Origin of the sequence: Alkalitalea saponilacus, assembly GCF_900168165.1 — a bacterium.
Lineage (GTDB): Bacteria > Bacteroidota > Bacteroidia > Bacteroidales > Marinilabiliaceae > Natronoflexus > Natronoflexus saponilacus.
In genome coordinates this window covers 1-57,671 of sequence record NZ_FUYV01000018.1, presented here as the reverse complement: position 1 = coordinate 57,671, position 57,671 = coordinate 1, and the positions used below count along the sequence as shown (strand labels likewise).

The 57,671-nt window shown below is 39.8% G+C and carries 51 protein-coding genes, 1 other RNA gene and 1 pseudogene (1 of these 53 running past the window's edge); 43 read left to right on the top strand and 10 right to left on the bottom strand.

The features are described from left to right. The 7 genes from B5X70_RS13990 to B5X70_RS13960 all read left to right on the top strand — a co-directional run. Window positions 1–481, top strand: the end of a protein-coding gene (locus B5X70_RS13990) for a chemotaxis protein CheA (protein ID WP_079558532.1). 1,595 nt of this gene lie to the left of the window's left edge; only the last 481 of its 2,076 coding nucleotides appear in the window; the start codon falls outside the window, past its left edge; it ends in the stop codon at window positions 479–481. A 119-nt stretch (window positions 482–600) separates the two neighbouring features. Next, a complete protein-coding gene (locus tag B5X70_RS13985; RefSeq protein WP_079558531.1) occupies window positions 601–1,146 on the top strand; it encodes a chemotaxis protein CheW in 546 nt (181 codons plus the stop codon). A gap of 34 nt (window positions 1,147–1,180) precedes the next feature. Then, entirely contained in the window at window positions 1,181–3,247 is a 2,067-nt protein-coding gene (locus B5X70_RS13980; RefSeq protein WP_079558530.1) for a methyl-accepting chemotaxis protein, read from the top strand. 277 nt (window positions 3,248–3,524) lie between these two features. Further along, window positions 3,525–4,382 carry a CheR family methyltransferase gene (locus B5X70_RS13975; RefSeq protein WP_079558529.1) on the top strand — a complete coding sequence of 286 codons (858 nt, stop codon included), beginning with the start codon at window positions 3,525–3,527 and terminating at the stop codon, window positions 4,380–4,382. A 20-nt stretch (window positions 4,383–4,402) separates the two neighbouring features. After that, window positions 4,403–5,485 (top strand): protein-glutamate methylesterase/protein-glutamine glutaminase, encoded by a 1,083-nt coding sequence (locus B5X70_RS13970; RefSeq protein ID WP_079558528.1) that lies wholly within the window; start codon window positions 4,403–4,405, stop codon window positions 5,483–5,485. A 341-nt stretch (window positions 5,486–5,826) separates the two neighbouring features. After that, window positions 5,827–6,975: a PAS domain-containing sensor histidine kinase gene (locus B5X70_RS13965; protein ID WP_079558527.1), complete on the top strand. Its 1,149-nt coding sequence runs from the start codon at window positions 5,827–5,829 to the stop codon at window positions 6,973–6,975. Window positions 6,976–7,075: 100 nt separating this feature from the next. After that, entirely contained in the window at window positions 7,076–7,423 is a 348-nt protein-coding gene (locus B5X70_RS13960) for a hypothetical protein (protein ID WP_079558526.1), read from the top strand. Here B5X70_RS13960 and B5X70_RS13955 read toward each other — a convergent pair. Next, window positions 7,420–8,226: a type 2 periplasmic-binding domain-containing protein gene (locus tag B5X70_RS13955; RefSeq protein ID WP_157666463.1), complete on the bottom strand. Its 807-nt coding sequence runs from the start codon at window positions 8,224–8,226 to the stop codon at window positions 7,420–7,422. The two genes, B5X70_RS13960 and B5X70_RS13955, sit on opposite strands and share 4 nt — an antisense overlap. Before the next feature lie 291 nt (window positions 8,227–8,517). Here B5X70_RS13955 and ssrA point away from each other — a divergent pair. After that, window positions 8,518–8,918, top strand: a transfer-messenger RNA (tmRNA) gene (gene ssrA / locus B5X70_RS13950). 365 nt (window positions 8,919–9,283) lie between these two features. On the opposite strand, the gene rpe is transcribed toward ssrA, so the two are convergent. Further along, a complete protein-coding gene (gene rpe / locus B5X70_RS13945; protein ID WP_079558524.1) occupies window positions 9,284–9,937 on the bottom strand; it encodes a ribulose-phosphate 3-epimerase in 654 nt (217 codons plus the stop codon). Between the two features lie 36 nt (window positions 9,938–9,973). Beyond that, window positions 9,974–10,840, bottom strand: a complete 867-nt coding sequence (locus B5X70_RS13940) for a sigma-70 family RNA polymerase sigma factor (RefSeq protein ID WP_079558523.1) — start codon at window positions 10,838–10,840, stop codon at window positions 9,974–9,976. A 731-nt stretch (window positions 10,841–11,571) separates the two neighbouring features. Between B5X70_RS13940 and rho the strand changes: the two genes are divergently transcribed. From rho to def, 5 genes are all read left to right on the top strand, one after another. Further along, complete coding sequence (gene rho, locus B5X70_RS13930) at window positions 11,572–13,338, top strand: transcription termination factor Rho (protein WP_079558521.1); 1,767 nt, start codon at window positions 11,572–11,574, stop codon at window positions 13,336–13,338. 327 nt (window positions 13,339–13,665) lie between these two features. Next, complete coding sequence (locus B5X70_RS13925; protein ID WP_079558520.1) at window positions 13,666–14,676, top strand: dihydroorotate dehydrogenase-like protein; 1,011 nt, start codon at window positions 13,666–13,668, stop codon at window positions 14,674–14,676. 356 nt (window positions 14,677–15,032) lie between these two features. Next, window positions 15,033–17,744 carry a pyruvate, phosphate dikinase gene (ppdK, locus tag B5X70_RS13920; RefSeq protein ID WP_079558519.1) on the top strand — a complete coding sequence of 904 codons (2,712 nt, stop codon included), beginning with the start codon at window positions 15,033–15,035 and terminating at the stop codon, window positions 17,742–17,744. Between the two features lie 138 nt (window positions 17,745–17,882). After that, window positions 17,883–18,296, top strand: a complete 414-nt coding sequence (ruvX, locus tag B5X70_RS13915) for a Holliday junction resolvase RuvX (RefSeq protein ID WP_079558518.1) — start codon at window positions 17,883–17,885, stop codon at window positions 18,294–18,296. A gap of 180 nt (window positions 18,297–18,476) precedes the next feature. Beyond that, window positions 18,477–19,031: a peptide deformylase gene (def, locus tag B5X70_RS13910; protein WP_079558517.1), complete on the top strand. Its 555-nt coding sequence runs from the start codon at window positions 18,477–18,479 to the stop codon at window positions 19,029–19,031. Here def and B5X70_RS13905 read toward each other — a convergent pair. Together B5X70_RS13905 and B5X70_RS13900 are read right to left on the bottom strand one after the other, a co-directional pair. Beyond that, on the bottom strand, window positions 19,028–20,185 hold the full coding sequence (locus tag B5X70_RS13905; RefSeq protein ID WP_079558516.1) for a lipid II:glycine glycyltransferase FemX: 1,158 nt from the start codon (window positions 20,183–20,185) through the stop codon (window positions 19,028–19,030). The two genes, def and B5X70_RS13905, sit on opposite strands and share 4 nt — an antisense overlap. 2 nt (window positions 20,186–20,187) lie before the next feature. Continuing rightward, on the bottom strand, window positions 20,188–21,330 hold the full coding sequence (locus tag B5X70_RS13900; protein WP_079558515.1) for a lipid II:glycine glycyltransferase FemX: 1,143 nt from the start codon (window positions 21,328–21,330) through the stop codon (window positions 20,188–20,190). A 509-nt stretch (window positions 21,331–21,839) separates the two neighbouring features. On the opposite strand from B5X70_RS13900, the gene B5X70_RS13890 reads away from it, so the two are divergent. From B5X70_RS13890 to B5X70_RS13880, 3 genes are all read left to right on the top strand, one after another. Beyond that, window positions 21,840–22,499, top strand: a complete 660-nt coding sequence (locus B5X70_RS13890) for a class I SAM-dependent methyltransferase (protein WP_157666462.1) — start codon at window positions 21,840–21,842, stop codon at window positions 22,497–22,499. A 125-nt stretch (window positions 22,500–22,624) separates the two neighbouring features. Beyond that, window positions 22,625–23,686, top strand: a complete 1,062-nt coding sequence (locus B5X70_RS13885; protein ID WP_079558512.1) for a hypothetical protein — start codon at window positions 22,625–22,627, stop codon at window positions 23,684–23,686. A 38-nt stretch (window positions 23,687–23,724) separates the two neighbouring features. After that, on the top strand, window positions 23,725–24,795 hold the full coding sequence (locus tag B5X70_RS13880) for a GNAT family N-acetyltransferase (protein WP_079558511.1): 1,071 nt from the start codon (window positions 23,725–23,727) through the stop codon (window positions 24,793–24,795). Here B5X70_RS13880 and B5X70_RS18200 read toward each other — a convergent pair. The 3 genes and pseudogenes from B5X70_RS18200 to B5X70_RS18195 form a co-directional block, all read right to left on the bottom strand. Next, window positions 24,792–25,190, bottom strand: coding sequence for a hypothetical protein (locus B5X70_RS18200; protein WP_198314225.1), 399 nt, complete (start codon window positions 25,188–25,190; stop codon window positions 24,792–24,794). The two genes, B5X70_RS13880 and B5X70_RS18200, sit on opposite strands and share 4 nt — an antisense overlap. Then, a pseudogene (locus B5X70_RS18595) lies at window positions 25,191–25,241 on the bottom strand (hypothetical protein); the annotation flags it as partial. Between the two features lie 41 nt (window positions 25,242–25,282). After that, a complete protein-coding gene (locus B5X70_RS18195) occupies window positions 25,283–25,960 on the bottom strand; it encodes a hypothetical protein (protein ID WP_198314224.1) in 678 nt (225 codons plus the stop codon). A 412-nt stretch (window positions 25,961–26,372) separates the two neighbouring features. On the opposite strand from B5X70_RS18195, the gene B5X70_RS13870 reads away from it, so the two are divergent. From B5X70_RS13870 to B5X70_RS13740, 27 genes are all read left to right on the top strand, one after another. Continuing rightward, on the top strand, window positions 26,373–28,169 hold the full coding sequence (locus B5X70_RS13870; protein WP_079558510.1) for an ABC transporter ATP-binding protein: 1,797 nt from the start codon (window positions 26,373–26,375) through the stop codon (window positions 28,167–28,169). 3 nt (window positions 28,170–28,172) lie between these two features. Then, window positions 28,173–28,568 carry a sugar 3,4-ketoisomerase gene (locus tag B5X70_RS13865; protein ID WP_079558509.1) on the top strand — a complete coding sequence of 132 codons (396 nt, stop codon included), beginning with the start codon at window positions 28,173–28,175 and terminating at the stop codon, window positions 28,566–28,568. Beyond that, window positions 28,540–28,989 carry a sugar 3,4-ketoisomerase gene (locus B5X70_RS13860; protein ID WP_079558508.1) on the top strand — a complete coding sequence of 150 codons (450 nt, stop codon included), beginning with the start codon at window positions 28,540–28,542 and terminating at the stop codon, window positions 28,987–28,989. The genes B5X70_RS13865 and B5X70_RS13860 overlap by 29 nt, the downstream gene beginning before the upstream one ends. Next, window positions 28,976–29,890 carry a DegT/DnrJ/EryC1/StrS family aminotransferase gene (locus B5X70_RS13855; protein WP_079558507.1) on the top strand — a complete coding sequence of 305 codons (915 nt, stop codon included), beginning with the start codon at window positions 28,976–28,978 and terminating at the stop codon, window positions 29,888–29,890. Before B5X70_RS13860 ends, B5X70_RS13855 begins: the two co-directional genes overlap by 14 nt. Next, window positions 29,887–30,378 carry an acyltransferase gene (locus B5X70_RS13850; protein WP_157666461.1) on the top strand — a complete coding sequence of 164 codons (492 nt, stop codon included), beginning with the start codon at window positions 29,887–29,889 and terminating at the stop codon, window positions 30,376–30,378. The genes B5X70_RS13855 and B5X70_RS13850 overlap by 4 nt, the downstream gene beginning before the upstream one ends. Before the next feature lie 12 nt (window positions 30,379–30,390). Next, a complete protein-coding gene (locus B5X70_RS13845) occupies window positions 30,391–30,879 on the top strand; it encodes an acyltransferase (RefSeq protein WP_079558505.1) in 489 nt (162 codons plus the stop codon). Window positions 30,880–30,881: 2 nt separating this feature from the next. Further along, window positions 30,882–32,012 (top strand): acyltransferase family protein, encoded by a 1,131-nt coding sequence (locus B5X70_RS13840; RefSeq protein ID WP_079558504.1) that lies wholly within the window; start codon window positions 30,882–30,884, stop codon window positions 32,010–32,012. A 20-nt stretch (window positions 32,013–32,032) separates the two neighbouring features. Continuing rightward, window positions 32,033–32,974: a hypothetical protein gene (locus B5X70_RS13835; protein WP_079558503.1), complete on the top strand. Its 942-nt coding sequence runs from the start codon at window positions 32,033–32,035 to the stop codon at window positions 32,972–32,974. Continuing rightward, window positions 32,965–34,068 carry a DegT/DnrJ/EryC1/StrS family aminotransferase gene (locus B5X70_RS13830; protein ID WP_079558502.1) on the top strand — a complete coding sequence of 368 codons (1,104 nt, stop codon included), beginning with the start codon at window positions 32,965–32,967 and terminating at the stop codon, window positions 34,066–34,068. Before B5X70_RS13835 ends, B5X70_RS13830 begins: the two co-directional genes overlap by 10 nt. A gap of 13 nt (window positions 34,069–34,081) precedes the next feature. Further along, window positions 34,082–35,023 carry a glycosyltransferase gene (locus tag B5X70_RS13825; RefSeq protein WP_079558501.1) on the top strand — a complete coding sequence of 314 codons (942 nt, stop codon included), beginning with the start codon at window positions 34,082–34,084 and terminating at the stop codon, window positions 35,021–35,023. Window positions 35,024–35,050: 27 nt separating this feature from the next. Next, window positions 35,051–35,974, top strand: coding sequence for a glycosyltransferase family 2 protein (locus tag B5X70_RS13820; RefSeq protein ID WP_079558500.1), 924 nt, complete (start codon window positions 35,051–35,053; stop codon window positions 35,972–35,974). After that, window positions 35,971–36,960, top strand: a complete 990-nt coding sequence (locus B5X70_RS13815; protein ID WP_079558499.1) for a glycosyltransferase family A protein — start codon at window positions 35,971–35,973, stop codon at window positions 36,958–36,960. The genes B5X70_RS13820 and B5X70_RS13815 overlap by 4 nt, the downstream gene beginning before the upstream one ends. 62 nt (window positions 36,961–37,022) lie before the next feature. Beyond that, a complete protein-coding gene (locus tag B5X70_RS13810) occupies window positions 37,023–38,054 on the top strand; it encodes an N-acetylneuraminate synthase family protein (RefSeq protein WP_079558498.1) in 1,032 nt (343 codons plus the stop codon). A 15-nt stretch (window positions 38,055–38,069) separates the two neighbouring features. Continuing rightward, complete coding sequence (neuC, locus tag B5X70_RS13805; protein ID WP_079558497.1) at window positions 38,070–39,203, top strand: UDP-N-acetylglucosamine 2-epimerase; 1,134 nt, start codon at window positions 38,070–38,072, stop codon at window positions 39,201–39,203. A gap of 30 nt (window positions 39,204–39,233) precedes the next feature. Further along, on the top strand, window positions 39,234–39,968 hold the full coding sequence (locus B5X70_RS13800; RefSeq protein ID WP_079558496.1) for an acylneuraminate cytidylyltransferase family protein: 735 nt from the start codon (window positions 39,234–39,236) through the stop codon (window positions 39,966–39,968). A gap of 42 nt (window positions 39,969–40,010) precedes the next feature. Further along, window positions 40,011–41,429: a glycosyltransferase family protein gene (locus tag B5X70_RS13795; RefSeq protein WP_079558495.1), complete on the top strand. Its 1,419-nt coding sequence runs from the start codon at window positions 40,011–40,013 to the stop codon at window positions 41,427–41,429. Window positions 41,430–41,435: 6 nt separating this feature from the next. Then, entirely contained in the window at window positions 41,436–42,581 is a 1,146-nt protein-coding gene (locus B5X70_RS13790) for a glycosyltransferase family 4 protein (protein WP_079558494.1), read from the top strand. Window positions 42,582–42,593: 12 nt separating this feature from the next. Next, window positions 42,594–44,006, top strand: a complete 1,413-nt coding sequence (locus B5X70_RS13785) for an O-antigen ligase family protein (RefSeq protein ID WP_079558493.1) — start codon at window positions 42,594–42,596, stop codon at window positions 44,004–44,006. A gap of 104 nt (window positions 44,007–44,110) precedes the next feature. Beyond that, window positions 44,111–45,241, top strand: coding sequence for a glycosyltransferase (locus B5X70_RS13780; RefSeq protein WP_079558492.1), 1,131 nt, complete (start codon window positions 44,111–44,113; stop codon window positions 45,239–45,241). Further along, the gene (locus tag B5X70_RS13775; RefSeq protein WP_079558491.1) at window positions 45,238–46,338 is read left to right on the top strand and encodes a glycosyltransferase family 4 protein; all 1,101 of its coding nucleotides are present in this window, start codon (window positions 45,238–45,240) and stop codon (window positions 46,336–46,338) included. Before B5X70_RS13780 ends, B5X70_RS13775 begins: the two co-directional genes overlap by 4 nt. Next, window positions 46,335–47,414, top strand: coding sequence for a glycosyltransferase family 4 protein (locus tag B5X70_RS13770; protein WP_079558490.1), 1,080 nt, complete (start codon window positions 46,335–46,337; stop codon window positions 47,412–47,414). Before B5X70_RS13775 ends, B5X70_RS13770 begins: the two co-directional genes overlap by 4 nt. Then, complete coding sequence (locus B5X70_RS13765; RefSeq protein WP_079558489.1) at window positions 47,404–48,690, top strand: phenylacetate--CoA ligase family protein; 1,287 nt, start codon at window positions 47,404–47,406, stop codon at window positions 48,688–48,690. The genes B5X70_RS13770 and B5X70_RS13765 overlap by 11 nt, the downstream gene beginning before the upstream one ends. Further along, window positions 48,687–49,724, top strand: coding sequence for a glycosyltransferase family 2 protein (locus B5X70_RS13760; RefSeq protein ID WP_079558488.1), 1,038 nt, complete (start codon window positions 48,687–48,689; stop codon window positions 49,722–49,724). The genes B5X70_RS13765 and B5X70_RS13760 overlap by 4 nt, the downstream gene beginning before the upstream one ends. A 38-nt stretch (window positions 49,725–49,762) precedes the next feature. Beyond that, entirely contained in the window at window positions 49,763–50,356 is a 594-nt protein-coding gene (locus B5X70_RS13755; RefSeq protein ID WP_079558487.1) for a sugar transferase, read from the top strand. 18 nt (window positions 50,357–50,374) lie between these two features. After that, the gene (locus B5X70_RS13750) at window positions 50,375–50,731 is read left to right on the top strand and encodes a hypothetical protein (RefSeq protein WP_079558486.1); all 357 of its coding nucleotides are present in this window, start codon (window positions 50,375–50,377) and stop codon (window positions 50,729–50,731) included. After that, the gene (locus B5X70_RS13745) at window positions 50,728–51,384 is read left to right on the top strand and encodes a glycosyltransferase (RefSeq protein WP_079558485.1); all 657 of its coding nucleotides are present in this window, start codon (window positions 50,728–50,730) and stop codon (window positions 51,382–51,384) included. Before B5X70_RS13750 ends, B5X70_RS13745 begins: the two co-directional genes overlap by 4 nt. A 19-nt stretch (window positions 51,385–51,403) precedes the next feature. Continuing rightward, window positions 51,404–52,570 carry a DegT/DnrJ/EryC1/StrS family aminotransferase gene (locus tag B5X70_RS13740; RefSeq protein ID WP_079558484.1) on the top strand — a complete coding sequence of 389 codons (1,167 nt, stop codon included), beginning with the start codon at window positions 51,404–51,406 and terminating at the stop codon, window positions 52,568–52,570. Window positions 52,571–52,866: 296 nt separating this feature from the next. On the opposite strand, the gene B5X70_RS13730 is transcribed toward B5X70_RS13740, so the two are convergent. After that, window positions 52,867–56,763 carry a M1 family aminopeptidase gene (locus B5X70_RS13730; RefSeq protein WP_079558482.1) on the bottom strand — a complete coding sequence of 1,299 codons (3,897 nt, stop codon included), beginning with the start codon at window positions 56,761–56,763 and terminating at the stop codon, window positions 52,867–52,869. Between the two features lie 193 nt (window positions 56,764–56,956). Beyond that, the coding region (locus tag B5X70_RS13725) for a T9SS type A sorting domain-containing protein (protein WP_143255081.1) at window positions 56,957–57,671 on the bottom strand (715 nt) is incomplete at its 5' end.

Below are 57,671 nucleotides of genomic sequence, written 5' to 3'. Positions count from 1 at the left end.
GGCTATAAGAGGCGAAACGACCATTGAGTCAACACCCGGGAAAGGGACTACCATTACCATCACTTTGCCTTTGGTTTTATCAATTATTGATGGCTTGCTGGTGCGAATTGCTAACACTCAATATGTCATTCCGTTGTCTTTAACCGATCGCATTTATCCCATGGATTCGGAAAAGCTTGATAACAACTTTTTAAATGTGATGACCCTGAATGGAATTCAGTATCCATTTTTCAACTTACGGAAGGAGATGCAGATTAACGGACAAATTCCCAAACGTTGTCAAATGGTGGTTGTAAACCATTCCGGATTCAAAATTGCCCTATCCGTTGATCAGGTCATAGGAAAAATTCAGGCCGTGCTGAAACCTCTGGGAAAACTCTACCACAGCCAAAAAATGATATCGTCTGCTACCATTATGGGTGATGGCTCCATAGCCCTTGTTCTTGATGTTAATACTTTTATTCGCGAAGCTATGGAATGACATGTTAATATTATAATCCATTAATAAACAGTGCTATATGTTGAGTTGTGCGAGCCCTTCTGCTTCCGCACCAGGGATAACTTATGCCTTATTAAAATGAACAAAAATAAATTCTGATTATGAGTAACAACGACGCAAACAAAATCAATTCTTATCTCTCATTCCGATTGGGAGAGGAGATATTTGCACTCCATGTCAGTAAAGTGCACAAAATTCTGGAGGTGACAAATATTACAGAAGTGCCCCGGTCTCCTGACTATATGAAAGGAGTTATCAATCTTAGAGGAAATGTTCTTCCGGTAGTGGATGCTAGAGTGAAATTTGGTATGTCGCCAATTGAAAAAACAAAAAGCACAAGCATTTTGGTAACCGAAATAAACGTTGGAGGAGAGGATGTTATGGTAGGTTTGATGGTGGATGGAGTACACTCCGTGTTGAAGCTTGAGAGCGAAGATCTGTTACCTCCACCAAATATTGGAAACCGATACCGTTCGGAATTTATTTCAAATATGGCCCGCGTTAAAGACAAATTTTTTATCGTGCTTAACATAGATGCTGTTTTTTCATCTGAAGATCAGGTAAGTATTAAAGAACTTTCGATGGTTAAGGAGCATGTAATAAATGAAAACGCTACAGTCGAAACCGACCCCGCTTCAATGAAATAGACTTTATACCAAAATTTAACAGGAGGATACAAAGATGAAATTCAGAGATTTAAAAATAGGACAGAAGATCATTACCGGATTTGCCATTGTTTCAGGAGTGGCTCTTATTGTTGGAATTATTGGATTGGTAAGCTTAAGAAATGTCGGCAATTCTTTTCATGAGGTTGCAGACGAAAGAATGCCTGCTGTAGTTTCTCTTCAAGAGGTAGACAACTCAATTGAGTCCTTGATGGTTTCAATGCGCACCATGCTAAACCCTAGCCTGACAGTTGAACAAAGAAATGAACAGATGCGAAATGTGCAGGCGGCAAGACAAAGATATGCCACCGCTATTGAACGTTTTGAAAGTTTACCGATGGAAGATGATGTATTGTTAGTTTGGGAGCAGCTCAGAATAGCAATTCTAGATTGGCGACAAATAAATGAGCAGTTTGAAGCTGATTTGGATCGCCTGAATCGCTTAGATATACACTATCCGATGGAGTTTCTGAAAGATTTAGAGATGTTCGAAAAGGATCATTATGCCTTACAGGTAAGAGTTGCTAATGCCATTCAAACTATGAGACCTTTCGATGGAGGAGATGATCATACTGCTTGTAACCTTGGAGTATGGATCCCAAACCTTACTACATCAAATAGTGTAATCACCTCCGGAATTACTGCTATGAACGAACATCATAACCGCTTTCACAGATCAGTGGCTGAGATCATGAATCACATTAGAGCCGGTAGCCAGAGTTCAGCTCAAAATGTATATATGCAGCAAATGATGCCAGCTGCCGATGAAATATTCAGATATTTCAGCATCTTGAATGACCAAGCATTGATAGCTGTAGAATTGTTTGCAAATATGGATCGTATTCAAATGGAAGATGGAGCCAGGTATCTGGAGATTGTAAATGGATTGATTGAGCAAATGGTACAAATGAATATTAGAAATTCTGAAATTGCAGTGTCTAATGGCGACCGAATTATAAGGGCCAGCAACTTACTAATGATTTTTACATTGCTTGCAGGTCTGGGAGTTGCTTTTTTCCTAGGGTTTATGATTACCAGATTAATTACCGGGGGAATTAACAAAGGAGTGAATTTGGCAACCGAAGTTGCCAATGGAAACTTAACTATTGATGTAGATGAGGAAATGCTTGATCAGAAAGATGAGATTGGACAATTGGCTCGTTCTTTACAACAAATGATTGAACAATTACGCGATATCATTGGGGATATTCTTGGTGGTGCAGACAATATTGCTTCCGCAAGTCAGGAGATGAGCAGTACTTCTCAACAAATGTCTCAGGGAGCCAGCGAGCAGGCTTCATCGGCAGAGGAGGTCTCCTCATCAATGGAAGAGATGGCAGCCAATATTCAGCAAAATACGGATAATGCCATGGAAACTGAAAAAATTGCAACCATGGCTGTTAACGGAATTAGGAAAGGAGCCGAAAGCACAAGCATCGCTGTGATGTCCATGAAAGATATTGCTAAAAAAGTATCTATCATTGGTGATATTGCATATCAAACCAACATGTTGGCATTAAATGCTGCCGTTGAAGCAGCACGTGCCGGCGAACATGGAAAAGGTTTTGCTGTTGTAGCCGAAGAGGTTCGTAAATTGGCTGAGCGCAGTCAGATTGCTGCTGAAGAAATTGACGAATTATCTGAAAATGGTGTCAGAATTTCTGATGAGGCAAGCAGGCAATTAGCAGATATAGTTCCAGAGATAGAAAAAACGGCCAAGCTTGTTCAGGAAATCGCAGCAGCCAGTATGGAACAAAATACTGGCGCCGACCAGGTGAACAACGCCATTCAGCAATTGAACCAGGTAATTCAGCAAAATGCTGCTGCATCGGAAGAGATGGCTAGTAGTTCTGAAGAATTATCAGGACAGGCAGAACAAATGAAAGAGGTGGTGTCCTTCTTTGTTCTTGAAAGCAATGATCGTCGCAAACAGGTTAAAAAAAGCAGCAAGAAGAAGTCGAATGGTTTCTCTAATGTTAAATCAGGGCAGAAATTAAATCAGGAACAGTTGAAAGAGATAAAAGGCGTGGATCTGAAAATGAGTTCATCAGAAGTGACTGATGATGACTTTCAGAGATTTTAGTTTTAAGATTTAAAATAACCAGATTTAATTTAAATCAAGTTTTTTAAATTTGAGATAACCACAAAGATCACAAAGAAATCACAAAGTAGAACAGAGGTTGAAATATTTAATTATCCTCCTTTGTGGGCTTGGTGAAATCCTTTGCGTTCTTTGTGGTTTATCTTTTCATAAAGATTTTCATCTACGTTTAACTGAAAAGAAGTTAAATAATATAATTTAAACCTCATTGTTTGTTTTTATTGTCGAATCAGATATCTTTAATTACTTATATTAGTATATGGCAATAGTTAATCTAAGGGATATATATAAAGCAGAACTGTCTGAGGAGCACTTCGATAAACTTGCACGGCTAATAATGAATGAAACAGGGATAAAAATGCCACCTGTTAAACGCGTTATGGTTCAATCTCGTTTGAAAAAGCGTTTACGTGAACTCAATATGAGTTCCTTCGACGATTACGTAAAATATGCTTTTAGTGAAGAAGGTTTTCAAACTGAGGTGGTTCATATTTTTGATGTGATCAGTACCAATAAAACAGATTTTTTCAGAGAGCCGGTTCATTTTAGCTTCTTACGAGATATTATTCTACCTGAGTTTTCACTGGGAAATAATGGCAAGGCACTTAAGGTTTGGAGTGCAGCTTGCTCGAGTGGGGAAGAAGCGGTAACAACCGCGATGGTCATCAATGAGTTTTTAAACGAAACCCACAACTTTGACTATGCCATTCATGGAACCGACATCTCTACCCATATCCTCAGGATGGCCAGTAATGGTGTTTATTCTGAAGATAGGGTGAAACCTGCTGTGCCGGAGATCCTTTTGCGAAAATACTTTATGAAAAGCAAAGATCCTGCCCGTAAAACTTACAGGGTGGTTCCGGAATTAAGGCAAAAAATAAAATACAGCCGGTTAAATTTCATGGATGATGGTTATAATATGCCTGAAAAATATGACCTGATTTTTTGTCGGAATGTGTTGATTTATTTTGACAGACCAACACAAGAGTCGGTGGTGAGTAAACTTTGTCACTATCTAAAGCCGGGAGGTTACATCATTCATGGCCATTCAGAGTCTTTTATTGGTATGCAACTTCCGTTAAAAGCAATTAGGCCTACAATTTTTCAAATGGTATAAACTATTTAATTTCGTTTTAATTGAAACCAGGCAAAAAAATACGGGTGCTGATAGTGGATGATTCAGCGGTTGTGAGGCAAACGCTCTCTTCCATAATTGATTCCAACTCTTCAATGGAAGTAATGGGAACGGCTTCGGATCCGTTTGTTGCTGCAAGGAAAATGCTGGATGAGGTTCCCGATGTTATAACCCTTGATGTTGAAATGCCCAGAATGGACGGTCTTACTTTTCTTCGTCGAATCATGAGTCAACATCCCATACCGGTTGTCATCATTTCAAGTTTAACTGCCGAAGGCACTGAAACCGGGTTAAAAGCCCTTGAATATGGTGCGGTTGAGATTATTACGAAACCTAAAATGAACACCAAAGAGTTCATCGAGGAGTCTAAAATAAGAATTTGTGATGCCATTAAGGCTGCCTCGCGCGCAAAGCTTAAACGAAAAACCGGTTTTGCTGTTCCCTCCATTAAGGTTGAACCAAAATTCTCAGCTGATGCTGTTATCCCTTCTCTAAAAGGAAGCAGCATGATACAAACCACCGAGAAAATAATTGCAATGGGTGCCTCTACTGGTGGCACAGAGGCATTAACCGTTTTTTTGCAATCCATGCCTGCCGACAGTCCCGGAATTGTTATTGTTCAGCACATGCCGGAAGAGTTCACCCGTTCATTTGCCAACAGATTAAATGATATATGTGCTATAACGGTTAAAGAGGCTGCCAACAACGATACCGTGATTCGCGGACGAGCCTTGATTGCTCCGGGTAACAAGCATACACTTTTAAAAAGAAGTGGAGCCAGATATTACGTGGAGGTTATTGATGGTCCTCTGGTGAACCGTCACCGGCCAAGTGTAGATGTATTGTTTCGTTCTGTTGCCATTAATGCGGGAGCAAATGCTGTAGGGGGCATTATGACGGGAATGGGTGCCGATGGTGCAAAAGGATTACTGGAAATGAAAAAGGCTGGGGCATTCACCATTGCTCAAGATGAAGCAAGTTGTGTTGTTTTTGGTATGCCGCATGAAGCCATAAAACTGGATGCACATAGTAAAATTTTACCACTGGATTCGATTGCCACTGCCGTTCTCAAAGTCACAAGATAGAAAAGACTTTCCGTATCATTAAGCTGTTCGTTTTACTGACTCATTACATCAAAGCATGTGCTTTCTGATTTCTCTACTACCCTTAAATTATATTATTCTATAACCATAAGGTCTTCACTTGAAGGCAATGCCATTGACTATAAGTGGATTGGTTTTCTAATTTAGATAGGAGTCGGGTTTGTAAGTTTTATTATGAAATATTCGAATAAATGTAGTTAAATATCGAATAAATATTTCAATATGAAAATAATTGGGATGTTTTAGTTTTAAATATTAATTTTGTCAATGGTTGGTTTGGTCAATTTGCATCAAACATCTTTTTTTTAATTAAAACCGGTTCGATGTTGAATGATAGCATAAACCGATTGCCAGAGAGTGAGTTGCTTGCCATATTTGACAACGCAGCAATTGTTCTGATTCTTGTGGATCGGGAGGGGAGGGTTGTGAGAATTAATCGTGCAGGTAGCGAGTTAGTTGGTGCCGGTAACGAGAAGGTTATGGGATTGCTTGCTGGAGAGGCTCTTAGGTGCGTAAACCTTTATGGAAATGAAAATGCTGTATGCGGCTGTACAGAAGAGTGCACCAGATGTGATCTCAGGAATTTGTTTTCCCAGGTTTTTAACACTTCAATCGATATCGAAAAGCGAGTGGGATCCATTACTGTAGCGCGGGAGGGAACTCCACAAACCTATAAGTTATTAATATCTGCCAACCGCGTTGTTATTGAGAAAAAACAATACGTTCTTCTTACAATTGATGATATAACAAAACAAAAAGAGCAGGAAGAGATGCTCAAAAAGCTGGTTAAAACCCGCGATAAGCTCTTATCTGTAATTGCTCACGATCTCAAAAGCCCGTTATCTGTAATTATTGGATTTGCCGATTATATGGTGGCAAATTTTGATAAAGTTGAGAAGGAACAGATAAATACTTTTCTCGAACACATTCAGCAATCTTCACATGACGCCTATAATTTGCTGGATAACTTGTTTGAGTGGACCTCAAACCAGTGGAATAAAACCTCTATGATTCCCAAAGCCGTCAAAGTGGGTGATATGTGTAACGATGTGCTCGATTTCTGTCGTTCAATTGCAAAAGGCAAGGAAGTGCGCATTGAATTAGCTGAGCATTATTCCGGCTTCTGGGTACTCGATGAGGATATGATTAAAACCACATTACGCAATTTGGTTATCAATTCCATTAAGTTTACCAACCGAGGAGGGATTGTGCAACTTGAAACAGCTAAAAATGGAGAGACTCTTCGGTTTGTTGTTTCAGACACCGGTATTGGCATATGTAAGGAAGCTTTAGAGAGTTTGTTTAAAGGCAATGGGAATGGCTCCTCATCAGGTACCGAATCAGAGAAGGGCAGTGGTTTAGGTCTCTTAATATGCAAGGAATTTGTTGAAAAGCATGGAGCACAATTAGAAGTTGCCAGTGAAGTTGGAAAAGGGACCAGCATCAGTTTCTCAATTCCACCTGCCAAATAATTCAATCCATCTTCTGAACAATTTCTTGATTCTATCGGTTTACATTTAATTAGACCTTCCTGTGCAAGAGAATTTAATAACATTTAATAGATTGTATAAAATGAAAGCACATAAAATTAGTTTAGTCAATGCGTTTGTACTTATCATTTTTGGTATTTGGGCGTATGTTCAATCCGATAATCCTTCTTTTACTGCTTTGATTCCTGTGTTTCTTGGCGGGTTATTGCTTGCATTTAATCAACAAGTTTCCAGAGGAAGTGCTAACTGGCTTTCATTTTCGGTGGTTATAACTTTTCTTGCTTTCACAGGTTTGTTTATGCCTTTAATAGGAGCCATCTCCAGATCAGATTCCTTATCTATTTTCAGAGTTGTAACGATGCTTGCAACCTCTTTTATTGCTTTAGTGGTATTGACTCGTCGTTTGATATTGGTTTTAAGAAATAATTAATGGCCATTTTCAAATGAAAAAAGGCCTGATTTAAATTCTTTTAATTCAACAGGTAATTTTGGGTTTTCTAATTCAATCACAACTCTTGAGTTGAAATTTATAGAATCCAGTGTTTCACGGAAATGTTTGTCGAATATATTGTCAAGTGTACCATTTTCAGTAATATGTTCCAATCCTCTCTTTACTCTTTCTGCCAATTGTTTGTTATTGGTGTTAATGTAAAATAGCAAAGGGAATGGATAATAGATAACTATTCTATCCTCAATTTTTAACCCTTCAATTTGTGCAGCCCTTTCTTGAAACACATCATGTACTTCATTTGCACCAAATGCAGTATAATCAAATTTTCTGTTTCTTAAATCATCAAATAAGCCATCGAAATATCCTTCCTCAACAACAGAAAAGCCATTGCTTCTGAAAAGTTCTGCATCAGCCCATGTTAATGGTATTCCATGTCTGAGGTTTTTTAGAGTTCTGGCGTTTGTTGCCTTACTGAATGTGGTCTGGTCCTCTTCGTTTATAATTATAATCCTAAACCCTAATAAGCCTTTCATAATGGGTTTATTTATCACGATCTTCTCTCTGTTTTCAAATTTAACATTCCCGGCAACGGTAACAGTCAAATCATGTTGGAACTCATCAAAAATATTTGATTCTTCAATGTCTGTGTAGTCTTTTGTTGATTCAATAACTTTCCAGCTCCCATATTCTTCACGGGTGGCAGAAAGTATGGCAAAGAGGATGTCTCTTTCGTATAATTGCCTGGCAGTGGTTCTGTTACCACTCCAAAAATCAATGGTCATGGTGTCAGTTTTTTTATTGTTCCCAGATGCAGATATTTGTGTTTCTGGTTTGAAATTACATGCAGCTGTTAGAATTAAAAATGTCGTGACAATGAGTAAAAATGGTTTCATAAGTCTTTCGATAAATATTAATACTTAAAGATAGTTTTTTCCTGATTAAATATTTATCGTAAGATATTTAAATTACATCTCTGAGTTTCTGATACAAATTAAATATTGGCATAATTTATGAATTATGGTAGTTGATGCGAATGTTTTTTGTAATTTTGCAATCCTGACCATCATATCAACGGGGCTGACATGGATTTGACAGCATGACTAAGTGGTATGTAAGCATGTCGAGCAATGGGATACCGGCTCGTAAATCCAGGATCTCAACTTTTTTAACTGGCGAAACTAATTACGCTCTCGCAGCCTAATCGAAGCATAGTAGATTGGCATTATCCCAGGCTCTAGGAGCCGGGACGAGACATCTCCCGGGTGCCAATTCCTGAGGCGGCTCGATTCGGAGGTGTGGGAATTTCGGGAATAGCTGAAACATTGCCTTGGTGTCTCGGTGAAAATTAAAAGGCTAAGGAGTCGTCCGGGTGTCTGTTCCCAAACGGCTCACGAAAATCAATAACCGACTAAACATGTAGAAAGCATATGGCTTGCTTGTTTGGACCGGGGTTCGATTCCCCGCAGCTCCACCTTCGCTCCCCGAAGCCTTTGGCGGAGGGGAGATTCGTTCCTATGAAGCCTTTGGCTAAAGGAAAATTCATTTTTTCGATCTATTGTCCCAGAGAAGTTTAAGTTTTTATTTGATCTGGATTAAGAATTAATCCCTATTTATAGATAGGGGAGCTTCGGTGGATGCCATCCACCAAATAGCCTACTATAATAATTCCTTAAGCTATGTGGTATGTTTATATCTTAAAATGTTCCAATGGCACATATTGGAAGTGCGAAACAAAGGTTTCACCAATGCCGTTGCTCCGTCCTGTCTCGAAGGGCATTTTCTGTCAAATTTTTTCTTCACACCAGGAGCTATCGTGACAGCCGAAATTCTTCGTTTTTCTTACACCGGATACTTAATCTTCCGAATAGCTTCGGCTGGATTTTCTGATTTAAAAACATAGCTTCCTGCAACAAAAACATCCACTCCGGCTTCTGCCAATGCTTTGGCATTGGTGTCATCCACACCACCATCAACTTCAATAAGTGCTTTGCTGTTTTTTTTCAAAATCAGTTCTTTAAGTTTCCGAATTTTTTCGAAAGACCCGGGGATGAATTTTTGTCCTCCAAATCCGGGATTTACAGACATAATCAATACCAGATCCAGATCTGTAATAATCTCTTCGAGCAGTTGAACCGGGGTGTGAGGATTCAAAGTTACGCCGGCTTTCATTCCTGAATTATGAATTGATTCTATGGTGCGGTGCAGATGAGAACAAGCTTCGTAATGAACATTTAAAAGATGAGCTCCTGCGTTTTTAAAGGTTTCGATGTATCTTTCTGGTTGTACAATCATAAGATGTACATCCAACGGCTTTTCTGATATGGAGTGAACGGCTTCAACCACGGGGATCCCAAACGAAATGTTCGGAACAAATACTCCATCCATAATATCCATGTGAAGCCAGTCGGCTTCACTGTTATTAATTATTTCTATGTCCCTTTTTAAATTGGTGAAATCTGCGGCCAATAGAGATGGTGCTACCAATCGTTGCATGTCTGTTTTGATTGTGTGTTTTCTGAGTACTTAAATTTATTCTCCCAGATACGATCTGAGGATTTTACTTCTGTAGGTATGTTTTAAGCGTTTAATGGCCTTTTCCTTTATCTGTCTAACACGTTCACGTGTTAGATTAAAAAGTTTGCCAATCTCTTCAAGTGAGTACGGAGGCTCACCGTTTAGTCCATAATAAAGCTTTACAATATCTGCCTCTCTTGGAGAAAGGGTGGAAAGTGAACGCTCAATTTCTCTTCGAAGGGAATCGTCAAGTAAATGGGAATCTGGACTTGAAGCCTCGGTAGATAATAATACATCGTAAAGCGTATTTTCCTCATCAGATTTAAGAGGCGCATCCATAGATACATGTCGGGATGATACCTTCAGTGCTTCTTTTACCTCCTTGGGAGCCATGTCCAGAATATCGGCAATTTCATAGGAAGTTGGTTCTCTCTGAAACTCTTGCTCCAATCTTGAAAAGGTATTGTTTACCTTATTGATGCTTCCAATTTTATTAAGAGGCAGTCTAACAATTCGGGCTTGCTCCGCCAAAGCTTGTAAAATGGATTGCCTGATCCACCATACGGCGTAGGAAATGAATTTAAAACCTCTTGTCTCATCAAATCTTTGTGCTGCTTTTATCAGCCCAAGGTTACCTTCATTAATTAGATCCGGAAGACTTAAACCCTGATTTTGGTACTGTTTTGCCACAGAAACTACGAAACGCAGGTTAGCGTTAATCAGTCTCTCAAGAGCCAACTGATCTCCTTGTTTTATTTTTTTTGCCAGGGTTACTTCTTCTTCTGCTGAAATTAGTTGCACTTTACCAATTTCATGGAGATATTTGTCTAATGAAGGAGCTTCTCTGTTAGTTACTTGTTTTGTTATCTTGAGTTGTCTCATATTCCTGCTAGGTCTTGTTCGGTTATAATAGGCTTTGTAATATTAACAAAAAAAAATAGTTCAGGTTTATTTTTTTCATGTTTTTTTAAGGAACTCTTTGTTTATAGTGGTAACTTGTTTTGTAGTAAGCGGTTAATTGTGTATCTGATTCCATTGTTTTTTTTAAATAGAAGTGAAACTATTTTTTTAGATGTTTGTTTCATTTTTAAAGCCTGTTTTTACAGGCTTTAAACAGAAGTTTACTAATCATCAATATGAATGAGTCCAATTTTTCAATTAAAATATAATATAAAATTTTGATGGTTAATTCATATTGTTTATGTTTGCAATGAAAACCGGTAGGGTTTTCATGGTTCGTATTGATATACATTCGTAATCTGATCATAACACATCGAAATATTCCCCTTTCTCTTTCCATTGTATTTTAAACATTGCCGGACTGGGGGTTTTGTATATCATTTATTTATAGTTCTATAGTTGCTTTCAATGACTTAATACTGTTTCCGTTATTATATTGTGGCTTCCTGCTGAATGATGAATCGGTATTGGAATTCGCATTGATAAGTGGGCAATATGACACACATCTTTAACCTTTGTTGGTAATTGTTTAAACAAATGCATCTGTTTTGCAGAAAATAGTTAGTGGTGTTATGGGTTAACACGAATCCTGAAAACAGATTCAAATTAAAATATAGATTTTTTACGATTAAATAAAAGTACAAGAACAAGTTATGTATGATATTCTTGAATTGAATAAGAAGTTGCTTATGGATTTGCGCACCATTGCCAAGGATCTGGGAATTAAGCGTGTAGAATCCTTTAAAAAGCAAGAGTTAATTTATCAGATTCTTGATGCACAGGCGATTAAGGCATCTGAAAAGAAAACCAAAAGCCCAGGAGCTCCATCGGACGGTGCACAGGATAATAGAGGACGCAGAACCAGAACTCCCCGAAAGAACAAGGAAAATGAAGGTTCAGAACAGAATGTGCGACAAGTTGCTGCCGCTCAAGTGAAAAAACCTGATGTGCGTAATGTATCAGAAAAGCAGACAGCTAAAGCGGATGCTGATAAAAGTGCAGAACCAAAGCCGGTGAATGCACCTGCTAAAGCTCCTGAAATCGTAAAGAGGGATAAAGCCCCTGAAAGTAAGGACGAGGTTGTGAAATCCGACATTGTGGTTGAACCTAAAGAACCTCAGCCTTCTAAGAAGGAGGGAGATGATAGTCGTAAACCTGGTAAACGTCAGGACGACTCCTCAGGTCGCAAGTGGAACAGGAATGAGCGTTCCGATGATCGTGCTCCACGTCAGGATAATCAGCCGCAAAATAAACGTCAGTCTGATAAACACAACAGGCGCGATGATAAATCCTTCGAGTTTGAAGGGATTATTTCTGCATCAGGTGTTCTGGAAATTATGCCTGATGGTTACGGTTTCCTTCGTTCCAGTGATTATAACTATCTCAACTCACCAGATGATATTTATGTATCCCAATCACAAATAAAACTGTTCGGTTTAAAAACCGGAGATATGGTTTTGGGATCTATCCGTCCACCTAAAGAAGGAGAGAAATATTTCCCGCTTATTAAAGTGGAGTCTATTAATGGACGCACGCCTGATTATGTGCGTGATCGCGTTCCATTTGATCATTTGACACCTATATTCCCCGATGAGAAATTCAATTTGACAAGCGGTCCAAAGGCCAGTTTCTCATCTCGTATTGTGGATATGTTCTCGCCGATTGGAAAAGGACAGCGCGGACTAATTGTTGCGCAGCCCAAAACAGGAAAAACAGTTCTGTTGAAGGATGTAGCCAACGCGATAGCCTCTAACCATCCGGAAGTTTACATGATGATTCTTCTGATTGATGAAAGGCCTGAAGAGGTTACAGACATGGCTCGAAGCGTAAATGCAGAAGTGATTTCTTCTACCTTTGATGAGCCTGCTGAGCGACACGTAAAAGTAGCCAATATCGTTCTGGAAAAAGCTAAAAGAATGGTTGAGTGTGGTCACGATGTTGTTATTCTGCTTGACTCCATAACCAGACTCGCACGTGCTTATAATACAGTTTCACCTGCTTCCGGAAAAGTTCTGTCCGGTGGAGTTGATGCCAACGCACTTCATAAGCCCAAACGATTCTTTGGAGCTGCTCGTAACATCGAAGGTGGTGGGTCATTGACCATACTTGCAACAGCTCTTACCGAAACCGGATCAAAAATGGATGAAGTTATTTTTGAAGAGTTTAAAGGTACTGGTAACATGGAATTGCAGTTGGACAGAAAGCTTTCAAACAAAAGAATTTATCCTGCTGTCGATATCATTGCTTCAAGCACTCGTCGCGAAGATTTACTGCTTGATAAGGAATTCATGAATCGAATATGGATATTACGTAACTACCTTGCCGATATGAACTCTATCGAGGCCATGGAGTTTATTCGAGATAGAATGTCCAAAACAAAATCTAATGAAGAATTTCTTATTTCAATGAACTCGGAATAAACGAATTACTTATGCATGTAAAAAAAGGCTGCCATCAGGCAGCCTTTTTTGTTGATATGAATGCCAATCCAAATAGCTGTTGGTAAATTGTTGAAGCGATATTAAATGGAGTTTGCGAAGTCACGTTTTCTAATTCAATTAAAATGAAATACCGAGTTCTTGTCCAAATAGGCAATAAGTTTCATTGGATGCCTGTAATTGTATTTCCCTTTTCTGTACACCATTATTTCCCATTAATGTTGGCATGTAAACTTTTTTGTTTGTAATTTGTTAGGATTAAAGAATAAAATCATTGATTTTATAGCTAATCCCTTAAATTTATCAGATATGAATCTTTCAACCAACTACCTTGGACTAAAATTGAAGAACCCAGTCATTGTGGGTGCTTGTAATCTTTCACTAGACATTGCGAAAGCCAAAGAATTAGAGGAGGCAGGAGCTTCTGCCATTGTTTTTAAATCCTTATTTGAGGAGCAGCTTAATCTTGAGGCAGCTCAATTGAGTGATGATTTGCATCAATATGACGATCGTAACGCAGAAATGTTAAATCTTTTTCCAAACATTGAGCATTCAGGACCCAAGGCTCACTTACTTGCTTTAAAAGAATTAAAGGAGAATGTTTCAATTCCTGTTATTGCAAGTCTGAACTGCATCTATAAAGAGAGTTGGGAAGAGTATGCATTGCATTTGGCAGACGCTGGTGCAGATGCTTTGGAACTAAATTTTTATGCGACCATAACTGATGCGGATAAGGATCCGCATGAGATTGAAAATATGCAAATAGAAGTGCTTAAAAAGATTAAGGACAAAGTTAAAATTCCTGTATCTGTTAAATTGAGTCCATATTACACAAATCCGTTGGCCTTTATTAAACGACTGGAGGAAATTGGTGCTGATGGCTATGTGCTTTTTAACAGATTGTTTCAACCTGATATTGATGTATGGGAAGAGGCTTTGCAAATGCCATATAATCTAAGTAAGGACGGCGACAACAGGTTGTCACTTAGGTATATGGGGCTGTTATCTGGTCAGGTAAAAGGGTCTTTGGTAGCAAATACCGGAATTCTAAAAGGCACAGATGTTGCTGCTTCCATTCTTGCCGGTGCTGATGCTGTGCAAGTTGTAAGTACTTTATATAAGAATGGAACTTCTGCCATTAACACAATTCTTAATGAACTATCGGACTGGATGAACAAAAAAGGATATTCATCAATTGATGATTTTAAAGGAAAGATGTCGAAATCAAGTTTGAAACAACCATATGCTTATAAACGAGCACAGTATGTTGATTTTTTAATGAAAGCATCTGAATTCGAAAATCATTACCCTGTTAAATAACGTTGTGAAATTAATTTGCTGTTGGGCTCCAAACAATACAATTGTTTGGAGCCCTTTTTATGAATTTCAGTACACTTAGGTTTAAATCTTTGCTTTGAAACAGTTTTTGAAGAGATTAATGTGTGGTACTCTTTTTTTAAGATAGCTTAATTATTTTTAGCAAAAAGTGATTGGCACTTTTATCTGTGCTTTATTGATTAAGTTACTCAATTATAGTGCAATTTGGTTAAATCACGATTAACTACAAAAGGTAGTTAAAAAGTGAGAAAAATTCAGTTAATTTGTAGTGCCAAAAAAACGATAACGAAATATTTAAGTAATCAACTCAATATAACCAACAAACAAGAAAAACAGTTATGAGTAAAAAACGTGTTTATACTTTCGGTAACGGACAGGCCGAAGGAAAAGCAGATATGAAGAATCTGCTAGGTGGTAAGGGAGCAAATCTTGCTGAAATGAATTTGATTGGAGTGCCAGTGCCTCCTGGATTCACTATCACAACTGATACTTGTACAGAGTATAACCAATTAGGAAAAGAGAAAGTAATTGCTCTATTAAAAGAAGAGTGCGAAGCTGCAATGGCTTATGTTGAAAAAATAATGGGAACCAAATTTGGAGATAAAGAAAACCCATTGTTGATGTCCGTTCGTTCAGGAGCAAGAGTGTCTATGCCCGGTATGATGGACACCGTATTGAACCTTGGCCTTAATGATGAGGCTGTTATAGGTATTGCTAAAAAGTCAGGTAACGAGCGTTTTGCTTGGGATTCATATCGTCGATTTGTACAAATGTACGGAGATGTAGTGATGGGTATGAAGCCTGAGTCAAAAGAGGATATTGATCCTTTTGAAGAAATCATGGAAGAAATGAAACATTCAAGAGGAATTGAAAATGATACAGATTTTTCAGTTGATGACTTAAAAGAATTGGTTACTAAGTTTAAGGCAGCTGTAAAAGCTAAAACAGGACAAGATTTTCCTGTTGATCCTTGGGAGCAATTGTGGGGATCTGTTTGTGCAGTATTCGACAGTTGGATGAATCCTCGTGCAAAATATTACCGTGCCATGAACCAGTTCTCTGAAGAGTGGGGAACTGCAGTAAACGTTCAGGCAATGGTTTTTGGTAACATGGGAGATAACTCTGCAACAGGAGTTGCTTTTACACGTGATTCTGCAACTGGAGAGAATGTATTTAACGGAGAGTACCTCATTAATGCTCAGGGAGAAGATGTTGTATCCGGGGTGCGTACTCCTCAGGAAATTACTAAAGAAGGTAGTTTAAGATGGGCAAAACTTCAGGGAGTTTCGGAAGAAGAGAGATTTGCTAAATTTCCTTCATTAGAAGAAGCTATGCCTGTTGCTTACAAAGAGTTAAATGAAACTCAAAGAAAATTAGAGGAATACTTCAAAGATATGCAAGATCTTGAGTTTACTATTCAGGATGGTAAACTATGGATGCTTCAAACTCGAAGCGGAAAGCGTACTGCTGCTGCGATGGTTAAAATTGCAATGGATATGCTTAAAGAGGGCATGATTGATGAAAAAACTGCAATCTTGCGTCAAGATCCTAATAAATTAGATGAGTTATTACACCCTGTATTTGACAATGAAGCCATAAAAGGAGCTAACGTTATAGCAAAAGGATTGCCGGCTTCTCCGGGCGCTGCTACAGGTCAGATTGTTTTCCATGCTGATGAGGCGAAAAAATATCCGGTTTCAATATTGGTACGTATCGAAACTTCTCCGGAAGATTTAGAAGGTATGGATATTGCAAAAGGTATTTTGACCGCAAAAGGAGGTATGACTTCTCACGCAGCTGTAGTAGCTCGTGGAATGGGTAAGTGTTGTGTTTCTGGTGCAGGTGAGTGTATCATTGATTACAAAGCAAGAACTCTTAAACTAAAAGGTAAAACCTATAATGATGGAGATTGGATTTCTCTAAATGGATCTACTGGTGAGGTTTATGAAGGTAAAATTGCTACTATTGATGCTGAATTAAGTGGCGATTTTGGCGAAATCATGGATTTATCTGATAAATTCCGTAAAATCGATGTAAGAACGAACGCTGAAACCGAAAGAGAGTGTAAAGTTGCTTTGAAATTTGGAGCTGCAGGTATTGGTCTTTGTCGTACTGAACACATGTTCTTCGAAGGAGAGCGTATTAAGGCTATGCGTGAAATGATTCTGGCTGACGATGAGGCCGGAAGAAGAAAGGCATTAGAGAAACTGTTGCCAATTCAGCGCAAAGATTTTTATGATGTATTCAAAGTAATGGCTGGGCTGCCTGTTACCGTTCGTTTATTAGATCCTCCATTGCATGAGTTTGTTCCTCACGAAGAGGCTAACCAGGCTGAGATGGCTAAGGAAATGGGTATTTCTGTTGAGACAGTTAAACAAAAAGTAGAAGACCTACATGAGTTTAACCCTATGTTAGGGCATAGAGGTTGTCGCTTAGGTAACACTTATCCTGAAATCACTGAAATGCAAGCTCGTGCTATTATAGAAGCTGCTCTTGATCTTAAAAAGGAGGGAATCTCCACCTTACCTGAAATCATGATTCCTCTTATTGGTAACGTTAAAGAGTTGAAATATCAGGAGAATATCGTTAGAGAGACCATCGCAAAGGTATTTGCAGAACGTAACGAATCGATTGAATTCCTTGTGGGAACAATGATTGAAGTGCCTCGTGCTGCTCTTACTGCTGATGAGGTTGCAGAGGTAGCTGAATTCTTCTCTTTTGGTACCAACGATTTAACTCAGATGGCTTTAGGGTATTCCCGTGACGATGCAGGTAAATTCTTGCCTGAGTACATTGCAAAAGGAATTTTAAAGCATGATCCTTTCCAGGTGTTAGATCAGGAAGGTGTTGGTCAGTTAGTGAAAATGGGTATTGAAAAAGGAAGAAGCAAACGCAATAACCTGAAAATCGGTATTTGCGGCGAACATGGAGGTGAACCTTCGTCGGTTGAGTTCTGTGTAAAAGCTGGAATGAACTACGTATCCTGTTCTCCATTCCGAGTGCCCATTGCGCGTTTGGCTGCTGCTCAGGCTGCTGTTAAGCAGGCATAATTGGTTATATATTTTTTATAACTGAAATAAATCAAAGCCGCCCCCGTTTACGGGGCGGCTTTTTTGTCTTTATGTCAAATTCTTCATTCTCCATTATTTTCTGTAATTTTGCACGTTCAATCATCTAAAAAAAGGAATTTGGCACGTGTAATGGCTTTTGATGTAGGGAGAAAACGTGTGGGGATCGCAGTTACCGATCCGTTGCAAATTATTGCCAATGGTTTAACAACACTACAAGTGCATGAAGTTCTTCCGTTTTTAAAAGAATACCTTTTAAAAGAGGAGGTTGAACTGTTTGTAGTGGGGTATGCGCGTCAGTCAAACGGTGAAGATTCAGAGTCGATGAATCAGATTCGCCCATTTGTAAATAGTTTGAAGAACAAATTTCCACAAATACCTGTTAAATGGATAGACGAGCGTTACACCAGCCAATTGGCATTTCAGGCAATGATTGATGGTGGTATGAAGAAAATGGCTCGGCGTGATAAAGCAATGATCGACAAAATCAGTGCTACCATCATTTTGCAGAGCTATCTGGATGGCGGCAGGTAAAGTTAAAGTCTTTTAAGCGGTGTTTGCATGTAGAGATTGATTGAAGTAATTACAAAGAGAAGAGAAATTAGGTATCCGATGTGAGAAGATTGTTTTTATATGGCAGATGGGAGTTTTCAAAACTATATGATATACATGATTGCGCACGAATAAATAAAAAGTAGCTTATATTTTTAGAAGATGATTTATCCGGTAGTAGTTTATGGCCATCCGGTTTTGCGGAAAGTGGCAGAGGAAATTGAAAGTGATTATGAAGGTTTATCACAATTGATTGAAGATATGTGGGAAACCATGTATAAAGCTGATGGAGTAGGACTTGCTGCACCGCAAATAGGCATTCCAATCAGGTTGTTTGTAATTGATGGTAATGACATGGCTGAAGATTTCCCTGAACTGGAAGGGTTTAAGAGGGTTTTTATTAATGCCGAAATCGTAGAGTTTGAAGGTTCAAAAGTAAATGAGGCCGAAGGTTGTTTAAGTCTTCCGGGTATTCGGGAGGAAGTCTCCCGTCCCAGTAAAATTAGGATTCGTTACGACGATGAAAATTTTGTTGAACACGATGAGGTTTATGAAGGTTTCGCGGCTCGAATCATTCAGCACGAATATGATCATATTGAAGGTAAATTATTTGTGGATTATCTTTCGCCCTTAAGAAAGCGACTGATAAAACGACGATTGAATGCCATCTCGGAAGGTAAGGCAGAAACCAGCTATAAGATAAAACTTCCACGTTAAACAGGAACCTGTTTTCCTTTTCTGCGGTTTTTCCTGATTATGCGAATTGTTTTCTTGATAGTCTGGTTATGAATCAGGTATTTTGATGAGAATAGTAACAACCATTTAATAAATGGTGATGAAAACCAGGTATAAGTTCCGGGGTAGAATATGGTTTCACCACCAAATCTCATTTTGTAAAATGTTGCGCCAAAACGAACCCTGTTTTTAATTTCCTGATTTATCTCCTGCTCTGATAAAATAGCCTTTGCCGAAATATCATCCAATTGAACCAGGTCATAAAATTGGAATCCGTTATCCTTTGCCCATAGCATTAACTGCCACGTAATGGCATCTGAGAAGTTCGCTGTTGCATATTCCCCACTCCAGCCCCAGATTGTGTCGCGAAATGTGTTGCCAAATGTAAAGGCCAAAGATGCAGAAACTACTTCCCCGTTAATCTCTCCAATTAACAAAGTTACCCAACCATTGGGATGCATTTTGTCCCATAAGTCGTAAAGATAGTTGATGTCGGGGTAGCTGCTTATAACACCAATTCTTTCGCAGGTTTTATTAACCAAAGCAAACAACAACGGAATATCTTCTCTGTTGCCGGGTTTTAATTGGATGGGGTTTTTTAGCCCTTCTTTGACACTTTTTCTTCGATTCTTTTTAAAACCGGCGAGGATTTCTTCTTCAGTTTGCCTCAAATCAATAACCTGTGTACACTTGATATTCGGATTCGGAGGGATATAATTTGGATGTTTTAAAAACCCACTTTTTCCAAGAACTTCTGCCAATCCGTGTAGCTTGTAATGTATATCGATTGTTAAATAGCGCAGTCTTTGTTTTCTCGCAAACTTTTTTATTTCAGTTAAAAGCTGAGCAGAACCATTTAATTGACTATTCCCAAAACATGGCCCTTGGGATATATAGCCCACTTTACCGAAAAATGGGATGGCCATTATGTAAATTTGAGTTCCGCAAATAATTTTCTCTTCCTGTTTTATTATAATCCTGAATGCTTGCCATCCATCCCAATGCTTTAGCTCTCCCCATATTGATGTTTGTTCATAACTCGCTCCGTCCATCACTTCGGCAAAAGTATCCCATTCGGGATTTGGGGTGGAGGAGCATATTTCAGTAGATATTTTATGTTTTTTTTTATCACTCATAATCAGGTTGTGTGCGATGCTTTTCTTCTTATACTCCTGATAATTCTTTTTACAAGAGCATTATTCAGCAGGAATTTTGCAGCAAAACTAAATAAGTGCTTCTTTAATTTTGATGGGAAATAAGAATAAACACCCGGGTAAAAAATAATATCTCCGCCAAACCTCATTTTATAAAAGGTTGAGCCGTAATGGGGGCGTTCCTTTATTTTTTGTGTCACATGATTGTTGCCTGCCAAAATCGCTTTTGCAGAGATGGTATCAAGATGAACAAAATCATAATATTTAAAGCCCTTCTCTTTAGCCCAGCAAATGGTTTTCCAATCGATAACATCTGATGCATTCAGGTGAACATAGTCACCTGACCAACCCCAGATGCTGTTTCTAAAGGTATCCCCAAAAGTGAAACTCAACGAGGCGCATACTGGTTGTCGGTCTGTTTCTGCAATGTGCATCACTACCCAATTGTTGGGTGCAAACATATCCCATAATTTATAAAGGAATGAAATATCCGGATATAGAGGCTTAGTATCCCTCCTTTTGCAGGTTTGATCTATTAAATCAAAGAGTAGTTCTATGTCATTTCTGGTTCCGGTTCTGATTTCCAACCCATGTTTTAAACCTGAACGAATGCTTTTACGCCGACCTGATTTAAAACCTGCCATAATGGTGTCCAGATCCTGTGTCAGGTCAAGTAGAAGTGTGCTGGTAATTGGCGCCTCTGGTGGCAACCGGTCAGGATGTGGTGAGAAATCTTTATCTTCGGTAATTTGCGGTAATTCCTTAAGGTTGTAAGCTATGTCAACAGTAGTGAATTGAAGTTTGTTCTTTTTTGTGAATTCCTTGATTTGGTCAACCATTAGTTTTACGGCATCATTTCCTGCGCTATTTATACATGGCCCTTGCTGGATATACCCAAATTTGCCAAAAAATGGAATTTCAATGGTGAGTATTTGTGCTCCGCAAACTATTTTATCATTCTCTTTTACTATTACTCTGGCAGAATTCCAACCGGATAATGTCATGGTATCGGCCCAAACCGATGATTGTTCATGGCATACCGATGATATTCCGGATATAAACTGATCCCATTCGGGGTTTGTCTGATTGGTACATATTTCAAAGGTCAAAGAGTTATTCTGACTCATACTGGAATTTTTTCATGTTATATTATTATCAAATGTAGAAAGAATATGCTCCATATTCTCTCTTTTTATATCAATGGAATCCTTTTTTTGATTAACAGTACATATTGTTATTCCAATTTTAAATGCAATCAAAGCGATCATGACATTTGATCTGGAAATTTGATCAAAACTTTTTATGTTTTGATCAAATAATCCAATTCTTTGGTGGAAGTGAATATGAGATTTTTGAACTGTTTTCTTAACTTGAAATTCTCTTTTAAAACTGCAGTACAATCTCGCAGTGATTGTATGGTCGCTCTTAAGAAATTTTTTTTGAGCGTTTTGAGAAATCTCCCTTAAAAAGTTCCTTTTAAGTTCATTTGTTAAAACACAATAAATATATTGCTATGATTAATTTTTTTATTTTTATCAACAAAATTTACAAAAAGAATTGGGTGCCAAAACGAATATTCAGGTTTCCGTATAGTCTTTTAGTCGGCATGTGTCTTGGATTATTTAAACGCGATGATTTGGCTAAGATTGATCGGATTTTATATGATGAAAGAAAAGAATACTTTAATGATGAGCATAATAAGCATCTGTATAGATGGGAAAAGGAGTTTGTTAAGCGATATTTTTCAAAAGTAAAAACCATTTACATTACCGCAGTTGGTGGTGGAAGAGAGTTATATGGATTTCATAAACTTGGGTTTGATGTATCCGGTTGTGAATACAATAGCCTTTTTAGAAAAAATGGGAATGAGTTTTTTAAAAGGGAGAACTTGCCACTTTCCATTGAGCCTGTTGAAAGGGACGACTTTCCCGAACTAAATAAAACCTACGATGCTGTAATAATTGGATGGGGTTCGTACATACACATTAAAGGAAGAAATGTGCGTGTAAACATGTTGCGTAAAGCCTCGAAGGCACTTGAAAAGGACGGAATAATTGTTGTTTCATACTGGCCTGCAAAATGGATGAGGCTTAACTCTAAAAGGCTTGAAAAGGTTGGTAACTTTTTTGCCCGTTTACGGGGCAATGAGACAGTTGAGAGAGGAGATTGTCTTGACCCTGAATTTGTAAGGTTCTATCATTCTGATGAAATTAAAGATGAGCTGAATGAAGCCGGATTCGATCTTTTTGAATACAGGGAAGATGAATTTGGGGTGGCCATCGGAAAGAAACGTTAGATTCTGCAGTATCTCCATTGGTCAATCAATTATTGCCGTTTGTAAACGGCAATAATTGAATCATGTAAAAAATAAGATTATCTACACTATATAAAGTAATTTTACTCTGTTAAGAATAAACAAGCATGGAGTATAACAGAGAACAACTTTCAGGTAAAATAATTGTAAAAGTTGTTGACGAAGGTCAGTGGCGTTCTGATTTAAAGGCTTTCAGTTATAGCCTTTTTTTATCGCCTGAATGGGTGAACTCAGTAAGCAGTAATCTTATTCGTCCGGTATTTCTTAATTTTTTAATTGATGATGCAACCGTAGCAAAATTGTCCGGGGTACTCGTATATTCTGGAAAAATTAAAGGGAAACAAATTTATTGCTATGCTTCTCCAGCTTTAAAAACGCAGGATGAGGCTCTGTATAATTCAATACACACTGCTCTATTGAAATTTGCCAAAAAGGAAGGAATAGCCAGAATTGTAATGGGTTCTTACGATCAACAGCATAATATGGAATGCAATGCGCCGGGGTTTTTCAAAACCCGGCGCTTTGAGTATGTGGTAAATTTGAAGGGAGATAAGGAGTTGCATTTTAGCAAAGGATTTAAGAAAAACGTGAAAAAGGCGTTGAATGCCGGAGCCAAAGTATTAAGCAGTAATTCTCCGGTAGTTCTCGGAAAATTGTTTGAATTACTTGAAAATACTCGTCAGGTTCGTTTTCAGAAGTATGGAACCGATTATAACCCATTTTATTTGCAGTATTGGAATAAAGAATCAATACTGCATTTGGTAAAAAGTAAATTAGGTGTGTTGCATTATGTGGTGGATGAGAATGATGAAATTCATTGTGTCGTATTAAATATTGAACAGGACGAGCGTATTTATGGTTTATTGATGGGTTCGGATGATTTTACTTATCAGAATGGAATATCTTCGATGGTTGATTCTTTTTTTATAGAAAAATTCAGCAAAGAAGGCTTTCAATATTACAATCCCGGTGGAGGAACCGGTGATGATGGAAATGCAGGGATTGAAAAATACAAACGTTCCATGGGTGCTGAAAAGATTGAACTCAGTGGTTCAACGACCAATTTTCTGATTTATCCCCAAAAATTCCTGAATCCATTATTAAATTTAGGTCGCAAACTCCCTGCAACAGATAAGGGGGTAATTGGTTTTCTGAAGAGATTTATATAGAAATTTCCGGTAAATAAATGTTTTAAAGTCAAAGAACTATGACCATGGTTAGGGTAAAAGATAAAATCAGGGTAAAAGAGGTATCGAAAGAGGAGTATGAATCAGGTTTGTCTGATTATTGTTATAGTCTTTTTTTAACGTCGGCTTTTATGGAATCCGTGGCCGATGGGAAGCAGATTATTTACCTGCATTTTGAACGAGGTGGTGCTGTGGTAGCTAAAATTGCAGGACTGGTAGAGTATGGCAGCCGTATTACAGGTCGCTATTTTTATTTCTATGCCGGTCCGGCATTAATTGAGAAAAGTGAACAATTATATAATGACTGCCTCACGCCATTATTGAAATTTGCAAGGAGAAAAAGACTTTCAAAAATTGATATGCTCTATTATGACCAGCAATATCAATGGAAATGCAATGCTAAAGGGTTTTATCATCGTACAAATCGTGAATTTGTGCGGTTTCTGGAAAATGAAGAAGAACCACTGAAGTTTAGCAAATCGATAAAGTACAATTCCAGAAAGGCCGCAAAGCTGGAGCCAAAGTTGCTTGAGGAGACTTCTCAACGCATTCTGGATAAACTACATGAGCTGTTGTCTGAAACACAGAGGATAAGGAATGAAAAGTTTAACGGAAAATACTATCCTTACCCATATAAAAACATGAGTAAAGAAGCGGTAGATAAGCTGTTTGCTGCGGGGTTACTTCGGCTTTATTATCTGGAGGTTGATGGGGAAATACACTGTGTAAGATGTGCATTGGTGCGTGACAAGAGGATGTACGGGATTATGATTGCTGCCGACGAGTTTGCTTATGCCAATGGATTGCAGCACTATCTGCAACACCATCTGATAACCCAAATCCATAAAGAAGGATATAAATATTATAATGTCTCCATTGTAGATTTTGGCGAGGATGGATTGGTGAGCTATAAGGAATCTTTAGGGTGTAAGCTCCATAAGGTTCATGGAGCTTACACGCATTTTATAACTTTTCCACATGTGCTGTTAAATCCGGTTATGAATACAGGCCGTTTCCTGGCAAAGAGTCCATTATTTGCCAAAGTGGTTAAATTTGGCTCAAAAATAATTGCAGGCCGTGATGATGACTAAAAACGAGCAGTAATAATTGCTCGTGCAGCCATTGTTTCGTTCCAGGCTTTAAGAGCCATTGATTCCGGAACCTCAACATCATCAAAAGTGACCATCTGGCCGGGTTCCAGTTTTCGCTTTATATGCACTTGTTCCATGAGGCCAATTGGAACCATGGTTTCGTTGCCTTCCAGTTCAACTACTTCACCACGCACGAAAAATGAACCTATTCCTTTATCAATAATGGTTCCCGGTGCAATTTCTTTTTTGGCTATGGTAGCAACCCCTGTGGTTGGATTTTTCCCGTTGTCCAGCAATACATTGCGGGTTAAATAAAATTGTTTAATGGTTTTGGGAATTTCAAAATAGCACAGGTGAATGGGTTTATAATGCAAATAGAAAGGCCCGTCTCCCATTTTATATGTTTTTAACCCCTTTGCAAGGTCAGGGAAATGTGTGGCGACAATAAAAACCCCGGGAGGAGCCTGCGGGGAGATGATATAATCGCTTAATACTTTATCTGTTCCATGGCTTTTTTGGCCAATGCATTAGCACCGTCTTCAAGGTTAGAAACTCTTTCCCCGATGAGTCCTTGTTTGGCAATTTGAGCGTTGAACCCGTTTGCAACCAGACACTGTTCTATTTGCAATTTTGTGCCATCGGTAAAGGATGTCACCGAGTTGAGTGTAAAGCCCTGTTTTTCTGCCCAATAAGTCATCTCTTCTACCGGAGGATTCTGATTTAGAAATCCCTTTATATTGCCATATACCAAGGGTGTGAAGCCCATATCAATGATTTCATTGTGAAGAGCAGCCAAACATCCGGGTTGGTCTCCTTCTGCCTCTGTAATTTGACCTTTTTGCGATAGCCATGAACCTGACAGAACCTGGGTGTCGGCATCCATGGTCACAACAGGGAGGTTAAATGTAAACGCAATGGTGGCAATTTCGGTGGAGTAGAGCGGGTCTCCGGTGCTGATGACAATGATGTCAGACTTCTCCATGAGCCTTTCAGGCTCGTGAGTTAACAAACTCTGTTCAACTTCCAGACCGGGTATATTTCCTTTTCGCCGCGTGAGTATTCCTGAGATTTTCATGTCGTTCCTTTTCGACAACAGAAGCGCCAATCCCCGTCCAATACATCCGGTGCCAACGATACCTACTCTTATAATTGGATATGTAGTCATAAATAATACAGTTTGTGAATTAAGTTTTGGAATGATCTCCATATTTTTATTCACAAATTACTGCCAATTATTTCTTAAAATCACGTTGTTTTGATAGTTGGTATAAACAGGTTGATGAACATCAGATTTCGAATGATGGAGAGTTGATGTTTTCTTAACCATCAATTGAAACCTTTTCGTTTCATATAAAGAATGCTTTTTTCAGCATTTTTCATTCATCTTATAAATGTAGTTTTTCGGCATTGATTTACCGTAATTAATCACATTTTAAAAAAAGTTTCTATCAGGAGTACTAAATTAGTACTCTCAATTGCTTCGAGTCGGCTGGGTGCAACATTTAAAAAATGTGACTCAGGAGGCGGAGCCGTGAGAAACGTTAATGAATTTGAATTAAAAGAAACGCCATTATTTAATGCTTAAACAACTAAAGAACATCAGCCAGGTACGTTATTTTATCTTTTACTACGAGAAGCTGGGCTACCGTATTCCCTTACTGCTATTTATGAGTGCCATCGTAGCTTTTTTTGATGGTCTTGGGTTGGCTTTGTTTATACCCTTGTTTCAGGTGGCTGAATCGGGTGATGCATCTGCCTCTGATATGGGAAACCTGGAATATTTAATCCGGGTTTTTGATTATCTGGGTATTGAGTTAACGGTTGGAGTCATCCTGATTTTTCTTTTAGGAATGTTTGCCTTTAAGGGGATTATAGGATTTATCAATATGTATTACTTCACCCGCATACGGGTGAAGTTTATGAAGGAATTGCGCATCAAATTGGTTCAGGGACTTTGTAATATTTCTTATCCGGGTTTTGTAAATATAGACCTGGGTCGCATTCAAAATGTGATTACCGCTGAGATTGGAAAAGCAGGAGGAGCGCTTTTAGGTTATTTAAGTACTTTGCAGGCAGCCATCATGCTGGTAGGATATTTGGCACTGGCTTTTATGGCAAACTTTAAATTTGCACTGCTTATTACGGTTGCCGGTTTGTTATCCAGTTTTATTTACAGATACATCAACAGAAAAGTGGAAACATCTTCCCTGGAGCAGTCCTATATTGGGAATGGATTACAGGGAAAGGTGCTTGAGTCGGTGTGGAATTACAAATACTTAAAAGCCACCGACTTAATATCAAAATACCGAAGCATGTTAATTGGGCTAATAAACGAAGCCGAAGATTTAACCATGCGCATGGGTAAACTCAACGCCATTTCGGCGGCTTTGCGGGAGCCGGTATCCATTGCCATGGTGGCCGGGGTCATATTTGTTCAGGTAGTTTTGTTCGATGTTTCCATGTTCAGCATAGTATTGAGTTTGGTCTTCTTCTATCGTTCTTTAACCAGCCTCATGTCCGTTCAGAATTCATGGCAGAGTTTTCTGGTCAGTTCCGGAGGAATTAAAACGGTAAGGGAATTGTATGAAGAGTTCGACCGCAAAGTTGAAAGTACCCACCATGAAGATGTGGAGCCGTTAAACTCTGAAATTCGCTTTGAAGATGTTTACTTCTCGTACGGGAAAAATATTTCGCCGGTATTAAACGGCATATCACTTTCCATTGAAAAAAATCAAACCATTGCTTTTGTTGGTGAAAGCGGGTCGGGCAAAACAACATTGGTTAACATGATGGCCGGATTGTTGCTGCCTGAAAGGGGGAAACTGCTGATTGACGGAGTTTCTTTAGCTCCGTCTCGCGTGCGCAGTTTCCGGCGCATGGTTGGATACATCACGCAGGAGCCTGTGGTGTTTAACGACACTGTATTCAACAATGTCACCTTTGGTTCTGAAAAGACGGAGGAGAATATTAAGCGATTCTGGGAGGTGATGGAAAAAACAGCACTTACCGCTACCATTAAAAATATGCCTGAAGTAGAAGATTCAATGTTGGGCGATAACGGTGTTTTGATTTCAGGTGGACAAAAGCAGCGCATCTCCATAGCTCGTGAACTCTTCCGTGATTGTTCTCTTTTATTGATGGATGAGGCCACATCGGCTCTCGATTCTGAGAACGAGGGAATTATTCAGGCAAATATCAATGCGCTGAAAGGAAAATATACCATTGTCATCATAGCGCACCGTTTGTCAACGGTGCGCAATGCTGATGTGATTTACCTTCTTGATAAAGGTCAGATTGCAGCTTCGGGATCCTTTGCCGAACTTCAGGCCAAATCACCGCGATTCCGGAAAATGGTTGAACTACAGGAATTCTAATATATGGAACAATTAATTGACTTGCCAAAAATTCCCGACAAACGAGGGAACCTCACTTTCCTTGAAAACCAAAAACATTTTCCCTTCAAAGTAAATCGTATTTTTTGGACGTATGATGTCCCCGGCGGAGAGTTGCGTGGAGGACATGCCTATCAGGAACAGCAGGAGGTGATTATTGCTCTTTCGGGAAGTTTTGATGTGATAATAAAAGATAAAAACGGAGATGAGAGAAGATACCATCTCAACCGCTCATATAAGGCACTGTATGTGCCGCCACTCACGTGGCGTCACATGGAGAACTTCAGCACCAATGCACTCTCACTGCATCTTTCTTCACAGCCGTTTTCAGAATCCGATTATATAAGAGATTATGAGTTATTCCGCAAAATTAACGGGTAAAGATACCCTTCCTTCAGTTTTTGATTGTCACATCTACCAACTCAGGCAAATTTCCGCTGTTAGCGGTAGAATTACGCCAGTAGAGAATGGATTTGATTTGCCTTTTGATGTGCAGCGGGTTTTTTATCTTTATGATATACCGGCCGGCGAAAACCGTGGAGCTCATTCACATATTGAATGCCACCAGTTTTTGGTGGCGGCCAGCGGTAGTTTCGAAGTGATGGTTGAAGATGGCATTCATCGAAAAACACTGTTTTTAAATCAGCCTTTTATGGGATTACATATTCCTCCGGGAATATGGGCCAGAGAGCAAAATTTCTCATCGGGTTCCATTTGTCTTGTTCTGACTTCACATCCTTATGATGAGAGTGATTACATCCGCTCATACGATGATTATCTGAAATTCCGTGGATTGGAGTAAAGGCTATATAATAAATCCCGATGATTTCCGAAGCGGGCAGCTTCTGATGTCTCCATTCACGAGTGGTTATCAGTTTCGGAACCATAAGTTGTGGAGCAACTTTCTGAACGATGGTTTGCCATACGTGACCGTTGACGACAGGCGATTTTTCTTTACGCCATCCGGAACTTCAGCGTTGGAAGCTGTTTTTAATCAAATTAACCCGGCTCCCGAAGATGAAATATGGATTGTCACCACCAGCGGAAATCATTATATCAGTGGATGCGTTACGCGCACCATCGAGAAATTTTGCCGGTGGAGCCGGCAAAAAACTGAAAAATCCAAAGCCATTCTGGTAAATCACGAATTTGGGTTTGTATATGATGGAATGGAAGAGTTGGCTGCTCACAATCTTCCTGTGATTGAAGATTGTGCTTACTCAATGTATTCGTCTAAAAATGGAATTAAAGCCGGAACGCTAGGCGATTACGCCATTTACAGCATGGCGAAAATGTTTCCGATACAGGCCGGCGGGCTGGTTGTTTCAAACAGAAACAGAGAGTTTACCGGGGTTTGTGAACCAGACAGCCGTAAATATTTCAAGGCATGTTTTCATTATTATCATCAGCAAAGGCAACAAATAATTGATGGGCGCCTGAAAATTTTCCACTTATTTGAAGAAAAGTTCAGAAATGCAGGCCTTGAACCTCGCTTTGAGCTTCAGGATGGAGAAGTTCCCGGTGCGTTTTTATTTAAAGCTCCCGGATGGCCACTTGATGAACTTAAAGTTTTTCTTCAGAAACAGGGCATTGAATGCAGTGTTTTCTATGGAGAGGATGCGTTTTATCTTCCATGTCATCAAAATATGAATGCCGACCATATAGATTATATCCTGACATTGATAAAATATTTCAAAAAATGATTCTATCCAATATTTCGTTTGGCGAAAATGTGGTTGTTCACCCTTCTACTTCAATCAATAATGTGGCGTTTGGCAATAATATAAAAATAGCCAAAGAGTGCACCATTCATGGAAGTGAAGAGCATATTGTGAAAATTGGTTCAGGCACCATTTTCGGTATGTATGTAACTCTTGATGGAACTGAAGCGGATATTGAACTGGGCGAAAATGTATCCATTGCACAACACAATGTTATTGTCTCTAATTGGGGATTAACCGAAAAATCTGTCATCAATGCTCTTTTTGAAAAAAGAGCTGCACCTATTCGTATCGGCGACCATTCGTGGATTGGTTCAGGATGTGTTATTGCGCCGGGGGTGACCATTGGCAAATTCTGCGTTGTGGCCTCTAACAGTTATGTAGAGAGTGATGTCCCTGACTTTACAATTGTTGGTGGAAACCCGGCTCGGGTAATCAGAACCATTGAACCATCTGAATTAGGTCTTTAATAAAAAGCAGGCATGATTCATTCAAATATCATTACCGGTAAAAATGTTTCAGTTCATCCTTCCGTATCCCTCAATAATGTGAAGTTGGGGGATGATGTGAAAATTGGAAAGCGCACCACTATTTTTGGACATCCTTCGAGAATACTTCAGATAGGGGACGGTACGCGTGTTGGCAACAACACCATCATCAACGGATTTGCAGCGTCTTTATCCATAGGAAAGCGTTGTTCCATCGGGACGTTTTGCCACTTTATAGTGGATACCGGGCCAACGGCCAGTTCATCTATGTTAAATAAGTTCCCAATTAAAGAGTCTTCTATAACAGTTGGTAATGACTGTTATATTGGCCACGGTACCATGATTATTGCCGGTGTTACCATTGGAGACGGGGTGTATATTCATCCAAAAAGTTTTGTGAATCGGGATATTCCTTCTTATACGGAGGTGGGTGGCTCACCGGCAAAGGTGATTCGGAAAATTGATATAGATAATATCACATAAACATGCAGACCAAAGAAGACAATATCCTGAAAGAAAAATCGAAGAGACTTTATTGGCCGGAATTGGATGGTGTTCGATTCTTCGCTTTTTTGCTCGTTTTCGTGCATCATCATCCTTTGTTTATGGAAGTACCTGTTTTGAAGTACTTTTATGAGTATGGATGGATTGGTGTTGACCTTTTTTTCGTGTTGTCGGCTTATCTTTTTACAAGACTTTTGCTTGTGGAGTATGAAAGGACTAATACCATTAGTTTTAAGAAGTTCTATACCAGACGTATTTTCCGTCTCTGGCCACTGTATTATGTTTTTGTTTTCATTGTTGTGCTTTTATTTTTATATTCTAATGATTTTGATGTTAGTCGATATCTATGGATACGTATAGCAGGGCTTCTAACTTTCACGGATAATATTATTACTGCTTTTGCCGGGTTTAATCCGCTGACAATAACCTCTCATCTTTGGACAATTGGTTACGAAGAACAATTTTATGTTTTAATTCCCTTAATCATCTTTTTTCTTGCCAATAGACCTGCAAAAAGCCGATGGGCCATGTTAATTGGAATTTATGCGTTATGCAGTATAATTCGTTTAGCTATGATTTTGCAGGAAGTACCACATCCAGGGCTATGGGTGCTTCCGGTCACTCATTTTGAATCTATGCTTTTGGGTGTCGTGATTGGTTTTGGAGGGGCTGATTTTATTTTAGGTAGAATAAAGCCTGAGGTCACTGGTATTATTGGTATTGTTTTTTTTGGCTTAATAATGTTGCTGCCTAATTTGGATGTAATTTCAGGTTGGCTAATATTATCTTATTCATTTGTAGGTGTTTCAACAGCAATGGTTTTCTATGCAGTATTGCACAGTGAAGTTTTAAAGCGCTTTTTTTCAAAAGAACTGTTTGTTTTTCTGGGCAAACGTTCATACGGACTTTATGTTTTTCATCTGGCTGGAAATTCCTTGGCTTTTGGATTGGTTGAAGTGATGGGGATACCCCAAGCTCATCAGAACGGAGTATCATTTTTATTTTCATTGATGATAACAATACTCTTGTCGGTGGTTTCATATCAGTATATTGAAAAACCCTTCCTGATACTAAAAAGGAAATTTGAAGTTGTTGTAACACGACCAATATAAGGACATCAGAAATAGAGTGTATGTTATTTAGTTTTGTAAGATATCATGATGATGAGAAAAAGGCATGGGATGAGTTTATCCAACAATCCTGGAATGGCGTTTTTCTTTTTTATCGCTCATTTATGGATTATCATCAGGAGCGGTTCACCGACCACAGTCTGTTGGTTTATAAAGGTAAAAAACTCAAGGCCGTTTTGCCGGCCAATGAAAATGATGGCGTGCTCTATTCTCATCAGGGATTGACCTACGGAGGATGGGTATTGTCCCCGCGTTTTTCATCCTCCGATTTGGATGCATTATTTCTTGATTTGGAGGTTTATCTGAAGGAACAGGGAATTAGACGCTTTGAGTATAAACAGAAACCGTATGTGTTTGACAAGCATCCCAACGATTCTGATTTATGGGTGTTATGGAAAAACGGCTATGAGATGTGGCGCAGAGATTTGTCTTTTTTTATTGATTTGAAAAACTTTGCCGGATTTGCACGAGATAAACGATACCGGTTTAATAAGGCCGGACGAAACAATTTAAGAATTGATGAAAAAGGAGATGCTGCCACTTATATGACATTGGTTAATGAAAACCTTTCAAGAAAATACAATACGAAAGCGGTGCATAGCACCGATGAGGTTTTGCTTTTGCAAAACCGTTTTCCTAAAAATATAAAAACCATTTTGGTTTACCGGGAAGACCTTTTTTTAGGTGGAACGTGGATGTTTACCGACAACGATTTTATTCACACACAATATCTTCATTTTAACGATGAAGGCCGCGATTTATGTGCCGCCGAGTTTTTAATTAATTACCTGTTGGATACTTATAAAGATAAGCGTTATTTAAGCTTCGGGACTTCCACCGAAAAGGATGGTACGATGTTAAATGAAGGTCTGGCTTCGTTTAAGGAGGGTTTTGGGGCTGCAGGTTTTTGTCACGATTTTTATAGAAAAGAGATATGCAGGTAAAATTTCTTGATTTGCTAAAGGTTAATGAACCTTATTTTCCTGAATTAATGCAATCCACTCAAGAATTCCTTGAGAGTGGATGGTACATTTTGGGCAATGAGGTAAAGGCTTTTGAGAAAGAGTATGCAGCTTATTGTGGAACTCCATATTGTGTAGGAGTTAGTAATGGGCTAGATGCTTTGCGGTTAATTTTTGAAGGGTATAAAGTCCTTGGAAAACTCAAGGAAGGGGATGAGGTAATTGTTCCGGCCAATACGTATATTGCTTCTATTTTGTCGGTTACTCAGAGCCGTTTGAAACCTGTGCTTGTTGAACCTGATGCTGAAACTTATAACATCAGCCCTGAAGAGGTTCTTAAGGCCATTACTTCTAAAACCCGAGCGGTGCTTGCGGTTCACCTGTATGGCCAGTTGGCCGATATGGAGGCTTTGCAGGAGATTTGCAAAAACCATTCGCTGTTGTTGGTTGAGGATGCTGCGCAGGCGCATGGAGCAACTTGTCGAAATGGCAAGTTGGCCGGAAACCTTTCCGATGCCGCCGGCCATAGTTTTTACCCCGGAAAGAATCTTGGTGCTTTGGGCGATGCAGGAGCCATTACTACTTCCGACGAAGAGCTTGTGGGTGCTGTTCAGGCTCTGAGAAATTATGGTTCCCACAAAAAGTACTACAACATGTACGAGGGGTTCAATATGCGTTTGGACGAAAATCAGGCGGCCTGGCTTCGCATCAGGTTAAAAGGTTTGGATAATGAAAACAACCGGCGCAGAGAGTTGGCAAAGGTCTATAACGAAAAACTGAACAAGGAGAAATTAATTTTGCCTCTTGAGGCAAAATATGGTAAACATGTTTACCATATTTATCCGGTTTTGCATCCCGAACGCGATAACTTACAAAAACATTTACTGGAAAATGGTATCCAAACCATGGTGCATTATCCTGTGCCACCGCACAAGCAGGAAGCTTTTAAACATTGGTCGAACTACTCTTTTCCGTTAACGGAAAAGATACATAATCAGGAGTTGAGTCTTCCAATAAGTCCGGTGCATACCAATGAAGAGATTGAGTATGTTGTGAATGTGATGAACCAATTTTAGGAGTAAAAGAAACATGACAGAAAAATCCCTTCCAAACAGATGTGATGAGCTGGTAACGGTTGTGGCTTTGTGTTACAATCAAAGCCGTTTTTTGAGAAAAACGTTGGACAGCATTATTAACCAGACATGGGCTCCAGGACATTTTTACATCATCGATGATTGCAGCACCGACAATTCTGTATCTGTAATAAATGAGTGGTTGGCTGAAAACAACCATCCGGCTACTTTGATTGTGCATGAAACCAATCAGGGCATAACGCGAACCATGAATCATGCGTTGTCCCTTTGTAAAACAAAATATTTCCATCCTTGGCCTTGCGACGACATTTTGATGCCTGATAAAATCGAGAGCCAGGTTACATATATGGAATCATTGGATTGGAAGCCGGGGTTTTTGTATGGTGATATTCAGTGGATTGATAATGATGATAACCTTTTGCGAGAATCGGTAGTGGCCGACAGAAAAAAACTCTTTTCGGACAATAAAATGCCATGTGGATTTATTTTTCCGGAGTTGGTTCAGCATGGTTGTTTTATTCCTACGGCTTCGGGTTTGTATGTTACCAAAGTTTTAAAAGGCCTTGGCGGTTTTGATGAAGAATTGTTTGCCGAAGACTGGGATATGTTTATGCGCATTGCATTGCATTCCGGAATTGCCTATAAGGAGCAGGTTTTCAGTAAATATAGAAGACACAATAGCAGTGCCGAAGTTTCCAAAGGTGAGCGTTACTGGAAGGGTCATTTTAAAATATTGCCAAAATATTTGGGTGTAAACCCAAATTACGACACCATTATTTGGGATAAAATAGGACGTGATGCCTTACAGGCAGCACGTGATGGAGCAAAAAACAGTTGGCGGTGGTTATGGCAGTCTGCACTTAAAACCCGCAATTTTAAAATACTATATTCATATTTGCGAATAAAAATGAGGGTTGCAGTTGGATTCGTTTTGTAAATTTATCTACCCAAATCAACCTTGATAATGAGCAGCAATTCTTCCCTTGTGCCAACAGTATCGGTTATTATTACCACCTATAATCGTCCTCGCTATTTTAAAGAAGCGTTGGATAGTGTTTTTAACCAAACCTACAATGATTTTGAGGTCATTGTGGTGGATGATGGAACGCCGGGGGATGAAAACGAGCAGATTTGTGATGCTTATCCAGAGGTAAAGTATCATAAAATATCTAATTCCGGAAGTCCGATAGTTCCGCGCAATACAGGAATATCATTGGCCAAAGGAAAATATATTGCCTTTTTAGATGATGATGACATTTGGTTGCCTGAAAAACTTGAAGTGCAGGTTGAAATTCTTGATAACAACCTTGATTTTGGTCTGGTGCATGGTTACTGTTCTGTTATAGATAGCAACAGGAATGTAACAGGAGAAATTGCCGGAAGATTAAACGACCCGTTGAGGAAACACGGCTATGTGTTTGACCATATGGTTGGCAATTTTACGGTTATGATGTCCACCGCCTTAATCAGACGGGAGGTAATTGAAAAGACGGGAGGGTTTGATGACAGTATCCCGGCAGCCGGTGAAGACATGGAGTTTTATACCCGTTTGGCATTTTACACTCAGTTCTGGTTTTTAGACCAACCGTTAATTCTGTATAGAGTTCATGATGCAGGGATATCGGTTAACAATTATAATTACAACCATCTGCCGGTGGTTCTTTACCGTACGGTAAAGAACCTGAAACAAAAAGAGGGACTCGAAAACAAAAGGTTCAGGCCAATAGTTCGTCGTCTTTTGCTTCAACAGGTAGCCATGGCAAATTCAAACCGGACTTTCCGGACAGCGTTTATGAATTCTTTTAAAATATCCCCCTTGTTTTGGTTGAAACCGATTGTAGTTTGGGGGTTAATTCTACGTTTTCCTAATTTTTTAAAGTTTAAATGAGAATTGGTGTAAACCCTCAGAAATCAAACATTCAGGAGCTTTCACATAAAAGGCACAGAGTTATTTTGCCTTTTTGGATTCCAAATGTTATTGACAGCTATTTTAAGAACCAACCGGAGGTATTGTATTGGTGTCTTAAAAGCCTTACAGAAACCATCAATCCGGATAATACAGCCATTACGCTTATTAACAATAATTCATGTGCCGAGGCATCTCAAGTTGCTGAGGCTTTTGTGGAAAAAGGGGTGATTGACAAATATGTGGTATTGAATCAGAATCGGGGGAAATTAGACCCTTTACTAACCGAAGCCAAGGGGGCTTATGAGGAATTCATTACTCTTGCTGATGCCGATTTTCTTTTTTATCAGGGCTGGGAGGATGCTGTAATTGATGTTTTTACTTCATTCAGTCGGGCAGGTGTGGTTACCTGTTATCCGTGTCCCCACTTATCGTTTCATTACAACTCTGCCTGGGTTTGGAACATGCAAAGGCGAACGGGAAAAGTCGTTAGCTGTGAGGATTTAAAAATGGTAGAACAGGGATTTGGAAATAAAGAGGGTGCCGGAGTTTTTTCAGGTTTAGGGGTAAAAAGGGAAGTTGAATGGAGAGAATTACAATATTATCTGGAAAAAGGAGATGTAAAGGCATGCATTGGAGCCACGCATGCTTTGGCTACCATGAAGCGTGATATTATTCGTAAAATTCCCGATAAGAAGGTGAAATATATATTTAAAAACGGGTACGAGCATGAGTATTTAGATTTTGTTCCGGAGCGTCTTGGATATTACAGACTTTCCACTACCCGTTGTTTGGCTTACCATTTGGGGAATTCTGTTCCTGATGAGGTGGTTTCGAGTCATGGGGTAGCTGAGCGAACACAGAAATCATTTCCAATTTATAAACCACGTACGTGGTTTATAAACCGCATTATTTACCCTTTGGCAAATCCAATACTTCGATTTGTTCGTAAATATCGGTTGATTTAAAGCTAAGTTATTCATTCATCATCAATGAAATAATTTAACGCATCAATAACTAAATAAATATCATGAAAATATTAAACCGGGAAATCGGTGAAGGTTTTAAACCTTTGATTATTGCCGAAATAGGGATTAACCATGAAGGCAGCCTTTCAGTGGCTAAAGAGATGGTGGATGCGGCACATCGTGCAGGCGTGGAGGTTGTTAAGCACCAAACGCACATTGTTGAGGATGAAATGGCGCCGGCTGCAAAAAATGTGATACCCGGAAATGCAGATGTCTCTATTTACGAAATAATGGAACGATGCGCTCTCAATGAGGCCGACGAATTAGCTCTAAAAGACTACGTGGAAAGTAAAGGTATGATATTTATAAGCACGCCTTTTTCCAGAGCAGCAGCAGACAGGTTGATGCGTATGAATGTTCCTGCATTTAAAATCGGTTCAGGCGAGTGTAATAACTATCCATTGCTGGAGCACATTTCTGCCTTTGGGAAACCGGTGATTTTGAGTACAGGTATGAACACCATTGAAAGCATCAAAAAGGCGGTAGCCATTTTTGAAAAGTTCAAAGTAGATTATGCTTTGCTTCATACCACCAATCTTTATCCTACACCAAATCACCTTGTGCGTTTGGGCGCAATGACTGAAATGGCCAGCCATTTTCCGGGCATCCCATTCGGACTGTCCGACCATACTTTAACCAATCATGCCTGCTTGGGCGCGGTTGCTTTAGGTGCTTCCATTCTCGAACGCCATTTTACCGACCACAAAGAACGAACTGGGCCTGATATTGTCTGTTCTATGGACGAAAAAGAGTGCAAGGAATTAATTGAAGGTGCAAACATCATATTTGAACAGCGTGGTGGTAAAAAAGAGCCGGCCAAAGAGGAGCAGGTGACCATTGATTTTGCTTTTGCTACAGTATGCTCAATTAAAGAGATAAAGAAGGGAGAAAAGTTTACCATGGAGAATATATGGGTGAAACGACCCGGCACCGGCGAAATTCTAGCTGAAAAATTCAATGAGGTTTTGGGGACAACAGCCGCCAGAAATATTGAAACGGGTGAACAACTGAGCTATAAGGATATACTAAAATAGAACATCGCATATCAAATGAAGAAGATTTTGTTTTTAACGGGTACCAGAGCTGATTTTGGAAAACTGAAATCGCTGATGTATGCTGTGGAGGAGAAAGAGGGCATGGAGCCACATATTTTTGTTACGGGCATGCACATGCATCGGAAGTATGGCCTGACTGCCATTGAAGTTGAAAAATGTGGTTTCAAAAACATATACCGCTACTATAATTCAACGCAGGAGTCCACCATGGATTTAACACTTGCCAAAACCATTGAAGGGCTTTCCAATTACATCAGGGAAGAGCATCCTGATTTAATCGTGGTGCATGGCGACAGGGTTGAAGCATTGGCAGGAGCCATTGCTGGTGCTTTAAATAACATTTTGGTAGCACATGTGGAAGGTGGCGAGGTTTCAGGTACCATTGATGAATTAATCAGGCACTCGGTTTCAAAAATGAGCCATGTTCATTTTGTCTCCAATGAGTTGGCCAGGAAGAGATTAATTCAAATGGGAGAACTTGAAGATTCTATTTTCACCATTGGTTCCCCTGATATAGATGTCATGTTTTCTGACGATTTGCCTAAAATTGAGAAAGTTAAGGAGTATTACGAAATTCCATTTTCCAAATATGGCGTACTTATGTTCCATCCGGTTACAACAGAATATGAAGAACTGGCTCAATATGCAGAAAATCTGGTAGAAGCTGTTGTGAAATCAAACCTGAATTACGTAGTAGTTTACCCCAATAACGATTGGGGCTCAGACATCATTCTTAAGGCGTATGAATCTTTTAAAAGCCATCCAAATTTCAAAATATTTCCATCCATCCGATTTGAGTATTTTCTGGTACTTATAAAAAATGCCAAATTCATGATTGGAAATTCAAGTGCAGGAATAAGAGAGGCACCATATTACGGATTACCCAGTGTCAACATAGGCACCAGACAAAATAACAGAGCTTTAAACGATTCTATAATTAATTGTGGTTACGGGCAATCCGATATTGAAAATGCTATTCAGGAAGCATTGGTGCAGGATGTTGTTGACGCATCCTTTCAGTTTGGTTCCGGAAATAGTGCCCAGCTCTTTATAAATGAGTTGTCAAAAGAAGGCTTTTGGGATAGGCCGAAGCAGAAGTTATTTCATGACATTGTTCCGGCCATTTAACTCATTAATCTCAAAAAGTTATAAAACATAATGTCCAGTGAAATAATCGGTTTTGTAGCATTTAGGAAAGGTTCAAAACGACTTCCTCAAAAAAATGGAAAGCTTTTAGGCGGAAAACCATTGTACCAAATTACTTTGGATAAGCTTGTTGACCTTAAAAGCAAGGGTCTTATTCACCATGTGGTGGCTTCCACCGATAGTGCCGAATGGCAGGAGGAGTGCCGGGGAATTTATGGAGATGAGGCCATTGTTCACCTTAGAAGTGAAGCCATCAGTGGAGATTTGGTCAATGAAGGAGAAGTCATCCTGGACTTTTTCAAACAGGAACCACAATTGCAGAGGTCTGCTATTTTACTGGTCTTATGCACCTATCCGTTTTTAAAAACGGAGGTGCTTACAGAAATTGTGGAAAAGTACAATTCAGTATGTGCCAATGTCTATGCGATAAAGGAGGCTCACCACATGCCGCAAAAGCTTTTACGATTAAATGAAAAAGGAGAATTACGTCCTTATTTGTTTGACTCAATGAAGTCTTTCGAAGCCAATACGAAGAAACTTAAAGTAAAGTATCCAGTGTCATTTTATTCCACTGGCGCTTTTTTGATTCATAATGCTTGTGAGGTATTATCCAACGACATGAATTTATGGAACAGTGATAAAATTTACGGAGTTAACGACGACAGCTTTCATATTGATGTAGATACACCTGAGGATTTTGAGTTGGCCGAAGTTTACATGGAATACTTGTCACGTAAAAATATTTAATTACTACCAAAAGCAGGAATCACCTGCATTGTTTGTTTAAGAATGAAGAAAGTTGCACTGTTTTTGCCTGATGGCGTTGGAATTAGAAATTATCTGTTTTCAAGGTTAATCAGCAATCTTATTGAGCAAAAAGCACAGGTTGTGCTTATTGCCTCCTTATCCGATAAAGCAATAGAAGAGGCCGAAAAGGTTCACGGTTTGAAGTTTGAAGTGGTTCAGATTCCTGAGTACCGCGAAGGAATTCTTGAAAAATTTTACAGAGAACTTGAAAACATCTCTCGTTTAAGAGTTTTTCAGCGAAAGCTTAAAAACCCAACCATAATCCCCGACCATGAATGGGGGCATCTGACAAAATACAGAGGAATTGTGTGGTTTTTCTATTTCTTCATTCGTTTCATTTCAAATTTTACGGCCAATTATTCCATCATCAAATCTATTAATAACAGGTATTTAAGCAGGGTGGCCAAATCGGGTTATCTGGCCGGATTCGAAACTCTCCTGAATGAAGTTAAACCGGATGTTATTCTGTGTACCCATCAGAGAGCCATCACGGCTTCTCCATTGTTTGAGTCTGCAAAGAAGGCCGGAATTGAAACCGCTACGGCCATATATTCATGGGATAATTTACCAAAAGCACGCATGGCATTCCGAGCCGGGAAATATCTGGTTTGGTCGCAATATATGAAGGATGAGGTTTTGTTTTATTATCCAGACATCAATCCCGATGATGTTGTGATTACCGGAACACCGCAATTTGAATTTTACAGGCAGGATGAATTATTAATGAGCCGGGAACAGTTTTGTACGGAGTATGGTTTTGACACAAACCGGCCTATTGTCTGTTATTCGGGAGGCGACAGACTCACAAGTCCCTATGACCAGGATTATCTGGAGGATTTGGCTGTGGCCGTTAAAACGCTTCCCGAAGAGGAGCGTCCCCAGATACTTTTTCGACGTTGCCCAGTTGATTGGAGTCCTCGGTTCGACCATGTAATACAGAATCACGCGGATGTAATTAAAGTGGTGGACCCGCTTTGGGCTTTTGAAAAAGATGAAGCAGAAAAATGGACTTTGACATATCCTCTTTTTTCTGACGTTAAGTTGTTGGCAAATGTAGCGCGTCACTGCGATTTGGTTTACAACGTTGGCTCCACCATGGCTCACGACTACAGCATGTTTGATAAACCTGCGTGTTACATCAATTATAATCCTGAAAACTCCAACGGAACTTATTCGGTCGAGAAAATATATAAATACCAGCATTTCAGGAGTATGCCGTCATCCGAGGCTGTGATTTGGGTGAATTCGAAACAGGAAATTGCCGGATTGGTGGCCAATGCTGTTCGTAATCCGCAGCAAGTTGCCACGCAACGAAAAGCATGGCTCCAAAAGGTTATTCTGCATCCCGTTACAGAAGCTTCCGGCAACATAGCCGGTGTTTTATTAAACAGTAAATCTTAATCGTTCATGCACATCTGTTTTCTTTCACATGAATACCCAATATGGGCCACCGGAGGAATTGGAACATTTATCCAAACCACAGGCCGGGCTCTGGTGACTGCCGGTCATCAGGTTTCCGTTGTAGGCATTGGTTATAAAGATGAAGAGGAGGTTTTTAATGATGAAGGAGTGGAAGTTTATAGATTGGCATATCCCCGTTTTTTACAAAAACGGGGAAGGGCAATCAGTCGTGGCTGGGTTATGCGAAAACAGGTATTAAAAATTCATCAACAAAATCCCATCGATATCATTGAAACACCCGAAGCGGGGTTGTATTATTGGTTTGGCCGGCAGCCATTTGTGAAAGTTGTTAGAATGCACGGTGGGCATCATTTCTTTGCTGAAAGTGAGAACAGGGAAGTTAAGTGGGGAAGAGGCATGCTTGAAAAAATATCATTCAGAAATGCAGATGCTTTTATTGCAGTATCGAAATACGTTAAGAGTCACACTGCGAAGTACCTTTCGACCGGGAAAAAACCGGTTGAAGTGATACGGCTTTCAATTAATGACAAGTTATTTAGGCAGGCAGACCATCGTAAAACAATCAAACACCGTTTGGTGTTTGCGGGTACAGTGTGTGAGAAAAAAGGCATCAGGCATTTATTAATGGCTTTGCATGAGGTGATTGAGAAATTTCCAAATGTGCATTTGGATGTATATGGTCGTGACTGGAGTTATCCGGATGGAACTTCATATACTGCAACTTTAAAACGTACTTTTAAAGAAGATGTATTATCCCATGTAACATTTCACGGCTCGGTTAAGTTATCAGAAATTCCTGATAAGTATGAAGAGGCTGAGTTGTGCGTGTTTCCCTCTTTAATGGAAACACAGGGATTGGTTGCTCCCGAAGCCATGGTGATGGGAAAGCCGGTTTTGTTCAGCAACACAGGCCCTGGAATGGAGACCATTGAACACATGGTGACCGGCTTGCTGTGCAACCCTTATGAACCCAAAGATATTTCCAGACAAATTGTTTTTGCATTTGAACACCCGGAACGTATGGTGGAAATTGCTAAAGCGGGACAACGTTTTGCTCAAAAAACGTTTAATTTGAGTGAAGTTACAGAGCAAAATGTTGATTTTTTTCACAGGCTTTGTAAATTGCGTTAAATATATCAGTTTATGGTTGATTTGATTCATTCAAAGAAGGGACACATTTTTCTTGTTGGATTTCATTTGATGCTGGGTGTGCTGGTGAAATATATGCCATCGCTTGTGGCGATGGCTTATGTGGGTTTGTTTTTGTGGTTTGTGTGGGATGTTGTGTACACTTACGACCGAAACAGCAGAGCAGGTTTCTACGCCATTTACCTGATGGGTTTGGAGATGGTTTACCGCATGGCAGGTGCACAATTTTCCTGGGAGCTGGGGAAATATGTCTGCATTATTTTGTTTCTACTTGGTTTGATTATTGGAGGTCGAAAATATATTGCATGGACATTTGTACTTCTTCTTACTCTTTTACTTCCGGCAATGTTTCTGGTGGAGGGAAGCACTACTCTTGAAATTAGAAAAAATATCCTTTTTAATATGTCAGGCCCCTTAACTTTGGTAATGGCAGGATTGTATTTTTTCAGACGTCCAATTGACGAAGATGTCTTTTATCATCAAATGCGGATGGCTTTTCTTCCTGCGTTTACCATTATTGCTGCATTGTCAGTAATGGCCAATATTTCTCACCTTGAGTTTACCAGTGTGCAATCCAGTGGTGCAGCAGCCGGAGGGTTTGGGCCAAATCAGGTTTCCACGGTATTGGGTTGGTTTATCCTTATGGTTTTGCTTTTTAAGGTGAATAAAAGACAAATTACCACATGGAACTGGCTCGATTGGGTGATGCTGTTTTATTTGGTTTTACGTGCATTGTTAACATTCTCACGCGGAGGGGTTTTTGGAAGTTTGTTGGCCTTTACCGCTGCGATAATGGTTTTGGTCGTTACATTTCCGAGTTTTAGAAGACAATTACGAAAGGCTGCACCATACATACTGGGAGGAATCCTTTTCTTTATCGGGGTCTTTTTCGTAGCCAACCGCATAACCAACAATTTTCTTTTGTATCGTTATCAGGGTTTAACCACCACTGAAGTTCAAACAGGAATCAGGCATGCCAATCGGAGCATGCTCACCGGGCGTGATGCCATCATCAGAGCCGATGTGCAGATATTTAAGGACAACCCAATGCTGGGTGTTGGGTATGGTATGGCAGAGGGGCATCGTGCTCGTTATTACGGCCAGTTTGCAGCTGCACATACAGAATTTGCAAGGTTACTTTCAGAACACGGCATTCCAGGGGTTATATTCATGTTGGTGGGTATGATATGGTTACCAATATCTTTTTTCATACGGGTTCGTTCGCCCATGACACGATTCTATTTTTTGGCTTTTTATCTGCTTAGTATGTTTACCATGTTTCATGCTGCCATGCGTTTGGCATTGCCTGGCGTGTTGTTTGGTGCAGCCTTTATGATGATTAAGATGCAGCCAAAACTTGAGCCCAAGGCGGAGGAAGGGTTTCAATCATTAGAAATGGCTGGTTAGTATCAAGTCAAATCTAAATTATCTCCCTCGCTCACCCCTAACCCCCAAGAACCGCCAAACGTAACAAGTTAATGATTGAGTTGCCAGTAGTTTTTTAATTTTATATGCGATTCTTAATAGTATCTCCCGTAATTCACAAATCTGCATCAAACGGTTTTGCAGGATACACTCCCTATATCAGGGAGATGAATTTATGGCTGAACCATGTGGACGAAGTGGTGGTCGCAGCTCCCTCTGTTAATGAAAAACCAGACCCTCTTGAATCTTTCTATGATCACCCAAGGTTAAGATTCGTGAAATTGCCGGCAATTGATACAACCTCCTTCCCTAAATTACTTATATCAATAGTAGCAGTTCCTGTTATATTTTTCAGGCTGTTTCGTGAGATGATTCATGCCGATCATATTCACTTGCGCTGTCCTTCAAACATGGGTTTACTTGGCTCTATTGTTCAGTTATTTTTTCCATGGAAGCCCAAAACAGTTAAATATGCCAATAACTGGGATTGGCAAAGCGAACAGCCTTTAACTTACCGTATTCAGCAATGGATTTTAAGAAATTCTTTGCTGACTCATAACGCAAAAGTTTTGGTTTACGGTGACTGGAATGAGCGAAGTAGAAATATCGTTCCTTTTTTTACAGCATCATATTCTCAAAAGATGGCTCTCCCTGTTGAAATTCGTGAGATAACTAAAGAAGTGCCTGTAAAAATGTTGTTTGTCGGGACATTAACCCCCAATAAACGTCCTCTGCTTGCTATTCAGGTTTTGGAACAAATTAGACGTAACGGGATAGATGCTCAATTGACTTTGCTGGGCGATGGTTTTCAAAGGGATGAAATTCAGGATTTCATTGAAAATAAAAAGTTATCAGCATTTGTGCATCTCAAAGGAAAGGTATCTCCCGATGGTGTGATTGAATATTTCAAAGAGAGCCATTTTTTGGTTTTTCTGTCGCAGTCGGAAGGGTGGCCTAAGGTTGTGGCCGAAAGTATGTGGTGGGGATGTTTGCCTGTAACCACCAATGTTTCATGCGTAAAGCAGATGATTGGCGATGGAACGAGAGGTGTTTTGGTAGAACCTGAGCAAGAAGTTGTAGTCAAATCAATTGAAGAACTTATTCAAAAACCTGTAAAATATAAAACCCTGTGTGAAGCGGCCATGAAGTGGTCGCGCCTATACCATCTTGAAAGATTTGAGGAGGAAATTGTGAAATTATTAAACCCTGCATCATGAGAGTGCTTTCAATGATTGACTCCCTTATTGCAGCCGGAGCAGAGCGAATGGCTGTGAATATTGCTAATGGGTTGGCTGAAAAAGGAATGGAGAGTCATTTGTGTGCCACGCACTCCGGAGGGCCTCTTGAGGAATTTATTTCTCCAAAAGTTCCCTTATTCATTCCTGAAAAGCGAAATGCTTTGGATGTATCGGCATTACGACGATTAAAAAAATACATCAGAGAACATCGGATTGACATTATTCATGCACATTCTTCATCGGTTTACTGGGCAGTTTTGGCTAAGTGGACAGGTAGCAGGGTAAAAGTAATTTGGCACGACCATTACGGGTTTAGCGAACAGTTGCACGAGCGAAGTTCCTCTGTTCTGAAACTGATGTCGTCGTCCATTTCACATGCATTTGTGGTGAATGATAAACTCCGGAATTATGCTGTTGACAGCTTAAAAATGCCCAAAAATCGGGTCTCTTTTTTGGCAAACTTTGCGGATATAAATATTGATGGGAACGTCAATCGCAAATTAGACCTCCCGGGAATAGAGCAATATCCGAAACTGGTTTGTCTGGCCAATTTGCGTCCCCAGAAGGATCATCACAATTTGCTGGATGCTTTTATTTTAATGAAAAAGCAGCATGAAAATGCTGTTTTATACTTTGTGGGTGGTCACTTTTCTGATGATTATTACTACTCTTTGATTGAACGAATCAAAAACGATACGAATTTAAAAGGAAGCGTACATGTTTTAGGTTCAAGAAATGATGTGGCTGAAATCCTAAGCGTTTGCGATGTTGGAGTGCTCTCTTCGTTGTCGGAAGGATTACCGGTTTCTCTTTTGGAGTACGGTTTGGCAGGATTGCCGGTGGTTTGTACAAATGTTGGCGATTGCAGTTTTGTCCTTGATGGCGGAAAGCTAGGGAAACTTGTTGAACCAGCCAGTTCAACAGAACTGGCCGATGCAATGAACTCTTTACTGGTAAATCCTCAATCGATGAAAGAGTTGGGTAGTGCATTCCAAGGTCATGTTCACAAGGAGTTTTCAAAGGATGGGGCAATGAATAAAATAATTGATGTTTATAAATCTGTTTTGTCAGTATGAGAAAAAAATCGGTTAAAACTTTATTCGTTGGGCCGTTTTCGCCTCCTTTTACCGGCGATGGTGTCAAAAACAGTTGTTTGAAGGAGGGTTTTGATTCTGTAGGTGTGCAAGATTTTATCTGGTTTGATACCATTTGTAGAAAAGGTAACAGATGGGTACATCTGTTAAATCTTATACCATTGATGTTCAGATGTAAACAGATTGTTCTTTCGCTGAACAGGGAAGGACGCTATTTCGTAATCTGGCTGTTCTTTTTTTTGAGACTATTTTCCGCAAAACGCGCCGCTCTTTATGTGGTTGGTGGTACATTTGACCTTCAATTAATGGATATGCCTGCATTTAACCGCCGGTTATACATCACCGCTATTAATAAGCTGGATGGTATATTTGCTGAATCGGTAGTGCTGAAAAATGGTCTGGAGAATTTAGGAATTAAAAATGTGGAAATTGTTTACAATCCCCGAAAAGATAGTGGTGAAAAATGGCAATTGACCGAAAATAATGTCGGGAAGGTACTTTTTATTTCAAGGGTTACCGAAGTAAAAGGTGTTACAGTTTTAATGGATGCTTTTGAGAAATTTGATGATGAAAATTCAGGTTTAATACTGGATATTTATGGCCCCATTGACGAAGATTACCATGACTATTTCATGGAAAGGGTCGATGCCTCAAAAGGAAAAATCAGATACTGTGGTATACTTGACCCTTTGCAGGTGCAATCAGCTTTAGTGAAATATCATTTTCTGGCACTTCCAACATTCCATTTTGGTGAAGGATTGCCAGGCATTCTGGTGGAGGCCGGCATGGCCGGAACTCCTATTATTATCACGAGATTTAATGCTCTGCCTGAATATTTTGAAGATGAGCAAAGCGCTCTTTTTGTGGAGCCGCAGGATGTTTCGGATTTACATCAGGCGATGCAAAAGCTGTTGGACAAACCGGAATTGGCTGCAAAACTAAGTGATGGAGTGCAAAAGGTGGCTGAACCATTTCGTATTGAAATGGTCATTGAGCAGTCACTTGAATTGTTTCGGGGTTATGGATGGAACATTATAACAGAGGGAGATGGGCATTGATTTTTTCAGAGTTTTAAAAATCCTTGGTTTTCCGGTAAAGGAAGCTTGTGATTTGTTTTCACAAATCCCCTTTGAGGGGGATTTGTTGCAGTGGCAAAGAGAAAAGGCTGATGAAATATTCAGGTTTCATTATAAAGAAAATGAGTTTTACAGAAAATTTGTTGGATCCGAGCCAGAGGAGTGGACAAAGATTCCCGTTATAAAAAGAGCTGATTTAAAAGGAGACTTTAAGGGTAAATTACCAGCATCGGTTCGCAATCAAAAACTTTATCTAAGCAGCACGTCAGGCTCATCAGGCGACCCGCTTTTCTTTGCGCGCGACAGGCTATCTCACGCTTTGGTTTGGCTTAATGTGGAGCATCTTTATAATCAGGCCGGATTATCGGTTAACTTTCGTCAGGCACGGATGTTTGGTATTTCCCGGCAACCTGTTGGCAGAATGAAAGCCCGGTTTAAGGATTATCTCTCTAATCGCTACCGCTTCAATGTGTTTGATTTGTCGGATGAAGCATTTGAGAAGTGGGTGCAGAAATTCAAAAAGGGTAGGTTCACATATATTTATGGATATACAAATTCCCTTGTAACATTTGCTCGTTTTTTACAAAACAGCAATTTGGTTCTTGCTGATGTTGCAAAGTCTTTAAGAGCTTGCATAGTGACATCAGAAGTATGCACCGAGAAAGATGCTCAAACTCTCCGGGAAGCTTTAGGAGTGCCTGTCTACAATGAATATGGTTCGTCTGAGTTGGGTGTCATGGGCTTTAAACAAAATGGTTTTTGGCACGGTTCCGATGGTTTGCTGTTTTACGAAGTGCTTGATGAAAACGACGAAGTTGTCGCAGATGGAGAACCCGGTTATTTAACATGTACTGCGCTTTTTAACCGTGCTACTCCTTTCATTCGTTATAGAATAGGCGATTTGGCAGTGATAAATAAAAGCAGTGGGATTACGCAAATAGAGCAGGTAATGGGTAGTTTAAACGACATGGCTCTTTTACCTTCGGGTAAAAGAGTTCCCGGTATTTCATTCTATTTTGTAGCAGAAGAACTAATTGACAGAACGGAGGTTGTAAAAGAGTTCCTTTTCAGACAAACACCCGAAGGTTTTGAGTTTGAGTATGTGGCGTCGAGAGATTTAAACAACGTGGAGTTTGATGCTCTCAAGCGGGGTTTTGACGCCATTGTTGATGACGAGGCTGCTTTAATTTTAAAACGCGTTGAGGAGCTTCAAAGAGGCTCAAACGGGAAATTCAAACACTTTATTTCAGAATTATGACGGAACACCCTTATGTTTCGGTTGTTTTACCCATTCGAAACGAGGAGAAGTATATTGATGCCACTTTAAAAACTGTTTTATCTCAGGATTATCCTTCAGAGAAACTGGAGATTATCATTGCCGATGGAATGTCGACCGACAGCACACGAAAGGTGGTTGAGAAGTTTGTCTCGGAAAACAGCGGATTAAAAATTCAGATGGTGGATAACCCGGAGCTGACTGTTCCCTATGGTTTGAACCGAAGCATAAACTCCTCGTCCGGAGATGTCATTGTACGAATGGATGCACATTCTGTTTATCCGTCAAACTATATTTCCAGACTGGTAAAAGCACTTTTTGCCTTAAATGCCGATAATGTAGGCGGAGTGGTGGATACTGTTCCTGCAAACGACAAATTAAAGAGCAAAGCAATTGCCATTGCTTTGAGTCATCCCTTGGGAGTAGGAAATTCTTATTTTAGGATTGGAAGTAACAAGATAAAAGAGGTAGATACGGTTCCGTTTGGTTGTTTTAGAAAAGAGGTTTTTCAAAAAGCAGGCATGTTCGATGAAGACCTGGTTCGTAATCAGGATGACGAGTTTAACGGTCGCATGAAAAATGCCGGGATGAAGATATTTCTGATTCCGGATATCGTGGTGAAATATTTTGCCAGAGACTCCTTTTCGAAACTTTATAAAATGTATTTTCAGTATGGCTTATATAAGCCTTTGGCAGGATACAAACTTGGTGGCATTCCAACGGTACGCCAATTAATTCCTTTTTTATTTGTCTTGTTCCTGTTTGGTGGAGCTATGTTGTCGCTTCTATTAAAGCCATTGTTTTATGTTTATTTGGTTGGTGTTTTGACCTACCTTGCTTTACTGGTTGGTATTTCTGTAAAGCTTAGTTTTAAACACAAACATCCATTGATGTTTCATTTGTTTTGGAGCTTTTTTATTCTCCATTTTTCATACGGGACAGGCTATGCGAGAGGATTAGTCGCATTGGCTTTAGGTCAGAAAGGCCGATTCCGGAAGAGCAGCCTGTCGAGGTGATGGATGTATGTTAAACGCGGAGACGCAAAATTATTTTCATGCTCAAAAGAATATTTGATTTTTTCCTTTCTCTGTTTTTGTTGCTGATTTTTTTGCCTTTGTTTGCTTTGGTGGCAGTGGCCATATTATTGACCGATGGTTTTCCGTTGTTTTTTATTCAAAAGCGAGTGGGTAAAAACGGGTGCTTTTTCAGGATGTATAAATTTCGTACTATGAGTGTACGAAAGGAAGCTTCTGACGGGAGTTTTGACGCGGGAGATGCCAGTCGTGTAACTGGCATTGGCAGACTGTTGAGAAAAAGCAAGTTGGACGAATTGCCTCAATTGCTTAATGTATTGAAAGGAGAAATGTCCTTTGTGGGACCACGTCCCGAAGTTGAAAAATGGGTGAACGCTTATCCTGAGCGTTGGTCGGTGGTATTGACCGTAAAACCCGGGATTACAGATAATGCATCACTCGAATTTAGAAATGAGGAGGAGATTTTAGCAGCGGCCAAAGACAAGGAGGGAACCTACCGAAATGAAATTTTACCCCGAAAACTTGATTTGTACGAAGCCTATGTGAGAAATCACAGTTTCTTTGGTGATTTATTGATATTAGCACGCACTTTTTGGACAGTAGTCTTTAAATAGTTTAATCATAATAAAAATATGCAAACCACCGTTTACGTTGACCGTGCCTGCGACATACTTTATTCGTCGTACTATATTTATGGCCTGAAAAAAGTCTTTGGAAATGTTAAGTTTTCCGGGAAATATTTCAGCCAGTTTAAGCATAACAACACCTTTGTGCCGGTTGTTATTAAATCCGGGAAAAGCTTGACTAAACTGATTTTCGATTATGGCGATAGTTACGTCATTGATGAAGCGGCAATGGATTGGTGCGATGCATTCGGGAAAATCAACATTAACCCTGAAAAAACTGATTTGTCGAAATATCCTAAATTAGCTTCTGTTGGACCCGGGTTTGCTGTTCGGTTGTATTCACAAGCAGAAAAACGGCTATGAGGGCTGTTTTTAACTACCTGTTGACACATAAAAGGGTGCCGGACAAGCGCCGGTTTTTTGCCGATTATTATGCGCAAATGAATCGTCAGTATTTGAGCTATTATCACAAAAAAGAGACAACCGGTGATTACATCTTTTTTGCAGGTGCATTGTGGAAAAAAGAGGGACAAACCAATCAGTACCGTGCTAATTACATCAGAGCCTGTAAAAATATGGATGGAGTGAAGTTTGAAGGTGGGTTTGCACCGCGTTCCAGAAACGATATTCCGGGCTTTGAGGATTTGATCATGGAGGAGAAGGTTCCCATGTCGGATTATCTCACCAAGATAAAGGATTCGGCAGTGGTATTCAACACCCCGGTTATTATGGATTGTCATGGATGGAAACTTGGCGAGTTTATGGCTTTGGGAAAAGCCATGATTGCTACTCCAATTAAGAATCTTTTGCCGGTTCCTTTGGAACACGGCAAAAACATTCATTTTATTAATGGAGGGGAAGATGAGGTGCAAGATGCAGTAAAAAAACTCACAACTGACCATGCATATCGACAGCAAATTGAAAATAATATTAAAGAGTATTTTAATGCCAATGTAACGCCAGAAAGAAGTGTGGAAATTGTTTGTGAGAAAGCTGGTTTTAGAATAGAAAATTGAACTCAAAAATAATCAATATATGTTGAAAATTCCGTTCTCCCGTGTCTCTTGCAGTGGCAATGAGTTCAAGTACCTGGAAGAAGTTATAAAAAGTGGCTGGTTAACCACTGCCGGCAAAGCCATGAAGTTTGAGGAGATGTTTGTTGAACGAACGGGTGCAAAATATGCCTGCTCGGTGAACAGCTGTACGGCCGCTCTTCATTTGGGTTTGGAAGCATTGGGTGTGCAGCCGGGTGATAAGGTGTTTGTTCCGGATATGACCTTTACCGCTTCGGCTGAGGTGATACGTTATTTAAACGCCGACCCGGTATTTCTGGATGTGGAGTACGAAACTCAGTTAATTACGCCGGAAATTCTCACTGAGGCCATCAAAAAAAATCCCGATGTAAAATATCTGATTGTGGTTCATTACGGTGGCCATCCGGCTGAAATGCTGAATAACAATGGAACAGGCATTCTGGATATTTGCAAAATACACGGGATTAAAGTGATGGAAGACGCTGCACACGCTTTTCCGGCTTCCTTGAACGGAACAATGGTGGGGAATATGGCTGATGTAACCTGTTTCAGCTTTTACGCCAATAAAACCATAACAACCGGCGAAGGCGGTATGCTGACCACCAACGATGAGGAGATTTACAAGCGCGTTAAAACCATGCGTTTGCACGGTATTAACCGGGATGTGTGGGACAGGTTTACGTCTGACAAACCTTCGTGGGAGTACGATGTGGTGGCTCCCGGGTACAAATACAATATGCCTGATATAAATGCGGCCATTGGTATTGCCCAAATGGAATATGCCGATGAAATGAGGCTGGCCAGACAACAGGTAGCAGAGGTATATTATCGTGAATTTTCAGGTATGCCAATGATTGACTTGCCTGCATGTAAAGTGCCTCTGGAGAATCATGCCTGGCATTTGTTTCCTGTGGTTTTAAACGAAAATTCACCCGTTTCGCGTAATCGTTTTATCGAATTGATGTCGGAGGCTGGAGTTGGTACTTCTGTGCATTATAAACCAATGCATCGCATGAGTTACTATCGCGAACATTATCACCTTATTCCGGAGGGTTTTCCTGTGGCGGAGAAAATATGGAAGGGGAATGTATCGTTGCCCATATATCCGCTTTTAACCGGTGAAGAAATTGATACAATTGTGGCAACAGTGAAGAAAATTCTCACATAAATATAATATCTGAAAAGAACCAAACAACAACGGCTGCCTTTTTAGGCAGCCGTTGTTGTTTAGTCATTCCATGAGTCAAGCGGGTTTTTTTCAAACATCCTATCCCTAAAAGGCGAATTGTTATTTGCTTTTTGGGGCGAGGCATCCTCGAAAGCAGATGGAAATGGGGGAGGTGATGATTCCCCAAGCAAAGTAATGGTAAAATCACAAGGCACTATTGTGATTCTTGGTGAATGATAATCTTTTTTTAATATACAGTTCATTCCAACACCTCCCGCTTACACCTTATTCCTTATTTAAAAAATAATTTTTCTATTCTTCACATTATCTTCCCATATTATTGAAATAATATAAATGCCTCTCTGTGGAAGATTTATATTGTTTTCTTCGTAAGGTTGGAGAGTTTCGGTTGATATTCTCCTTCCTGTTGAATCATAAAGCAAATAGAAAGGTGATGATTTGGTTTCGGCATAAACGATAATTCCATTTACAGAATTATAAACATGTACGTCATCATTGCTAGGGTTTTGTAACTCCGAATTCAATTCTTCTTTAAACCCGGTGGGGGTTGATTTGGTGATGATGAGTTCGAAACGGTCATCAATACGAGTGGGTTTATCTTCCTCCTTAACTTTCTCCATGTAATGCTCCTCTGTTATTCGAAGGTAAGTCCTGTAACGTTGGCCGGAAGTCAGATCCGTAATTTCACCTGTCAGTTTATCCCTTAGCAAAACCACTGTGTTATCAGTAAGGTCATGATCACTCAACTGCATTCCCAGTACCCCTGATCTTCTGACAAAAACTCCGAGGGGGATGGTCATTGATTCTTCTTGTGGCAGTGCATTAATAGCCAAGGGTCTACCTTGCGACAGGGTGTAGATTTCAGCTGTTTTTCTGTTATTACCAAAGAGTTTATCACTATCATATGGATCGGAAGCTCCTTTGGTGGACTCAGGAACAAAGGCAATTGCTGCTTCATCGGAATGCCCGTTATACCTGGAAATCAGTTTTATGAACGAGTAATCGTGTGGCTTTTTCGCTTTAAGATAAGAGAATGGGTTGTGAACCATTGCATTAGGGCTGAAGGTTACAGCCCCTTCTGCTTGACCGAGAGTTACCCTCACCCATATGGCGTGCCCGGAAGGAATAAGATATGGTGGATCATTTAAGCCAACAGCAAGACCGGTATTGTTATTAAATGTACCATACGTGCCCAAGTCATTTCGGTAAATCCAGAACAGGTCGTCCACATTAGTCTTGTTTAATGATCGCCAGTCAACTGCTGCGGTATATGGATTACCTATAAAATTCCAACCTAGCCCAGCTGAAGTTCTGGTAAGCGGTACAATAACACTCCCTGTGTTGATCACACCTGAAAACTGGATGTGGTCATTATTCCTAAAAACCATCCCTGTTCCGGGTTCAAACGGTTCGTTTTCATCGAGTTGGAGGTACGTGTTGGTTGGGTTGTTATAGATGTAAGTAGTGCCGGTAATGCCAGAGTTTAACCTGGTTGCCAGAGACCCCGAAACCGGAGAGGAAATAGCATAGTTGTATCCCGGGTTTGATATCACCTGTTCAATGATTACCTTTTCAGGCTCAATATCAATACTGCCGCCCGTCATAATATAGGAGGCATTCACTTCGGAAGAGGATTTTAATCTGAACTCTCCCTGAATGGTTAGTGTCCCTGAAACTTGCATTAATGTGGCACCGGCATCAACTGTAAGATTTTTGATGGTGACATTGCTGCTGATTGTAGGGAAACGTGTCATGTAGGCTCCAATGTGCACGCTCATCTGTTCTTGAGGAACTCCATGGCTCCAGTTGCCTGGATGGTTCCAGTCAGTTGATATGTTCCCATTCCATATATTGGTTACGTCAGGAGTGATATCCAGTTCAACAGTAACGGTATAGCTCTTTTGTGTTTGGTTTTCGGCAGTTACGGTATAGGGTACCGGGGAAGTAAAGTCTTGCGCAATACCTGAGGCTGGACTGACTTCTGCATTCACTGAAACTGTTATGCCCGGAACTAAATTGGTAATATCAGTTCCCGGAGGCATTATCACCAAAATGGTTTCCTCATCATGGTCAATTTCCGAACTGATATAATTGGGTATGGTAAAGGACGTAATTAGTTTTTCATCACTTGGAACGGTTGATACATATACAGTATAGATTCTTTGAGAATGATTGATCCCAGTAACTGTATATTTAACTGGTGATGAAAAATCATTGGGTACACCCGATGTCGGTGAGACGGTGGTGTTGGCTGTTAATCCTATTGCAGGGGAGAGAGTGGTTAAGCTGGTTTCAGCTGGCATGGTTATTAGAATTGTGCGTGTCAATTCATTAATCACGGTATTGTTTACCTGTCCGGGTATGTTAAAGGAGGTAATCATTGGGGCGGGTGGAACTGCCAGACTGGTATTTCTTCCAGACCACCAGATCATGTTCCATTGATCAGGATCTAATTGCATATTTGTTACACTAAGTCCATGGTCGAAATGAAAGGATTGGATTCTTTGGTTATTAAATACCTTCTCCTCAACAACTGAACCATCTGAAAGTGTGAAGCGTAAAGGCAGATACATCTCGTATATGTACCGGTCATAAGTCCACCAACTCTGTATTTGTGAAATAGTAACCCCATTTTTACCGGTTGAAGGGTCATAACTATAGTTGAAACTGATGTCAGGGAATGAGGTACCATACACCCATTGGTCAAAAAAAACTTCCAAATCCATTCCAGACTTAGACTCTATATATTCTCTAAAAGTTTCTGTATTAACGTATAGATATTTGAACTCTGGATCCTGTGCATATGATTTTAAAATTTCAAAAAAAAGGTCATCTCCTAAATGATTACGCAACATGTGGAGTACCCATGCGCCTTTATCATAGTAAAAAAAATGAAATATCTGAGTTGGGTTGCTGTCGTCTGATAAATAAAGCGTTCTGGTGTAATCCCAACCACTGGTAAGTGTGTTATTCATATATTGATGGTAAGCTGCTTTTCCAAAATAGTATTCCTCATGCAAAGCTTCGGCATATGTGGCGAAACCTTCATTGAGCCATACATGGTTCCATGGGCGGTTGGTAATGGAATTTCCAAACCACATGTGAGCCAGTTCATGAACCACCAGCCACCAGGCAGAAGGAGCAACTGAGGCCATAATAGAATTGGTTTGCTTTTCAATGTAGGTTAAGCCACTGGCTATTTGGGTCATTCCATATTTTTCAGTTTTAAATGGGTAGTCGCCAAAATAGTGTATAAAGGCATCGAAAACATCGGGTACACCACTAAAGGTTGAAAGGGCCGTATTATAATCATTTGGGAATACATAATAAGTCAACGGAAAGTCATGCCCATTGCGATTGTATTGTTCTCCAAATACCCGGTAATTGGAAACAGAAACCGATACATAATAGGGCACAATGGGATAATTGTGTTTCCAGCGATAGGTGCGTTTCCCCCCATCAATGATGGTATCATATAACATGCCGTTGGAGACTCCCATAAGTGGATATCCCTGGTAAGAAACATCAGGAACAATGATGTCTACTTTAACACTGTCGGCTTTGTCGTAGGGGCCATCCTTACAGGGAAACCAATAATGAGCCAGATAGGGTGTGCTAAGGGCTGTCACTGCTGGCACGGTTGATGAATGTGTTAAGAAACGGAAACCTTTACCGGTCCCTGCAGGTATTATAGGTGTTCCATTATAGTATATTCGCAAGTTGACTGTTTCACCAATGTTGTAGGATTGGTCGAGATTAAGGTTCAGTACATTGCTTCCTGAACGGGACCATGATATGGCATTTTCCCCAACAGCTGTGACCGTCATGGATGTGTGCAAGTTAAGTTTAACCTGTGTCAGATTATTTACTGTAGATTTTAGTTCAATATAGGTGTTTCCGGAAATGCTTTGAGCCGTTGTATTCACATCAATGGTGAGATGGTAAAAGGTTACATCTATGTTCTCATCGGTTTGAAGGGTTTCGGATGCCGATTTGAGAGCCATGTAAGCCTCCCATTCCTGCTGTATAAATTCTTTCCTTGCTTTTTGTTTCTCAGATAAATCTGTGTCCGGAAGAGATGGTCTTTGACGCTTTTGTGCTTCCACGTTGGCAGCAACATAAAAAAGAGCCACAGTAGCAAGGATTAACAGGAGTTTATTGGATGTTATCATCTCAGTAATTTTGGTCTTGTTTTGTTCTAAATAAGATGCAAATTACGTCGGGATTCGGATTTACTCATCCTGTTTTTTATAGATGGATGCTTATTGTAGGCAGTCAGTTCTTTTTTGGTGACGAACGATTATTCCCGATCATAATGATCGGGAATAACATTCCTTAAATCAGGTGATTAAAGATGTTTTTAAGTTAATTTTTGTTAACAAGAATTCTCAGAATTGAAAGTTGATTGTTGGTTGTAATGACCTTTAATAGGTAAACTCCGCTGCTGAAATCCGAAAGATTGATTCCAATACTTAGTTCATCGGAATAACTCTGATAAAACATCTGTCGTCCATCAGGAGCTATTATGCTGATTGATTGAACCGGCAAACTACTTTCCACGCTGATTAAACCATTTGTTGGATTTGGATATGCTTTAATGCTTAGAGATTTCTCCTCCGAAATAGCAGTAGATATTTCATTGGTGACAGTTACCAGCCATGCTTGTTGAACGCCACTCTCAGAGGTTACTATATATTCCACACTTTCTGTGAAATCACGAGGGAAGCCTGAAGCAGGGGAGATCTCTGCGTTTTCAGAAACCTCGATTTCCGGAGTCAGGTTGTTCAATGCGTATCCCGGAGGCATTTTCAAAGATATTGCAAAGTTATCAAAATCAATTTCGGTGTCACTTACTTGATCATTGATATAGAAATAAGTAATAACAGCCTTGTCGTTTGGTGCGATGTTGACTGTGACCAAATACTCTTTGGTGGTCACTCCATCTTCTGCTGTTACACTGTATGTCACGGAATAAGAGAAATCTTGGATGTCTTCAGAAAGTGGTGTGATGGTTGCATTTTCAGAAAGTTCAATGACTGGAGTGAGGCTTGTCAAAGCAGTTCCGAACGGCATGGTGACG

What these genes read in the sequence shown, in the direction of transcription:
- B5X70_RS13985 (WP_079558531.1), top strand. Translation starts at nt 601, where the DNA reads ATGAGTAACAACGACGCAAACAAAATCAATTCTTATCTCTCATTCCGA.
- B5X70_RS13980 (WP_079558530.1), top strand. Translation starts at nt 1,181, where the DNA reads ATGAAATTCAGAGATTTAAAAATAGGACAGAAGATCATTACCGGATTT.
- B5X70_RS13975 (WP_079558529.1), top strand. Translation starts at nt 3,525, where the DNA reads ATGGCAATAGTTAATCTAAGGGATATATATAAAGCAGAACTGTCTGAG.
- B5X70_RS13965 (WP_079558527.1), top strand. Translation starts at nt 5,827, where the DNA reads ATGTTGAATGATAGCATAAACCGATTGCCAGAGAGTGAGTTGCTTGCC.
- B5X70_RS13960 (WP_079558526.1), top strand. Translation starts at nt 7,076, where the DNA reads ATGAAAGCACATAAAATTAGTTTAGTCAATGCGTTTGTACTTATCATT.
- B5X70_RS13955 (WP_157666463.1), bottom strand. Translation starts at nt 8,226, where the DNA reads ATGACCATTGATTTTTGGAGTGGTAACAGAACCACTGCCAGGCAATTA.
- rpe (WP_079558524.1), bottom strand. Translation starts at nt 9,937, where the DNA reads ATGCAACGATTGGTAGCACCATCTCTATTGGCCGCAGATTTCACCAAT.
- B5X70_RS13940 (WP_079558523.1), bottom strand. Translation starts at nt 10,840, where the DNA reads ATGAGACAACTCAAGATAACAAAACAAGTAACTAACAGAGAAGCTCCT.
- rho (WP_079558521.1), top strand. Translation starts at nt 11,572, where the DNA reads ATGTATGATATTCTTGAATTGAATAAGAAGTTGCTTATGGATTTGCGC.
- B5X70_RS13925 (WP_079558520.1), top strand. Translation starts at nt 13,666, where the DNA reads ATGAATCTTTCAACCAACTACCTTGGACTAAAATTGAAGAACCCAGTC.
- ppdK (WP_079558519.1), top strand. Translation starts at nt 15,033, where the DNA reads ATGAGTAAAAAACGTGTTTATACTTTCGGTAACGGACAGGCCGAAGGA.
- def (WP_079558517.1), top strand. Translation starts at nt 18,477, where the DNA reads ATGATTTATCCGGTAGTAGTTTATGGCCATCCGGTTTTGCGGAAAGTG.
- B5X70_RS13905 (WP_079558516.1), bottom strand. Translation starts at nt 20,185, where the DNA reads ATGAGTGATAAAAAAAAACATAAAATATCTACTGAAATATGCTCCTCC.
- B5X70_RS13900 (WP_079558515.1), bottom strand. Translation starts at nt 21,330, where the DNA reads ATGAGTCAGAATAACTCTTTGACCTTTGAAATATGTACCAATCAGACA.
- B5X70_RS13885 (WP_079558512.1), top strand. Translation starts at nt 22,625, where the DNA reads ATGGAGTATAACAGAGAACAACTTTCAGGTAAAATAATTGTAAAAGTT.
- B5X70_RS13880 (WP_079558511.1), top strand. Translation starts at nt 23,725, where the DNA reads ATGACCATGGTTAGGGTAAAAGATAAAATCAGGGTAAAAGAGGTATCG.
- B5X70_RS18200 (WP_198314225.1), bottom strand. Translation starts at nt 25,190, where the DNA reads ATGGGAGACGGGCCTTTCTATTTGCATTATAAACCCATTCACCTGTGC.
- B5X70_RS18195 (WP_198314224.1), bottom strand. Translation starts at nt 25,960, where the DNA reads ATGACTACATATCCAATTATAAGAGTAGGTATCGTTGGCACCGGATGT.
- B5X70_RS13870 (WP_079558510.1), top strand. Translation starts at nt 26,373, where the DNA reads ATGCTTAAACAACTAAAGAACATCAGCCAGGTACGTTATTTTATCTTT.
- B5X70_RS13865 (WP_079558509.1), top strand. Translation starts at nt 28,173, where the DNA reads ATGGAACAATTAATTGACTTGCCAAAAATTCCCGACAAACGAGGGAAC.
- B5X70_RS13860 (WP_079558508.1), top strand. Translation starts at nt 28,540, where the DNA reads ATGAGTTATTCCGCAAAATTAACGGGTAAAGATACCCTTCCTTCAGTT.
- B5X70_RS13850 (WP_157666461.1), top strand. Translation starts at nt 29,887, where the DNA reads ATGATTCTATCCAATATTTCGTTTGGCGAAAATGTGGTTGTTCACCCT.
- B5X70_RS13845 (WP_079558505.1), top strand. Translation starts at nt 30,391, where the DNA reads ATGATTCATTCAAATATCATTACCGGTAAAAATGTTTCAGTTCATCCT.
- B5X70_RS13840 (WP_079558504.1), top strand. Translation starts at nt 30,882, where the DNA reads ATGCAGACCAAAGAAGACAATATCCTGAAAGAAAAATCGAAGAGACTT.
- B5X70_RS13835 (WP_079558503.1), top strand. Translation starts at nt 32,033, where the DNA reads ATGTTATTTAGTTTTGTAAGATATCATGATGATGAGAAAAAGGCATGG.
- B5X70_RS13830 (WP_079558502.1), top strand. Translation starts at nt 32,965, where the DNA reads ATGCAGGTAAAATTTCTTGATTTGCTAAAGGTTAATGAACCTTATTTT.
- B5X70_RS13825 (WP_079558501.1), top strand. Translation starts at nt 34,082, where the DNA reads ATGACAGAAAAATCCCTTCCAAACAGATGTGATGAGCTGGTAACGGTT.
- B5X70_RS13820 (WP_079558500.1), top strand. Translation starts at nt 35,051, where the DNA reads ATGAGCAGCAATTCTTCCCTTGTGCCAACAGTATCGGTTATTATTACC.
- B5X70_RS13815 (WP_079558499.1), top strand. Translation starts at nt 35,971, where the DNA reads ATGAGAATTGGTGTAAACCCTCAGAAATCAAACATTCAGGAGCTTTCA.
- B5X70_RS13810 (WP_079558498.1), top strand. Translation starts at nt 37,023, where the DNA reads ATGAAAATATTAAACCGGGAAATCGGTGAAGGTTTTAAACCTTTGATT.
- neuC (WP_079558497.1), top strand. Translation starts at nt 38,070, where the DNA reads ATGAAGAAGATTTTGTTTTTAACGGGTACCAGAGCTGATTTTGGAAAA.
- B5X70_RS13800 (WP_079558496.1), top strand. Translation starts at nt 39,234, where the DNA reads ATGTCCAGTGAAATAATCGGTTTTGTAGCATTTAGGAAAGGTTCAAAA.
- B5X70_RS13795 (WP_079558495.1), top strand. Translation starts at nt 40,011, where the DNA reads ATGAAGAAAGTTGCACTGTTTTTGCCTGATGGCGTTGGAATTAGAAAT.
- B5X70_RS13790 (WP_079558494.1), top strand. Translation starts at nt 41,436, where the DNA reads ATGCACATCTGTTTTCTTTCACATGAATACCCAATATGGGCCACCGGA.
- B5X70_RS13785 (WP_079558493.1), top strand. Translation starts at nt 42,594, where the DNA reads ATGGTTGATTTGATTCATTCAAAGAAGGGACACATTTTTCTTGTTGGA.
- B5X70_RS13780 (WP_079558492.1), top strand. Translation starts at nt 44,111, where the DNA reads ATGCGATTCTTAATAGTATCTCCCGTAATTCACAAATCTGCATCAAAC.
- B5X70_RS13775 (WP_079558491.1), top strand. Translation starts at nt 45,238, where the DNA reads ATGAGAGTGCTTTCAATGATTGACTCCCTTATTGCAGCCGGAGCAGAG.
- B5X70_RS13770 (WP_079558490.1), top strand. Translation starts at nt 46,335, where the DNA reads ATGAGAAAAAAATCGGTTAAAACTTTATTCGTTGGGCCGTTTTCGCCT.
- B5X70_RS13765 (WP_079558489.1), top strand. Translation starts at nt 47,404, where the DNA reads ATGGGCATTGATTTTTTCAGAGTTTTAAAAATCCTTGGTTTTCCGGTA.
- B5X70_RS13760 (WP_079558488.1), top strand. Translation starts at nt 48,687, where the DNA reads ATGACGGAACACCCTTATGTTTCGGTTGTTTTACCCATTCGAAACGAG.
- B5X70_RS13755 (WP_079558487.1), top strand. Translation starts at nt 49,763, where the DNA reads ATGCTCAAAAGAATATTTGATTTTTTCCTTTCTCTGTTTTTGTTGCTG.
- B5X70_RS13750 (WP_079558486.1), top strand. Translation starts at nt 50,375, where the DNA reads ATGCAAACCACCGTTTACGTTGACCGTGCCTGCGACATACTTTATTCG.
- B5X70_RS13745 (WP_079558485.1), top strand. Translation starts at nt 50,728, where the DNA reads ATGAGGGCTGTTTTTAACTACCTGTTGACACATAAAAGGGTGCCGGAC.
- B5X70_RS13740 (WP_079558484.1), top strand. Translation starts at nt 51,404, where the DNA reads ATGTTGAAAATTCCGTTCTCCCGTGTCTCTTGCAGTGGCAATGAGTTC.
- B5X70_RS13730 (WP_079558482.1), bottom strand. Translation starts at nt 56,763, where the DNA reads ATGATAACATCCAATAAACTCCTGTTAATCCTTGCTACTGTGGCTCTT.